The sequence below is a fragment of the Cryobacterium sp. N21 genome (assembly GCF_002929575.1).
In the GTDB taxonomy this organism is placed as follows: domain Bacteria; phylum Actinomycetota; class Actinomycetes; order Actinomycetales; family Microbacteriaceae; genus Cryobacterium; species Cryobacterium flavum.
In genome coordinates, this window is sequence record NZ_PJJQ01000031.1 from 1,998 (window position 1) to 57,773 (window position 55,776).

59 protein-coding genes and 1 pseudogene (1 of these 60 cut by a window edge) are annotated in these 55,776 nt (G+C 65.3%); 37 read left to right on the plus strand and 23 right to left on the minus strand.

The features are described from left to right. Positions 1–112 precede the first annotated feature (112 nt). On the plus strand, positions 113–934 hold the full coding sequence (gene nadE, locus CXY77_RS07325; protein ID WP_092339888.1) for an ammonia-dependent NAD(+) synthetase: 822 nt from the start codon (positions 113–115) through the stop codon (positions 932–934). Between the two features lie 66 nt (positions 935–1,000). Here nadE and CXY77_RS07330 read toward each other — a convergent pair whose 3' ends face one another. Further along, the gene (locus CXY77_RS07330) at positions 1,001–1,750 is read right to left on the minus strand and encodes a hypothetical protein (RefSeq protein ID WP_092339889.1); all 750 of its coding nucleotides are present in this window, start codon (positions 1,748–1,750) and stop codon (positions 1,001–1,003) included. A gap of 86 nt (positions 1,751–1,836) precedes the next feature. Then, positions 1,837–2,112 carry a DNA mismatch repair protein gene (locus tag CXY77_RS07335; protein ID WP_104090507.1) on the minus strand — a complete coding sequence of 92 codons (276 nt, stop codon included), beginning with the start codon at positions 2,110–2,112 and terminating at the stop codon, positions 1,837–1,839. Positions 2,113–2,268: 156 nt separating this feature from the next. Here CXY77_RS07335 and msrA point away from each other — a divergent pair, with 156 nt between their 5' ends. From msrA to CXY77_RS07370, 7 genes are all read left to right on the plus strand, one after another. Then, complete coding sequence (gene msrA, locus CXY77_RS07340; RefSeq protein ID WP_092339891.1) at positions 2,269–2,793, plus strand: peptide-methionine (S)-S-oxide reductase MsrA; 525 nt, start codon at positions 2,269–2,271, stop codon at positions 2,791–2,793. Between the two features lie 207 nt (positions 2,794–3,000). Beyond that, positions 3,001–3,531: a single-stranded DNA-binding protein gene (locus CXY77_RS07345; RefSeq protein WP_134505303.1), complete on the plus strand. Its 531-nt coding sequence runs from the start codon at positions 3,001–3,003 to the stop codon at positions 3,529–3,531. 71 nt (positions 3,532–3,602) lie between these two features. After that, on the plus strand, positions 3,603–4,115 hold the full coding sequence (locus CXY77_RS07350; RefSeq protein ID WP_233197298.1) for a hypothetical protein: 513 nt from the start codon (positions 3,603–3,605) through the stop codon (positions 4,113–4,115). 5 nt (positions 4,116–4,120) lie between these two features. Continuing rightward, positions 4,121–5,803, plus strand: coding sequence for an energy-dependent translational throttle protein EttA (gene ettA / locus CXY77_RS07355; RefSeq protein WP_104090504.1), 1,683 nt, complete (start codon positions 4,121–4,123; stop codon positions 5,801–5,803). Between the two features lie 20 nt (positions 5,804–5,823). After that, on the plus strand, positions 5,824–6,294 hold the full coding sequence (locus tag CXY77_RS07360) for a thioesterase family protein (RefSeq protein ID WP_104129892.1): 471 nt from the start codon (positions 5,824–5,826) through the stop codon (positions 6,292–6,294). Positions 6,295–6,386: 92 nt separating this feature from the next. Next, positions 6,387–6,896, plus strand: a complete 510-nt coding sequence (locus tag CXY77_RS07365) for a sigma-70 family RNA polymerase sigma factor (RefSeq protein ID WP_092339896.1) — start codon at positions 6,387–6,389, stop codon at positions 6,894–6,896. Next, complete coding sequence (locus CXY77_RS07370; RefSeq protein WP_104129893.1) at positions 6,893–7,597, plus strand: zf-HC2 domain-containing protein; 705 nt, start codon at positions 6,893–6,895, stop codon at positions 7,595–7,597. The genes CXY77_RS07365 and CXY77_RS07370 overlap by 4 nt, the downstream gene beginning before the upstream one ends. Positions 7,598–7,602: 5 nt before the next feature. Here CXY77_RS07370 and CXY77_RS07375 read toward each other — a convergent pair whose 3' ends face one another. Continuing rightward, the gene (locus CXY77_RS07375; protein ID WP_174774980.1) at positions 7,603–8,478 is read right to left on the minus strand and encodes an acyl-CoA thioesterase II; all 876 of its coding nucleotides are present in this window, start codon (positions 8,476–8,478) and stop codon (positions 7,603–7,605) included. 68 nt (positions 8,479–8,546) lie between these two features. Here CXY77_RS07375 and CXY77_RS07380 point away from each other — a divergent pair, with 68 nt between their 5' ends. Then, entirely contained in the window at positions 8,547–9,224 is a 678-nt protein-coding gene (locus CXY77_RS07380) for a hypothetical protein (protein ID WP_104090501.1), read from the plus strand. Here CXY77_RS07380 and CXY77_RS07385 read toward each other — a convergent pair. Continuing rightward, positions 9,214–10,797: a PucR family transcriptional regulator gene (locus tag CXY77_RS07385; protein WP_104090500.1), complete on the minus strand. Its 1,584-nt coding sequence runs from the start codon at positions 10,795–10,797 to the stop codon at positions 9,214–9,216. The genes CXY77_RS07380 and CXY77_RS07385 overlap by 11 nt on opposite strands. Before the next feature lie 138 nt (positions 10,798–10,935). Here CXY77_RS07385 and gabT point away from each other — a divergent pair, with 138 nt between their 5' ends. The 8 genes and pseudogenes from gabT to CXY77_RS21075 all read left to right on the plus strand — a co-directional run. Next, on the plus strand, positions 10,936–12,315 hold the full coding sequence (gene gabT / locus CXY77_RS07390; protein ID WP_104090498.1) for a 4-aminobutyrate--2-oxoglutarate transaminase: 1,380 nt from the start codon (positions 10,936–10,938) through the stop codon (positions 12,313–12,315). Then, positions 12,312–13,799: an NAD-dependent succinate-semialdehyde dehydrogenase gene (locus CXY77_RS07395; RefSeq protein WP_104090497.1), complete on the plus strand. Its 1,488-nt coding sequence runs from the start codon at positions 12,312–12,314 to the stop codon at positions 13,797–13,799. The genes gabT and CXY77_RS07395 overlap by 4 nt, the downstream gene beginning before the upstream one ends. A 23-nt stretch (positions 13,800–13,822) precedes the next feature. After that, positions 13,823–15,190 (plus strand): NAD(P)/FAD-dependent oxidoreductase, encoded by a 1,368-nt coding sequence (locus CXY77_RS07400; protein WP_092339902.1) that lies wholly within the window; start codon positions 13,823–13,825, stop codon positions 15,188–15,190. Next, the gene (locus CXY77_RS07405) at positions 15,187–16,059 is read left to right on the plus strand and encodes a universal stress protein (protein ID WP_104090495.1); all 873 of its coding nucleotides are present in this window, start codon (positions 15,187–15,189) and stop codon (positions 16,057–16,059) included. The genes CXY77_RS07400 and CXY77_RS07405 overlap by 4 nt, the downstream gene beginning before the upstream one ends. A gap of 7 nt (positions 16,060–16,066) precedes the next feature. Continuing rightward, on the plus strand, positions 16,067–17,617 hold the full coding sequence (locus CXY77_RS07410; protein ID WP_092339904.1) for an APC family permease: 1,551 nt from the start codon (positions 16,067–16,069) through the stop codon (positions 17,615–17,617). A gap of 163 nt (positions 17,618–17,780) precedes the next feature. After that, complete coding sequence (locus tag CXY77_RS07415; RefSeq protein ID WP_104090494.1) at positions 17,781–18,428, plus strand: FMN-dependent NADH-azoreductase; 648 nt, start codon at positions 17,781–17,783, stop codon at positions 18,426–18,428. 380 nt (positions 18,429–18,808) lie between these two features. Next, complete coding sequence (locus tag CXY77_RS07420) at positions 18,809–19,183, plus strand: hypothetical protein (RefSeq protein WP_104090492.1); 375 nt, start codon at positions 18,809–18,811, stop codon at positions 19,181–19,183. A gap of 1 nt (position 19,184) precedes the next feature. After that, a pseudogene (locus CXY77_RS21075) lies at positions 19,185–19,664 on the plus strand (DUF222 domain-containing protein); the annotation flags it as partial. 104 nt (positions 19,665–19,768) lie between these two features. Here CXY77_RS21075 and CXY77_RS20610 read toward each other — a convergent pair. Next, entirely contained in the window at positions 19,769–20,029 is a 261-nt protein-coding gene (locus tag CXY77_RS20610) for a hypothetical protein (RefSeq protein ID WP_233197299.1), read from the minus strand. Positions 20,030–20,118: 89 nt separating this feature from the next. On the opposite strand from CXY77_RS20610, the gene CXY77_RS07430 reads away from it, so the two are divergent. Beyond that, on the plus strand, positions 20,119–20,430 hold the full coding sequence (locus CXY77_RS07430) for a hypothetical protein (RefSeq protein WP_104090489.1): 312 nt from the start codon (positions 20,119–20,121) through the stop codon (positions 20,428–20,430). A gap of 136 nt (positions 20,431–20,566) precedes the next feature. Beyond that, positions 20,567–21,556 (plus strand): NAD-dependent epimerase/dehydratase family protein, encoded by a 990-nt coding sequence (locus CXY77_RS07435; RefSeq protein ID WP_104129894.1) that lies wholly within the window; start codon positions 20,567–20,569, stop codon positions 21,554–21,556. A gap of 361 nt (positions 21,557–21,917) precedes the next feature. On the opposite strand, the gene CXY77_RS20115 is transcribed toward CXY77_RS07435, so the two are convergent. The 4 genes from CXY77_RS20115 to CXY77_RS07465 all read right to left on the minus strand — a co-directional run bounded on the left by CXY77_RS20115 (position 21,918) and on the right by CXY77_RS07465 (position 25,700). Next, positions 21,918–22,538 carry an META domain-containing protein gene (locus tag CXY77_RS20115; protein ID WP_158252795.1) on the minus strand — a complete coding sequence of 207 codons (621 nt, stop codon included), beginning with the start codon at positions 22,536–22,538 and terminating at the stop codon, positions 21,918–21,920. A 1,382-nt stretch (positions 22,539–23,920) separates the two neighbouring features. Continuing rightward, entirely contained in the window at positions 23,921–24,289 is a 369-nt protein-coding gene (locus tag CXY77_RS07455; protein WP_092339911.1) for a VOC family protein, read from the minus strand. 99 nt (positions 24,290–24,388) lie between these two features. Then, positions 24,389–24,790: a hypothetical protein gene (locus CXY77_RS07460; protein ID WP_104090485.1), complete on the minus strand. Its 402-nt coding sequence runs from the start codon at positions 24,788–24,790 to the stop codon at positions 24,389–24,391. 229 nt (positions 24,791–25,019) lie between these two features. Continuing rightward, positions 25,020–25,700, minus strand: coding sequence for a hypothetical protein (locus tag CXY77_RS07465; RefSeq protein WP_104090483.1), 681 nt, complete (start codon positions 25,698–25,700; stop codon positions 25,020–25,022). Between the two features lie 195 nt (positions 25,701–25,895). On the opposite strand from CXY77_RS07465, the gene CXY77_RS07470 reads away from it, so the two are divergent. Then, entirely contained in the window at positions 25,896–26,537 is a 642-nt protein-coding gene (locus CXY77_RS07470) for a DNA-3-methyladenine glycosylase (RefSeq protein ID WP_092339914.1), read from the plus strand. A 12-nt stretch (positions 26,538–26,549) separates the two neighbouring features. Here the strand turns inward: CXY77_RS07470 and CXY77_RS07475 are convergent, their stop codons facing one another. The 5 genes from CXY77_RS07475 to CXY77_RS07495 form a co-directional block, all read right to left on the minus strand. Beyond that, positions 26,550–27,128: a DUF488 family protein gene (locus CXY77_RS07475; RefSeq protein ID WP_233206236.1), complete on the minus strand. Its 579-nt coding sequence runs from the start codon at positions 27,126–27,128 to the stop codon at positions 26,550–26,552. A 48-nt stretch (positions 27,129–27,176) separates the two neighbouring features. Further along, on the minus strand, positions 27,177–27,647 hold the full coding sequence (locus CXY77_RS07480) for a DUF1772 domain-containing protein (protein WP_104090482.1): 471 nt from the start codon (positions 27,645–27,647) through the stop codon (positions 27,177–27,179). Positions 27,648–27,728: 81 nt separating this feature from the next. Then, the gene (locus CXY77_RS07485; protein WP_092339916.1) at positions 27,729–27,920 is read right to left on the minus strand and encodes a hypothetical protein; all 192 of its coding nucleotides are present in this window, start codon (positions 27,918–27,920) and stop codon (positions 27,729–27,731) included. A gap of 73 nt (positions 27,921–27,993) precedes the next feature. After that, positions 27,994–29,037, minus strand: a complete 1,044-nt coding sequence (locus tag CXY77_RS07490) for an LLM class flavin-dependent oxidoreductase (RefSeq protein ID WP_104090546.1) — start codon at positions 29,035–29,037, stop codon at positions 27,994–27,996. Between the two features lie 17 nt (positions 29,038–29,054). Beyond that, entirely contained in the window at positions 29,055–29,717 is a 663-nt protein-coding gene (locus tag CXY77_RS07495) for an NADPH-dependent F420 reductase (protein ID WP_233197301.1), read from the minus strand. A gap of 109 nt (positions 29,718–29,826) precedes the next feature. Here CXY77_RS07495 and CXY77_RS07500 point away from each other — a divergent pair, with 109 nt between their 5' ends. Next, complete coding sequence (locus tag CXY77_RS07500) at positions 29,827–30,357, plus strand: MarR family winged helix-turn-helix transcriptional regulator (protein WP_092339918.1); 531 nt, start codon at positions 29,827–29,829, stop codon at positions 30,355–30,357. On the opposite strand, the gene CXY77_RS07505 is transcribed toward CXY77_RS07500, so the two are convergent. The 5 genes from CXY77_RS07505 to pepN all read right to left on the minus strand — a co-directional run bounded on the left by CXY77_RS07505 (position 30,335) and on the right by pepN (position 36,366). After that, on the minus strand, positions 30,335–31,312 hold the full coding sequence (locus CXY77_RS07505) for an epimerase (RefSeq protein ID WP_092339919.1): 978 nt from the start codon (positions 31,310–31,312) through the stop codon (positions 30,335–30,337). The two genes, CXY77_RS07500 and CXY77_RS07505, sit on opposite strands and share 23 nt — an antisense overlap. Before the next feature lie 50 nt (positions 31,313–31,362). After that, positions 31,363–31,785, minus strand: coding sequence for a GNAT family acetyltransferase (locus CXY77_RS07510; RefSeq protein WP_104090479.1), 423 nt, complete (start codon positions 31,783–31,785; stop codon positions 31,363–31,365). Between the two features lie 176 nt (positions 31,786–31,961). Further along, entirely contained in the window at positions 31,962–32,369 is a 408-nt protein-coding gene (locus CXY77_RS07515) for a globin (RefSeq protein WP_369827350.1), read from the minus strand. A 93-nt stretch (positions 32,370–32,462) separates the two neighbouring features. Beyond that, on the minus strand, positions 32,463–33,599 hold the full coding sequence (locus tag CXY77_RS07520; RefSeq protein WP_092339921.1) for a mechanosensitive ion channel family protein: 1,137 nt from the start codon (positions 33,597–33,599) through the stop codon (positions 32,463–32,465). Positions 33,600–33,822: 223 nt separating this feature from the next. Next, positions 33,823–36,366 carry an aminopeptidase N gene (gene pepN, locus CXY77_RS07525; protein ID WP_104090545.1) on the minus strand — a complete coding sequence of 848 codons (2,544 nt, stop codon included), beginning with the start codon at positions 36,364–36,366 and terminating at the stop codon, positions 33,823–33,825. A 90-nt stretch (positions 36,367–36,456) separates the two neighbouring features. Between pepN and CXY77_RS07530 the strand changes: the two genes are divergently transcribed. From CXY77_RS07530 to CXY77_RS21080, 4 genes are all read left to right on the plus strand, one after another. After that, positions 36,457–37,515 carry a DUF2332 domain-containing protein gene (locus tag CXY77_RS07530; RefSeq protein WP_104090477.1) on the plus strand — a complete coding sequence of 353 codons (1,059 nt, stop codon included), beginning with the start codon at positions 36,457–36,459 and terminating at the stop codon, positions 37,513–37,515. A gap of 4 nt (positions 37,516–37,519) precedes the next feature. Continuing rightward, the gene (locus CXY77_RS07535) at positions 37,520–38,197 is read left to right on the plus strand and encodes a metalloregulator ArsR/SmtB family transcription factor (protein ID WP_092339924.1); all 678 of its coding nucleotides are present in this window, start codon (positions 37,520–37,522) and stop codon (positions 38,195–38,197) included. A 71-nt stretch (positions 38,198–38,268) separates the two neighbouring features. Then, positions 38,269–38,631, plus strand: coding sequence for a DUF2249 domain-containing protein (locus tag CXY77_RS07540; protein ID WP_104090476.1), 363 nt, complete (start codon positions 38,269–38,271; stop codon positions 38,629–38,631). A gap of 1,270 nt (positions 38,632–39,901) precedes the next feature. Then, a complete protein-coding gene (locus CXY77_RS21080) occupies positions 39,902–41,245 on the plus strand; it encodes a multicopper oxidase domain-containing protein (RefSeq protein WP_369831297.1) in 1,344 nt (447 codons plus the stop codon). An 89-nt stretch (positions 41,246–41,334) separates the two neighbouring features. On the opposite strand, the gene CXY77_RS07550 is transcribed toward CXY77_RS21080, so the two are convergent. Together CXY77_RS07550 and CXY77_RS07555 are read right to left on the minus strand one after the other, a co-directional pair. After that, on the minus strand, positions 41,335–42,894 hold the full coding sequence (locus CXY77_RS07550) for an ATP-binding protein (RefSeq protein WP_092339927.1): 1,560 nt from the start codon (positions 42,892–42,894) through the stop codon (positions 41,335–41,337). 33 nt (positions 42,895–42,927) lie between these two features. Beyond that, positions 42,928–44,040: a hypothetical protein gene (locus CXY77_RS07555; protein WP_104129895.1), complete on the minus strand. Its 1,113-nt coding sequence runs from the start codon at positions 44,038–44,040 to the stop codon at positions 42,928–42,930. Positions 44,041–44,072: 32 nt separating this feature from the next. Between CXY77_RS07555 and CXY77_RS07560 the strand changes: the two genes are divergently transcribed. Next, a complete protein-coding gene (locus tag CXY77_RS07560) occupies positions 44,073–44,408 on the plus strand; it encodes a YlcI/YnfO family protein (protein WP_199181899.1) in 336 nt (111 codons plus the stop codon). Positions 44,409–44,410: 2 nt separating this feature from the next. After that, positions 44,411–44,710, plus strand: a complete 300-nt coding sequence (locus tag CXY77_RS07565) for a type II toxin-antitoxin system PemK/MazF family toxin (RefSeq protein WP_092339930.1) — start codon at positions 44,411–44,413, stop codon at positions 44,708–44,710. A gap of 3 nt (positions 44,711–44,713) precedes the next feature. Here CXY77_RS07565 and CXY77_RS07570 read toward each other — a convergent pair whose 3' ends face one another. Together CXY77_RS07570 and CXY77_RS07575 are read right to left on the minus strand one after the other, a co-directional pair. Further along, a complete protein-coding gene (locus tag CXY77_RS07570; protein WP_092339931.1) occupies positions 44,714–46,261 on the minus strand; it encodes an SDR family NAD(P)-dependent oxidoreductase in 1,548 nt (515 codons plus the stop codon). An 81-nt stretch (positions 46,262–46,342) separates the two neighbouring features. After that, complete coding sequence (locus CXY77_RS07575; RefSeq protein WP_092339932.1) at positions 46,343–47,917, minus strand: MFS transporter; 1,575 nt, start codon at positions 47,915–47,917, stop codon at positions 46,343–46,345. Between the two features lie 161 nt (positions 47,918–48,078). Between CXY77_RS07575 and CXY77_RS07580 the strand changes: the two genes are divergently transcribed. The 10 genes from CXY77_RS07580 to CXY77_RS07625 all read left to right on the plus strand — a co-directional run. After that, a complete protein-coding gene (locus CXY77_RS07580; RefSeq protein WP_092339933.1) occupies positions 48,079–48,699 on the plus strand; it encodes a DsbA family protein in 621 nt (206 codons plus the stop codon). A 9-nt stretch (positions 48,700–48,708) separates the two neighbouring features. Beyond that, entirely contained in the window at positions 48,709–49,200 is a 492-nt protein-coding gene (locus tag CXY77_RS07585) for a ribose-5-phosphate isomerase (RefSeq protein WP_092339934.1), read from the plus strand. A 6-nt stretch (positions 49,201–49,206) separates the two neighbouring features. Next, on the plus strand, positions 49,207–50,190 hold the full coding sequence (locus tag CXY77_RS07590) for an Fpg/Nei family DNA glycosylase (RefSeq protein ID WP_092339935.1): 984 nt from the start codon (positions 49,207–49,209) through the stop codon (positions 50,188–50,190). Positions 50,191–50,237: 47 nt separating this feature from the next. Then, the gene (locus tag CXY77_RS07595) at positions 50,238–51,830 is read left to right on the plus strand and encodes a multicopper oxidase family protein (RefSeq protein ID WP_104129896.1); all 1,593 of its coding nucleotides are present in this window, start codon (positions 50,238–50,240) and stop codon (positions 51,828–51,830) included. 153 nt (positions 51,831–51,983) lie between these two features. Beyond that, on the plus strand, positions 51,984–52,175 hold the full coding sequence (locus tag CXY77_RS07600) for a Flp family type IVb pilin (RefSeq protein ID WP_092339937.1): 192 nt from the start codon (positions 51,984–51,986) through the stop codon (positions 52,173–52,175). 61 nt (positions 52,176–52,236) lie between these two features. Next, positions 52,237–52,689 (plus strand): TadE/TadG family type IV pilus assembly protein, encoded by a 453-nt coding sequence (locus CXY77_RS07605; RefSeq protein WP_233197302.1) that lies wholly within the window; start codon positions 52,237–52,239, stop codon positions 52,687–52,689. Beyond that, complete coding sequence (locus CXY77_RS07610; protein ID WP_104090470.1) at positions 52,677–53,696, plus strand: pilus assembly protein TadG-related protein; 1,020 nt, start codon at positions 52,677–52,679, stop codon at positions 53,694–53,696. The genes CXY77_RS07605 and CXY77_RS07610 overlap by 13 nt, the downstream gene beginning before the upstream one ends. An 8-nt stretch (positions 53,697–53,704) precedes the next feature. Beyond that, positions 53,705–54,430: a Flp pilus assembly protein CpaB gene (locus CXY77_RS07615; RefSeq protein ID WP_092339940.1), complete on the plus strand. Its 726-nt coding sequence runs from the start codon at positions 53,705–53,707 to the stop codon at positions 54,428–54,430. A 41-nt stretch (positions 54,431–54,471) separates the two neighbouring features. Beyond that, positions 54,472–55,365 carry an AAA family ATPase gene (locus CXY77_RS07620; RefSeq protein WP_158252796.1) on the plus strand — a complete coding sequence of 298 codons (894 nt, stop codon included), beginning with the start codon at positions 54,472–54,474 and terminating at the stop codon, positions 55,363–55,365. Next, positions 55,362–55,776: the 5' end (the start) of a CpaF family protein gene (locus tag CXY77_RS07625; RefSeq protein ID WP_198412807.1), read on the plus strand. 1,040 nt of this gene lie beyond the right edge of the window; only the first 415 of its 1,455 coding nucleotides appear in the window; the start codon lies at positions 55,362–55,364; its stop codon lies off the right edge, out of view. The genes CXY77_RS07620 and CXY77_RS07625 overlap by 4 nt, the downstream gene beginning before the upstream one ends.

Below are 55,776 nucleotides of genomic sequence, written 5' to 3' on the forward strand. Positions count from 1 at the left end.
GAGCGGTCTTTGTCCTACCGTACGGGAAGATTTCGCCACGATTCGCCGGTACCCTGGTGCTGATCTCGAGGCAGGCCGCAGCGCAAATTCTCGAGGATTGCTAGATTCAAGTATGCGAGAACTCCAGGCGCGAATCATCGCGGAACTCAACGTCTCACCAACCATCGACCCGGCCGCCGAAGTACGCCGCCGGGTGAAATTCCTCAAGGAATATCTCAAGCACACGGGTGCCCAGGGGCTCGTGCTCGGCATCAGCGGCGGCCAGGACTCTACCTTGGCCGGTCGGCTGTGCGCACTGGCCGTCGACGAACTCACCGCAGAGGGGTATCCGGCCACTTTTGTCGCCGTGCGCCTGCCCTACGCGGTGCAGCGCGACGAAGCGGATGCCCAACTCGCGTTGGAATTCATCCGCCCGCCCTCGCAGGCCACCTTCAACATTGAGCTCGCCGTCGATGGATTCGAGAGCGAATTCCTGGCGAGCCTCGACGTGGCCATGACCGACTTCACCAAGGGCAACGTCAAGGCCCGCTCCCGCATGATCGCGCAGTATGCGGTGGCCGGCCAGCTCGGCCTGCTCGTGGTCGGAACCGACCATGCGGCAGAGGCCGTCACCGGCTTCTTCACCAAGTACGGCGACGGCGGAACCGACATTCTGCCGCTCACCGGACTCACCAAGCGCCAGGGCCGCGCCCTGCTGATGGAGCTGGGTGCGCCCGGACAGCTCTACCTGAAGGACCCCACCGCTGACCTGCTCGACCACACTCCCGGCCAGACCGACGAGGCCAATCTCGGTCTGCAGTACGAGCACATCGACGATTTCCTGGAGGGTCGGCCCGTCGACGACGAGGTGGCCGAGGCCATCGAGGCGCGCTACCTCAGCACCGAGCACAAGCGACGGGTGCCGGCCTCACTGTTTGATGAGTGGTGGCAGTAGGCCCAACATAAAGAACGAGCCGGTCAGCGCTGGGAAGCGCCGACCGGCTCGTTTCTTGTGTCGCGACTACAGGGTCGGGGCCGCCGAGGAACGCGTGAGCGGGTCGGTGCCGCGAACCTCGAGCTTGTTGACGTCGTCGAGCAGACGCTGGGTTTCCGCCCCGGCGTCCGACGCGGATGGCGGCGTGCGATTGACGGCTGCCGGGGTGAGCGGCGCGACCCGCACGGGCGCCGGTGCCGAATCGGCGGCGTTGTACTGGTCGTGGTGCTGCTGCGCCACCCACGCTTCCTGCTCGGCGAGCAGGCTCTTCTCGGTGGAGGAATTCTGCGACTTCCAGCGATCGAGATCCCCCTGGAAGATCTTGCGGGCGCGAGCCGGCTTGTTCTGCCACTCGACCAGGCGGTCACGAAACTCGACCAAGGCCGGTTCCAACTGGTAGCCGAAGGTAGCTGAGGTGCGCTTGAGCTCGTAGAGCTCGTGAGCAGCCCAGTTGGCGGCAATTCCCGATCCGCGAATCGGCAGCAACCGCACCTGAATGTCGGCCTGGCCGACCGCCCGGTCGCTCATGACCTGCTCCTGCGGTGTCAGCGAATTCCAGACGGATGCCTCGGTCGCGGCATCGACGAGGGTCGCGATCGCCGCCACTTTGATCTCGCGATCTCGCTGGGTGATGAGCCGTTTGACGGCCCCGCGCGAGATCAACGCGGCCAGCACGCTGGCAATGACGATTGCGCCGATGAACACGACCGCGGTAAAAACCATCGGTTGGGTGCTCACGTCGGTAAACCAGGCTACGAAGTTATTCCACCATTCCATGTGCTGGATTTTATCCGCGCCAACCCCCGTTTTCGGGGATCAGACACGGCGTGCCCCCAACCCACTCTCTGGAACACGTAGCCTCGTCACCGGAAGCAGTCCACAGCATCGTCGATGCGACAGAACACACCGAGTTCGCGCGTGCGGGTCGCGAAGACGACGCGCCTGGCGCTGAACCGGTCGCCGTCAGCGCCGCTGGTATCAGCACCGCCTTTATCGGCACTAACCTCGCGTTCGATATAGCCGACGACAGCGCCGACCGGGTCGACGATGCGCCACAGCCCGTCGCGCACGAGGACGAACCGGCGGCCACGTACTGCTGGAAATGCTGAGTGAGTAACGGGTGCGATGAGAGTGGTCATGAGTGCTCCTTACGTACTGGTTCAGCGGTAACCCGGCGGGCCGCGGGTATTTCTCTTACCGTATGGACGACCACCGACATGCGCTTTCGGCGAACAGACGGCCAGGGTGCCGGATCAGCCTGTGGCTGCGGCGGGGGGAGGAGATAGGGTGGACGGGTGCAAACTTATGTGGTCGCAGGTGGATGTTTCTGGTGTCTCGATGCTGTGTATCGGGTGCTACGTGGAGTGAGCGACGTGGTGTCGGGGTATACCGGCGGCTCGACCGCCAACCCGAGCTACGAAGCGGTCTGCACCGGGCGCACCGGGCATGCCGAAGCCGTTGCCGTGACCTTCGACCCTGACGTCATTCCGGCCAGCGTCATTCTTGACGTGTTCTTCACGCTGCATGACCCCACCCAGCTCAACCGTCAGGGTAACGACGTCGGAACCCAGTACCGGTCGGCCATGTTCTACACCGACGACGCTCAGAAGCAGCTTTTTGAAACGGCCCGCGACCGGGCGACCGAATGGTGGGGCTCCGGCATCACGACCACGATCGAGCCGCTCGGCGACTACCACGAGGCCGAGGACTACCACCAGGACTTCTTCAACAAGAACCCCGGGCAGGGCTACTGCATGGCCGTCGCCGTGCCGAAGGTCAACAAGATCCGCAAGTCGTACTCCCAATACCTGGTCAGCTAGCCTCTCCTCCCCAATCGGTGAATAGCTGAATTCTCCACGGATTTCCGCGGTTTCAGTCGGGTCGTCGTTTCGGGCGGCACACTCACTGTGTGCGACCCGGGTTCAACGAAGACTGGCACGAGTTGTTGTTCCCGGGTCGTGTGCGCCGGCGGTTCGCATGGCGCCGCGAGTGTGCGTGTTCACGCGATCACCGTGCCGGGAGAAACCATGAGCGACAGCATCACAATATCCGGCGTTATTGGCACCGTTCCCCACCTGACCTTCGGCAAGAACGGGACCCCGATCACCTCCTTTCGGCTGGCCTCCCGCCAGAGCCACCGTGACAAGGCCAAAGACGAATGGATCGTCGACGAAAGCTGCTGGTATTCCGTCACGACCTTTCGACAGCTGGCCACGAATGCGGGAAAATCGCTCAGCAAGGGCGAGCACGTTGTCGTCACCGGACGGCTGGTCATTCGCCAATGGAACAACGCCGAAAAATCTGGGACGTCCGTTGAGATCATTGCTGATTCTGTCGGCCACGACCTCGCCTGGTACACCACGACGCCGGTGCGTAGCGGGGTACCGGCCCGTGACGCCGCGGACCAGACCGAGCCGGAACCGGTCGAATCCTTCACATCGGTCGAATCGGCCACGGCATATGAGACCGATCTTGGCCCCATCGACCGGTCCGGAGACGGGTTTGTCCCCGTCGACACCGATGCCGATCAGGACGCGTATGCGCGTTTAGACTCGTAGCATCGTCCACGCGCGTGGACCGGGGGAGGCAGTTCGTGAGCGTGGCACAATCAGCACGGCAGAATATGACCGTGAGAACAGCACGGTGGTCTGCACGCCGCCCGCGGTACACACTGGCAGTGGTTGGGGCCGTGCTACTGGTCGGAGTCAGCCTGACCGCGTGCACCGGTGCCCCGGCCGAACCCCCGACCAGCGGCACGGCGCCGGCCAGCTCCTCAGCGCCGGAGCCGTCGGCAACTCCGGTGCCCGACCCGGTACTGCTGCCCGACGGCACCGCGTCCGAGAACCTCGTCTACTTCAACTTTCTCGCTGCCGCTGTCACCAAGGTCAACCCCAGCGCTGACGGGCGCGCCTACATCGACGCGCTCGTGGCCGGTGGGTTCGACCGAGCGGCCATGGAAGTGTCCTTCGATCGAACCCAGGCCGACCTGGCCGCCGACTCGATCCAGTTCTCGGTGCGATTCAATGGCGAATGCCTGATTGGGCAGATCGGGCCGGCCAGTGACGGTTTCCACAGCGTGGTCGCACCGATTCTGTCTACTGGTTTGTGTCTCGTCGGGTCCACCCGGCAAATAGACTGGTAAACATTATGGCCGAATTTATTTACTCAATGGTCCGCGCTCGCAAGGCGATCGGCGAAAAGCTGATTCTTGACGACGTCACCATGTCCTTTTTTCCCGGTGCCAAGATCGGTGTGGTCGGCCCGAATGGTGCCGGAAAGTCCACGATCCTCAAGATCATGGCGGGCCTGGACACCCCCAGCAACGGTGAGGCGAGACTCTCGCCGGGCTACACCGTCGGCATCCTCATGCAGGAGCCGCAGCTCGACGAGAGCAAGACCGTGCTGGAGAACGTGCAGGAAGGCGTCGGCCCGATCAAGGCCAAGGTCGATCGCTTCAATGAGATCAGCCTCGCCCTCGGCGAACCCGACGCCGACTTCGATACCCTCCTCGCCGAAATGGGCGTGCTGCAGGAAGCTATCGATGCAGCCGATGCCTGGGACCTCGACTCCCAGCTCGAACAGGCCATGGATGCCCTGCGCACCCCGCCGGGCGACTCCGAGGTCTCCAACCTCTCCGGTGGTGAGAAGCGCCGGGTGGCGTTGACCAAGCTGCTGCTGCAGAAGCCAGACCTGCTCCTTCTCGACGAGCCCACTAACCACCTCGACGCCGAGAGCGTGCTTTGGCTCGAGCAGCACCTCGCCAAGTACCCGGGCGCCGTGCTCGCCGTCACTCACGACCGGTACTTCCTCGACCACGTTGCTGAGTGGATCGCCGAGATCGACCGCGGACACCTGTACCCGTACGAGGGCAACTACTCGACCTACCTCGAGAAGAAGCAGGAGCGTCTGCTCGTGCAGGGCAAGAAAGACGCGAAGCTGTCACGTCGTCTCGCCGACGAGCTTGAGTGGGTGCGCTCCAACGCCAAGGGCCGTCAGGTGAAGTCGAAGGCCCGCCTGGCCCGCTACGAAGAGATGGTCACCGCCGCCGAAAGCACCCGCAAGCTCGACTTCGAAGAAATCGTGATTCCGGTCGGCCCGCGCCTCGGCGCGCAGGTCATCGATGCGAGCAAGTTGGAGAAGGGCTTCGACGGGCGCATGCTCATCGAGAACCTCAGCTTCACGCTGCCGCGCAACGGTATCGTCGGCATCATCGGCCCGAACGGCGTAGGAAAGACCACACTGTTCAAGACCATCATCGGCAAGGAACCGCTCGACGGCGGCGAACTGCGAATCGGTGAGACGGTGGATATCTCCTACGTCGACCAGGACCGCGGCGGCATCGACCCGAACAAAACCCTGTGGGAGGTCGTCTCTGACGGCCAGGACTACATCCAGGTCGGCAAGACCGAGATACCCTCGCGCGCCTACGTATCGACCTTCGGTTTCAAGGGCCCCGACCAGCAGAAGAAGGCCGGTGTGCTCTCCGGTGGTGAGCGCAACCGCCTGAACCTGGCGCTCACCCTCAAGCAGGGCGGCAACCTGCTGCTCCTCGACGAGCCCACTAACGACCTCGACGTCGAAACGCTCGGTTCGCTCGAGAACGCGCTGCTCGAATTTCCCGGTTGCGCCGTGGTGATCACTCACGACCGGTGGTTCCTCGACCGGGTGGCCACGCACATCCTCTCGTACGAGGGCACCGACGACAACCCGGCCAACTGGTACTGGTTCGAGGGCAACTTCGAGTCGTATGAACAGAACAAGATCGAGCGGCTCGGACCGGATGCGGCCAAGCCGCATCGTTCCGCCTACCGCAAGCTCACCCGCGACTAACAAAAAAATAGGGAGACCGTGTGAAGCTGCACGTACCGATTCGCCTGCGTTGGTCCGACCTCGACGCGTACGGTCACGTCAACAATTCTGAGATGCTGCGCCTGCTCGAGGAGGCGCGCATTCTGGCTTTCTGGGTGACCGAAGACGACGGTGCGATCGGCGCGAGCACGGCTGTGCTCGATGGACGCCCGGGTGCGGCAACGCTCACGTTGATCGCGCGGCAGGAGATCGAGTATCTGGCGCCGGTACCGTACCTGCGTCAGCCGCTGGACGTGCGACTCTGGCTGGGCAAACTCGGCGGCGCCAGCCTCGACGTCTGCTACGAGGTGTGCAGCCCCGACGGCGTGACACCCGAGGTTCTGTTCGCGCGGGCGAACACCACGATTGTGCTCGTTGATGCGGCGAGCGAACGCCCCCGCCGCATTAACGACACCGAACGCGCCGCGTGGACTCCGTACCTCGACGCGCCGATCGAGTTCGCCCGACGCTGACAATTCCCCGACTGAGCGGCCCGAGTTGCCGCGAAACCGGGTAGTACTGAACCGAACACGCGTCCGTCGCGTGTTAAGCCGGGGAGGTAGTCATGGCTGATGAGCGTGCCGAACTTCTGCAAGCCCTGCACGACGAACACGCGCCGCTCCTGTGGCGCTATGTTGTGCGGTTGACGCACGATCCGGCCTTTGCCGACGACGTCGTGCAGGAGACGCTCCTGCGCGCCTGGCGACGCCCCCGCCTGCTCGACCAGACCGAGGTGTCAGCTCGGGCCTGGCTGTTCACGGTGGCCCGCAACCTGGTGATCGACGATCGCCGCTCGGCCAGGGCCCGCCACGAGATCCCCACCGATCAGCTGCCCGAGGTACCCACAGACGACCAGACCGATGCCCTGCTCGACGCCTGGCTGGTCGCGGATGCCCTGCACGATCTCTCACCCGACCACCGGGCGGTCATTGTCTGCGCGTACTATCGAGGCCAGTCCGTGGCTGAGACCGCGCGGGACCTGGTCATTCCCGAAGGCACCGTGAAGTCCAGGCTGCACTACGGCCTGCGAGCCCTGCGGCTCGCACTGCAAGAGCGAGGAGTGACGGAGCGATGAACACTCCAGCAGATCTGTACGCCGACTGGGACGGCGCCTACGTGCTCGGCGCCCTGTCACCGGCCGACCGCCGGGACTACGAACGTCACCTCAACGACTGTGTCGCCTGCAGCCAGGCGGTCGCTCATCTCGTGGGTCTTCCGGGGCTGCTGGCCCAGGTGCCGCTCGATCAGGCCCTGCAACTGGACCAGCCCGTTGATTCCCGAGCGGATGCCGCCCCCTCCGCCACCCTGCTGCCCCGCCTGGTGCAGGCGGCCAGGGCACACACCCGGCGCGCCCGCCTGCTCGCCGCTGGCGCGGTCGTGGCGGCCGCCGTGATCGCGGCATCCGCTGCCCTCGTCCTGCCGGGCTGGCTCGATCAGCCCGGCCAGAGCATCACCGAACCCGCCGTCGCCATGACCGCCGTGGTTCCCAGCCCGCTCACGGCCTCGTTTCGCCTGACCGGCGAAGAGTGGGGCACGCGCATCGACGCGAACTGCAGCTACGCGCGCGGCGGCGACGATTTCGGCGCTCAGCCCTACGCCCTGTTCGTGACCGACCGGGACGGCCAGGAGACCCTCGTGGCCAGCTGGATCTCCGGACCCGGCAGCACCATCAGCGCGGCCGGTACCACGAGCGTGTCCGAAAACGACATCGCCAGCGTGGATATTCGGTGGATGCCCGACGAGAAGGTGCTGCTCGAATCCAAACCCAGCTGGTAGCGCTGCTACTCGAGAACGATGGGCACGCGCAGCATGCCCTCCTGCGCCACGGTAGCCAGGAGCACGCCGTCGCGGCTGAAGATGCTGCCCGTGGCCAGGCCGCGGCCACCCTGCGCGCTCGGTGAATCCTGCACGTAGAGCAGCCACTCGTCGACCCGACCGAACCGGTGCCACCACATGGCGTGATCCAGGCTGGCAACTTTGAGACCGGGAGTCGCCCAGGCCACTCCGTGCCGGCGCATGATCGGTTCCATGATCGAGTAGTCGCTCGCGTAGGCCAGGGCTGCGCGGTGCAGGTCGGGGTCGTCGGGCAGCGGTAAGAACGTCTTCATCCACACGGCCTGGCGCGAGGTGTGCTCACCGTTGACCTTGAGAAAGATCGGCGAGGGAACGTGCCGCATGTCGAAGGGCCGCTCGTTGGCCCAATAACGCGCTACCGAGTGGTCGATGTGGGCCAGCGCTTCGGATGCCGTCGGCAGGCTTTCCGGATCGGGGATATCTTTCGGCATCTCCAGATGATGCTCCAAGCCCTCATCGGCGTCCTGGAAGGAGGCGATCATCGACAGGATCGGCACGCCGTCTTGATAGCACTGCGTGCGGCGGGTGGAGAAGGAGCGGCCGTCGTGAATGCGTTCGACCGAAAAAGTAATCGGCTGGTTGACATCACCGGGGCGCAGAAAGTAGCCGTGCATCGAGTGCACGTGGCGTTCGTCGGGCACGGTGCGCATCGCAGCGACGAGGGACTGGGCCAGCACCTGCCCGCCGAACACGCGGCCGAGCGGCATCCACTGGGACGGCCCGGTGAAGATGTCCTCGCTGGTGCGTGCACCGGTGTCGGTCAGATCGAGGACGGCCAGAAGGCTTTCCATGGGCTTGTGCATGCTGTCTCCTCGGGCAAGTTCGCGTTCGCGGCATGCGGTCGTGGCGCATCTTGGTAGTTTAGAAGACGATGAGCCAGTCATTCACTCTTACCGATTCCCAGTCCCTCAGCGATCTGATCGTATTTCTGTCACGATCCGGCCGCGTTCTCGACGGTTCCGTGCGCCTCATGGCGTCCGACGGCGTTCTGGCGGTGTACACCGCCATTTTCTATCCGCGCGGTCTGCTCGACGCGAGCCCGACCGTGCTCGGCCTGCGCACCTTCGCCCTGACCGAGCCGGTCGACCTCGACAAGGTCGTGCCGGTGCGGTCGCTGCTGGAACGCCTCAAACGCCTGGAGTCCACCGCGCGCGACCTGAGCCTGCCGGTCATCGTGACTGTTCCGCTCGAGGTGAACACCGTGACCTGGGCCGGCATCTCCCCGCCGAAGGGTGGCTGGGAACCACACGGCCAGACTCCGGCGTCGCACCTTGAAACCGCCGCTCGGGAGGGCATCGACGAGGTTGCCGCCGCCGTGCCGGAGGGCACCGGCGAGCTGATCGTGGAACGCGTGCGCTCCGAAGTGTGGGGCCGTCAGGTTGACGGGCTCGAATTCGTACCGACCGGGGCCGGTTTCGCGGCGTTCAGCCTGGGCTTTCTCTCCGATGACGAACCCGTGCAGCTGTTCGAGTCGGGCCTGTGGACCCGCCTCAGCACGAGTCGTGGCCATGTTCTGGTGCGGCGCAAGCCGTGGACGCTCACGGCCTGACCGGCTCCACAACGGCAGCGTCGGTGGCGAGCAGGGCCGCCCAGACATCCGCTCGAGCCGGAAACGACCCCAGGTCGCGGGCGAGCAGCTGCTCAGCCTGTTGAATGCGGGTGCGCACCGTGTGGCGGTGTACCCCGAGCTGCGCGGCGGCCTCGCCGAAGTGTCCGTTGCACACGAGCCACGCCCGCACGGTAGCCAGCAGCTCGCTGCCGTGTGCCCGATCGTGCGCCATCACCGGCGCGAGGGTGGCGAGGCCGACCTCGCGGGCATCCGTTCTGGCCAGCAAGGCCAGCACGCCCTGCCGGGCGACGATACTGAAATCGGTCACGCCCGATGCGCTCTCCCGTGCCCGGGCCAGCGCCTGATGGGCCTGATCGAGGGCGCGAGGTAGCTGGCGGTAACTTGTCGGCTCCGACAGTCCTGCGTGCAGTTCGAACAGTGCGCACAGATTTAAGAGGATGCCGTTGGCCGCGCGGTCGAGACACAGAACCACGGTGTCGTCTTGGCGGGCGAAGAAGAGCTGCCCGGGGGAATCGTCGACGCGTAGTTCCAGGTACTCGGTGATCGCATCCCGGCGAACGGCCGGCACATCCACGACGGCGACGAGCACCGGTGGGTCAGGGAGCGCGCCCCACATTTGTCTGGAGATCTGGTCGACCAGGGTCTGGTCCCCGGCGAGCAGGGTGTTCAGCAGGCCGGAGCGCAGCAGCCCCTGGGCACGATCCAGGGCATTGTTCTGCTCGAGGGCGAGACCGGCCAGGGCAATCACGCTCGTCACCACCTCAGTGCTGGCCTGGTCCAGGGCGAGTGCGCCGCCGAGGGCGAGTACACCGCGCAGGTGGTCGTGGCCGCCGAGGGTCTGCAGGGTAAGGGTTTCACCGCCAGCGTCAACGGTGCTGCTGGACCGCTGACCGCGGGCGAGCAGTCGCCGGGCTTCCTGCTGCACGGTGGCGAGGGCTGTGGGGGCCGCGGCGAACGTGGCGCGGGGAAACACCCGATCCAGGGTTCCGCTCGCATCGAACAGGGCCACCCAATGGCCGAGCTGGGCGGACAGCTCAGCGAGCGTCGCACTCAGGCCGTCCGGACGCAGGGCGGCGAGCGCGATCGCGCGCTGGGCCTTGAGCGCCCAGGTGGCGCGGGCATACCGATCCTCGGCCACGAGGTCGCCGGCCGCCCGCGCAACGGCGATGAACGGGGTGCGATAGGGAACCTCGAACAACGGCAGCCCGAGCGTTCGGCACGCGGCGATCAGTCCGTCGGGCGTGCCGTCCCGAACGACGTCGGTGCCGAATCCGAGCGCCGTGATACCCCGCTCGTGCAGGCGCTGCACGTAGGGGCGGTAGTCGGCATCCGCTGCCGGATCACTGCCGAACTGGGTGCCGGTCGTGAGCAGCACGTGGTCGGCGGAGAGGAACGGGGTCGGGTCGATCAGATCGGAGCTGTGTACCCATTCAACCGTGCGGTCGAGCCGTGCCGCCCGCGTGATCGGGTTGGCCTTGCCCGCATCAGCGTGCTCGAGCAGGGTGAGTCCCAGGTTCGAATCAGCGAGGAGCAGGCGCAGGGTGGGGAGCATGGGCTGACTATACAGCGTGGCGGGAAATTACGCCCCAACTATACAGCTAAGAGATAGTGCTGTCGCCGGGTTGTGCCTAGCATTGCCGCAGTGGCACCGTGGCCGCGGTACCACCCGTCGCATCGATCGGAAACACTCATGACACTCGTAGACACTCCTCGCTTCACCAGCACGCCGCTCGGTGGCCCCACGCTGGCCCAGGAACGCAGACTGGTCACGAGCATCCCCGGGCCGAAATCGCGCCGCTTGAGCGAACGCAAGGCCCAGGCGGTCTCTGCCGGAGTGGGTATCTCCCTCCCCGTGTATGTTGTGGCCGCTGGCGGAGGCGTTCTGGTCGACGTGGATGGCAACTCTCTGATCGACCTGGGGTCGGGCATCGCCGTCACCGGTGTCGGCAACAGCGCCCCGCGGGTGGTCGAAGCCGTCGCAGCCCAGCTGGCCCAGTTCACCCACACCTGTTTCACCGTTGCTCCCTATGACTCCTACATCGAGGTGGCCGAGGCCCTGAACCGTCTCACCCCCGGTGACCACGTCAAGCGCAGCGTGCTGTTCAACTCCGGCGCCGAATCGGTGGAGAACGCCGTGAAGATCGCCCGCCACTTCACCGGCAAGCAGGCCATTGTGGCCTTCGACCACGCTTACCACGGCCGCACCAACCTGACCATGGGCCTGACCGCCAAGAACCAGCCCTACAAGAACGGCTTCGGTCCCTTCGCACCCGAGGTGTACCGGGCACCCATGTCGTACCCGCTGCGTGACGGCGGTCTCGATGGCGTCGTGGCGGCGAACCGTGCCATATCGCAGATCGAGAAGCAGGTCGGCGCGAGCAACCTCGCCGCGATCATCATCGAACCCATTCAGGGCGAGGGCGGCTTCATCGTTCCCGCACCCGGCTTTTTGGCCACCCTGCTGGCCTGGTGCCGCGCCAACGAGGTCGTCTTCATCGCCGACGAGATCCAGACCGGATTCGCCCGCACCGGGCACATGTTCGCCTGCGAGTACGAGGGCATTGTGCCCGACATGATCTGCACCGCCAAGGGCATCGCCGGCGGCCTGCCGCTGTCGGCCGTCACCGGGCGCGCCGACATCATGGATTCACCCCAGGCCGGCGGCCTCGGCGGCACCTATGGGGGTAACCCGCTCGCCTGTGCTGCCGCGCTCGCCACCATCGACACCTACGAGGCCGAGCACCTGGTCGAACGCGCCGCCGCCATCGGCGCGATCATGGGTGACCGCCTCGGCGCGCTCGCCGCAGCCGATCCGCGCATCGCCGAGGTGCGCGGACGCGGCGCCATGATGGCCATCGAGCTGGTCGATCCCGCCACCGGGGAGCCGGATGCAGCCCTGACCGGCCGCGTCATCGCCGCCTCCCACGAGCAGGGCGTCATCCTGCTCGGCTGCGGAACGTACGGCAACGTCATCCGCTTTCTGCCGCCGCTCAGCATTCCCGACTCCCTGCTACTCGAGGGCCTGCAGGTTTTGGCCGAGGCCCTCGCTGCCGATTCGGCCGCAGTATGAGCACCGTGATCGAGGGCGCCGTGCGCTCCTACGGTCAGGTCGCACTCCTGGCCCGCGTACCCGACCAGCTCTACATCAACGGTCAGTGGGCGAACGGCACCGGGGAGCCGATCGTGGTGACCGACCCGGCCACCGGTCTGGTGCTGAAAACCATCCAGAACGCATCCGTCGCTGATGGCGCCCGCGCCCTCGACGCGGCCGTCGCGGCCGCGGACTCCTGGGCAGGAACTCCGGCCCGAGTACGCGCCGAGATTCTACGCCGCGCCTTCGATCTGCTCCAGGAGCGTCGGGGCGATTTCGCCACGCTCATGACACTCGAGATGGGCAAACCCATCGCCGAAGCCAACGGCGAAGTGAGCTACGGCGGCGAATTTCTGCGCTGGTTCAGCGAAGAGGCCGTGCGCATCAACGGTCGGTACAGTGTCAACCCGGAGGGCACCGGAACGATGGTCGTCACTCACCGGCCGGTGGGCCCGTGCTACCTGATCACACCGTGGAACTTTCCGCTCGCCATGGCCACCCGCAAGATTGCCCCGGCGCTCGCCGCTGGCTGCACCGTTGTGGTCAAGCCGGCCGAACTGACCCCCCTGACCACCCTGCTGTTCGTGCAGCTGCTGACGGATGCCGGAGTGCCGGCCGGTGTCGTGAACGTCATCACGACCACCGAGTCGCAGGCCGTCTCGGCCCCGATCATCGCCGACCCCCGGCTGCGCAAGCTGAGCTTCACCGGGTCGACCGCAGTGGGTCGGGCCTTGATCGCTCAGGCGGCCCAGAACGTGCTGCGTACCTCGATGGAGCTCGGCGGCAACGCCCCCTTTATCGTGTTCGCCGACGCCGACCTCGAGAAGGCCGTCAGCGGCGCGATGCTCGCGAAGTTTCGCAACACCGGCCAGGCCTGCACGGCGGCCAACCGGTTCATCGTGCACGCGTCGATCGCCGAGGAATTCGGCCGCCGACTCACCGAGCGGGTGAACGCCCTCGTGCAGGGCCCCGGCATCGACCCCGCGGTGAACTTTGGGCCGCTCGTGACGGAGACGGCCGTCGACAACGTTGACGCCCTCGTGCAGGATGCCCTCGCGCGCGGCGCCACGCTGCTCACCGGAGGCACCCGCCCCGACGGACCCGGCTCGTTCTATGCCCCCACAGTGTTGACCGATGTTCCCGCTGACAGCCGCATGGTGCGGGAAGAGATCTTCGGCCCGGTGGTCGGCATTACAACTTTCGAAACAGACGAAGAGGCTATTAAAATGGCAAATGACACCGAATATGGTCTGATCGGATACGTTTTCACCACCGATATCGCACGTTCACACCGTATGATCGACAGTATCGACACCGGAATGATGGGCCTGAATACCGGCCTGGTTTCCAACGCCGCGGCACCGTTTGGCGGCGTCAAGCAGTCCGGGCTCGGTCGTGAGGGTGGCCTGGAAGGCATCAACGAATACCTCTCGACCAAGTACACCCTCATTCCCGCGTCTTAACCCCACTCAACACAGGAGCAACCATGACCACGATTGATCGTGACGTCGTTATTATCGGCGCCGGGGCATCCGGTCTCACCGCCGCCACCGCACTGCAGAAAGCCGGCCTCAGCGTGGCCGTGCTGGAAGCCCGCGACCGCGTCGGCGGGCGCCTGTGGACCGACCAGATCGAGGGCGCCATGCTCGAGATCGGCGGCCAGTGGGTCTCGCCCGACCAGCATGCCCTCAAAGAGACCCTGGCCGAGCTGGGTCTCGCGACCTACCCGCGTTACCGGGCCGGTCGCAACGTCTACATCAATGCTGCCGGCGTGGTGAGCCGGTTCGACGGCGATATCTTTCCGGTCCCGGCCGGCACCGAAGCCCAGATCGTCGGTTTGATTGAGAAGCTCGACGCCCTCGTGGCCGAGATCAACCCGGATAGCCCGTGGGGTCATCCGCTCGCCAAAGAACTCGACGAGGTGTCCTTCAGTCGCTGGCTCGAGACCCAGACCGACGACCAGGAAGCCCGCGACAACATCGGCATGTTCATTGCCGGAGCCATGCTCACCAAGCCCGCGCACGCCTTCTCGGCATTGCAGGCCCTGCTCATGGCGGCCAGCGCTGGTTCCTTCAGCAACCTCGTCGACGCCGATTTCATTCTCGACGAGCGCGTCATCGGTGGGCTGCAGCAGGTGCCGCTACTTCTCGCCGAGAAGCTCGGCGCTGACGTGTTTCTTGATTCACCGGTGCGCAGCCTGGCCTGGAACGACAGCGGCGTCGCCGTCATAGCCGACGGCATGACGGTGACCGCTCGGCATGCCATCGTGGCCGTTCCGCCGCCCCTGATCAGCCGCATCAGCTTCGAACCACCCCTGCCGCGCCGCCAGCAGCAGCTGCACCAGCACCTCTCCATGGGCTTCGTGATCAAGGTGCACGCCGTCTACGAGACTCCGTTCTGGCGCGCCGATGACCTCTCCGGCACCGCGTTCAGCCCGTACGAGCTCGTGCACGAGGCCTATGACAACACCAACTTCGAGGACCCGCGCGGTACCCTGGTGGGCTTTGTCTCCGATGAAGAAGCGGATGCCGTCTTCGCGCTGACCGCAGACGAGCGCAAGACGCGCATCCTGGAATCCCTGTCGCACTACTACGGTGAGCAGGCCCTGCACCCGGTCGTCTATTACGAGAGCGACTGGGGTTCCGAGGAATGGACCCGTGGCGCCTACGCTGCGAGCTTCGACATGGGTGGACTGGCCCGGTATGGCGCCGAACTGCGCAGCCCCGTCGGCCCGATCTCGTTCTCCTGCAGCGATATGGCCGGCAAGGGCTACCAGCACGTTGACGGTGCCATTCGGGTTGGCCAGGAATCCGCTGCGGCGATTATCGCCCAGCGTGTCTTGGCCACCGTGTGAGGTTTCTGGTCGGCTATACCGCCACCTCGGCGGGAGCGGATGCCCTCGCCCTCGGCGTGCGCCTCGCCCGCGCGCCGGGCGCCGAACTCGACATCGTGCTCGTGCTCAATGCGGGGGAGCGTGCGACGCTCACCCCCACCGATCCCGGCCACGACCGGCTGCTGCTCGAAACGGCCGAGGTCTGGCTGGCCGAAGCGCTGACTCTGGTGCCCGAGGGTATTTCCGTGCACACCCACCTCGAACACGCCGACTCCTTCACGCGGGGGCTGCTCAAAGCGGCCGAACGGCTGCAGGCCAACCTGATCGTGGTCGGCGCGGCCACCCACGGCCTGCTGGGGCGCTTCGCCATCGGCAGTGTCGCGGGCGGTCTGCTGCACTCCTCCCACGTTCCCGTTGCGCTGGCTCCGGAAGGCAGCCGCGTGATGGGCACCGACGAACCGATCGGCCGAGTCACCTGCGCGGTCGGGACCAAACCCGGCGCCGACGGACTGCTGACGGCCGGCATCCGTTTGGCCCGTACAGTGGATGCTCCGCTAAGGCTGGTCTCCCTCGTCGCGATCGACCGCCCCGGCGCCGACGCCCAGACCATCCAGCTCGCCGCCGACCACGCCCAGGCCGTGCTCGACTACGCCACCGAACACCTGATGGACGGGCTCGAGGTCACCGCCAGCGTCGCTTCCGGCGGCAGCATCGAGCATGCCGTGCGCGGCCTGCACTGGGACCCGGCCGAGGTCTGCATCGTCGGCTCCAGCCGGCTGGCGCAACCGCATCGACTCTTTTTGGGTTCGATCGCGGCCAAAATGCTGCGCGAATTGCCGGTGCCGCTCATCGTGGTGCCGCGAGATTTCACCGAGACGGTGGGGAAGTAACCGAAACATGACACTAGAAATCAACGCCAGCGAAGCCGTTGAGAAAACGACCGGGGGAATCTCCAAGAAGGGGCTGAGCGCCGGCTCGGTCGGGCTGGTCGGGGCTGTCGTCATCGGCATCTCCTGCATCGCCCCGGCCTACACGCTCACGGGAGCCCTCGGCCCCACTGTCGCGGAGGTGGGATTACAGCTGCCGGCGATCTTCGTGGCCGGGTTCATCCCCATGCTCCTGGTCGCCCTCGGCTACCGCGAGCTGAACAAGGCGATGCCCGACAGCGGCACGAGCTTCACCTGGGCTACCCGCGCCTTCGGCCCGTGGATCGGCTGGATGTCCGGCTGGGGGCTCATCGCCGCCACGGTCGTGGTGCTGAGTAACCTCGCCGGCATCGCGGTCGACTTCTTCTACCTGATGCTCTCGCAGATCTTCGGCAACAGCGCCGAGATCGCTGGCCTCGCCGGCAATCCGTGGATCAACGTGGGCACCTGTCTGGTTTTCATTTTCGCCGCCACCTGGATCAGCTATCGGGACATGCAGACCACCCAGAAGGTGCAGTACTGGCTGGTCGGGTTCCAGCTGATCGTGCTGGTCGGCTTCGGCATCATGGCCTTCGTGCACATTGCCAGCGGAACGGCCTTCGACCCCACACCGGTGTCGCTGTCGTGGTTCAACCCCTTCGCCGTCACCTCGTTCTCCGCCTTCGCGGCCGGACTGAGCCTGTCGATCTTCATCTTCTGGGGCTGGGATGTCACCCTGACCATGTCGGAAGAGACCAAGGGCTCCCGCTCGACACCCGGCCGGGCCGCGACCCTCACCGTGATCATCGTCATGGTGCTCTACCTGTTCGTCGCCATCGCAGCCATCTCTTTCGCCGGTGTTGGCGGGGTGGGCGTTGGCCTCGGCAACCCGGCGATCCAGGGCAACGTGTTCTTCGCCCTGGCCGGCCCAGCGCTCGGCCCGTTCGCTATTCTCATGTCGATCGCTGTGCTCTCGAGCTCTGCTGCCTCGCTGCAGTCCACGTTCGTTTCGCCGGCCCGCACCCTGCTCGCGATGGGTCACTACGGCGCGTTGCCTCCGGCCTACGCCAAGGTCAGCCCGCGCTTCTTCACCCCCGGGTATGCCACCATCGCGTCAGCGATCGTCGCTGCCGGGTTCTACACGATCATGCGTTTCGTCAGCGAAGACGTACTCTGGGACACCATCACGACCCTCGGCATGATGATCTGCTTCTACTATGGCCTGACCGCGTTCGCCTGCGTCTGGTACTTTCGCCGCCAGTGGTTCGCCACCGTGCGCAACGCCTTCTTTACCCTCGTGTTTCCCCTGATCGGCGGCATTATTCTGGCGGTGCTGTTCTGCACGACCCTGGTCGACAGCATGGACCCGAACTACGGCAGCGGCTCCGAGATCTTTGGGCTCGGTCTCGTCTTCGTGCTCGGTATGGCCATCCTGTTGATCGGCGTGGTGATTATGATCGCGCAGTCGCGGGTGCGGCCGGCTTTCTTCCGCGGCGAGACGCTCAGCCTGGCCGCGCCGCGGTTCGGCGAGCACGAGGAGTAGGCGAACTGAGGCATCCGCCCGCACCCGCCCGCCACCGTCGCCGAGGTGTGAGTTTCGGGTCCTTGTAACGTTTCAATCGCGCTAAAACTCACACCTCGGCGAACGCGTGAGAACCTAAAGGCACGACACGAGTGGTTGTGCTCGCTGCACCTAGGCTGTGGGAATGCCCACACTGTTGCACCTCGACTCGTCCGCAGACCTCGTGACCTCGCGTTCGCGCGCGATCACCGCGACTTTCGCGGACACCTGGCGCAGTCTCGGCGGCGACCACACCGTCGTTCACCGCGACCTGCACCGTGAGCCGCTGCCGCACCTGACGGACGCCGCGCTGCACTTTCCGCCCCACCTCCGCCCCGAGGGTGCGAACCCCAGCGCTGAGCAGGAAGCGCTGCAGCAGCTGTTCATCGCGGAACTTCTCGCGGCCGACGTGCTGCTGATCGGTGTTCCGCTCTACAACTACTCGATGCCGTCGACGTTGAAGGCCTGGATCGACTACATCCACCTGCCAGCGGTGACGGCCCCGTTCGACGATCCCGCCCGTCAGCAACCGCTGGCCGGTCGCCCTGCCGTGCTCGTGTCGACCCGCGGTGGCGTCTACGACGCCGGAACGTCCACGGAGTTCGACGACCACGCGCTTCCTGCGCTGACGCTCATTCTGGCCAAGGCCCTGGGCATGACGGTCGAGACGATTGTCGCCACGCGCACACTCAGCGAACGATTCGGTGCCCCCGCCGACGAGGTCGCCAAGCAGCACGGGGAACTGGCCGCCGCCCACGAGTCTGCAGCCCGAGCTGCCCGCCGCCTCGGCTGACGCGCGCCGCCTTGAGTGGGCGATCACAAATGCGGTTCTGAGTCGGAGTAGGTTTCAGCCATGTCCTCGCTTACGCCGCTTGAGTGGGATGATCCCGTCGAACTCTGAATAGGAGAGCCACGGCATCCGCTTTTTCGCTGGCTGGCTGGCTGGCTAGCTGGCAGGCTCGCTCGTATTCGTGATGAAGAATCGCTCATTGCTTCGAGGTCGCAGGTTTCGCGCCGAAACGCTGCGGTAGTGAGAGTGATAGTCCCTGTCTTGTGGAAGTGGCGGTGACATAGACGAAATTGGATAAGTCGGTCAATTTCTTTCCCGAAAATAATGCTGAGTATCTCTCGCTTTTGTGTTCGATTCGAGGTAGAATCGGTGTGAAGGAGGCAATGGCGCCCATGTTCATGGAAAACCCCAGCGAGGCCAGTTCGAACACCGTCATTGTGGCGGTCGAGCAGGCGCGGGATGCGTTGTTGGCGGCGTTGGGCGGGGTGTCGTTCGGGTCGCTGGGCGATGAAGAATCGCTGAGCATGTTGCTCGCCCTGGAGAGTGTGGGCCGGGTTGTTGATGGTGCCCGGGTGCTCTCGACGACGGATGTGCTGCGCCGCTCCGAATATCTTGATAAGTCCGTTGCCGCGACTGCGGCGGAGGTGACGGCCGATCAGACCGAGCTGGCGGCCGCGGGGGCGGTGTCGCTGGCTCGTCGTCTCGGCTGCCGAAGCGGCCTCGTGCTGGTCTCTATTGGCCCGGTTGTCGCGCGGTGAAGTGCGGCAGCGTGCGTCGCTGGGTAAGAATGCCGGTGAGCGGATGCTGCTCGGTCGCCCTCTCGCGCCGACCTACCCCGTGGTCGGGGAGGCATTGCAGGGTGGGAAACTCGGTGTGGAGCAGGCCCGGGTGATCGTGAAGGTTCTCGACGAACTGCGCCCCTCCGTGTTGGTGGATGACCTTGACCGAGTGGAGCGTTCCCTGGTGGCGAGCGGGTCCGGTGCGATCACCCCCGAGACCGAGGGCCTGCCGGGCGCCGGCATCGCGTTTGCGCCGGAGTCGCTGCGACTGCAGGGTATTGCGTGGCAGGCGCGCCTGGCGCCCGACGGGTCGGCGCCGGGCGAGGCCGCGACGGAATGGCGCAGCTGGTTGGCCTTTGGTGGGCTGGCGAACGGCGGCTACAGCCTGAGTGGCTGGCTGACCACCCTCGACCGCGCCGTTATCAGCACAGTTTTCGACGCCTACCTCTCCAGCGCGGCGGCGAACCCGGTTCCGGGGCTGCGCCCCGTGCGAAAGTCGCGTTCCGTGAGACGGACCCCTGCGCCGACGGCACCGCGAGTGACGTCGCCACTAGTGGCAGCGCGTCAAGCGACAGCGACACAAATGACAGCAACACCATCGACCTTGACAGCGGCGCAGGCCTCACCGAAAGTGGAGCCTTCGGCGAGCAGGGCGAGCAGGCTGAGCAGGGCAGCGCGACCGTGCAGTACAGCCAAGCCGTGCAGGGCGCCGCGGGCGAACAGGCCGAGCCGAGCCACTGCCACGACGACGACGCACAGACCGAGCAGAACGGCCGGAGCGACGACTATGACGAGTCGGCGCGGGGCGAGAACGGCGACCTTCACGGCTCCGGCCCGCCACGCTCAGCCCGTGCCCGCAGGAATCGGCCGACGCCCGCTCCATCAGTGAGAAGCAGGCCGGAATCCTCCGCGCGGTGTTCGAAGCCGCCGCCCGGCAGCCGAGCACCCCAACCATGGGCGGGGCGGCACCGACGGTGCTCGTTCACATCAACATCAACGACCTCCTCGCCGGCCGGGGTGCCGGCTGGATCGACGACATCGACAACGCCGTTCTCCTCTGCAACCCGGCGCACGCGAGCATCGAAACATCCGGCTGGGACATCGACATGAGAGACGGCCGCCGCTGGCTACGCGGACCCCTCCTGTTCGACCCGACTCAAACCTGGCGGCCCGGCGGCCAAAACCGCGCTGCCAGTCCCGCCGAGAAACCCAACTGGGAAAAGTAGCGCCTCCGTCGCGATCCTCGCCAGATAGGAGCGGACAGATCAATTCGTCAGCACGTGCCCGGGCAGTCGTGGATACCCTCTGCGCTCAGGGCGAAACCACCGCCTTTTGAGTGGCTGTTGCGCTTGACTGGGTGCCATGACTCGCACACTCATTCTTGGCGGGACGGGCTGGCTCGGTCGCGAGATCGCCGAACAGTTGGTGGCGAACGGCGACGACGTGACGTGCCTTGCTCGAGGTGAGTCAGGAGCTGTCCCCAGTGGCGTGACGTTTATTCGATCCGACCGGCGAACACCGGATGCTTACGTCCTGGTCGCAGGCATCGCTTGGGACGAAATTATCGAGCTCGCCTACGAGGCTGACCTAGTCACCGGGGCTCTCGAGGCTCTGGCCGATTGCGCGCAGCACTGGACGCTGGTCTCCTCCGTCTCCGTGTACGCCAGTAACGCTGAAGCGGGAGCCGATGAAGAAGCCGTTGTCGTCGAGGCAGTCGACTTTGATGACTACGCGCAGGCCAAAGTTGCCGCTGAGCGCGTCACCACTGAAGCAGTTGGCGACCACCTACTCATCGCGAGGCCGGGACTTATCGTTGAGCCGGGCGACACGAGCGACCGGTTCAGTTACTGGGTCGCGCGACTGGCCCTGGCGTCGCACGAAGCCGTTCTCCTGCCGGAGGTTCGAGATCGTTCCGTGCAATTCATTGATGTTCGTGACCTGGCCGCGTGGCTGATCGGTGCTGGACATCGAGGCCTCACCGGAATTTACAACGCTGTTGGCAGCGAACGCGATCTCTCCACGGTTCTGCTGGCGGCCGCCCAAGTGGCTGGCCATACGGGCAATCTCATTTCGGTCGATGATGAATGGCTGATCGAACACAGCGTCAACTATTGGGCCGGACGTCGTTCGCTGCCGTTGTGGCTTCCCCGAAGTGACTCCGCATTTGCACAACGCAGCCGGGACCGATTCGTTGCCGCTGGAGGAACCGAGCGAAACCTGCACGAAGTCCTCGAGGACGTTCTAGCTGACGAACGAAAACGCGGACTCGACCGGGAGCGCAGATCAGGCCTCACTCGAGAGGAAGAGAACCTTCTTCTGGATGAAATCGCCCGGCAGCTGGCGAGTGTCTAGGGCTGCGCTGGTGATCGGCCGTCACGCCGTCAACGCGAAACTGGGCGCCGCACCAGTCGATAGACGAGGTATGACAGAGCGGCGAGACTGATGATCCCGATTGCCCACGCCCCGGGGATTCCCAGGAATGGTTCGCTCCTACAGGCGCTCACCGCCCCCGACTCGGCCGTGTAGTCCGTGCACTGGCCCGTGCGAGGTCCAAGAAGCACGACGTTGACGGCAATGATCAGGAGGCCCGCGACCACCCATCGAATCCGTGGTTCGGTCGTGCGCGACTTTGTGGACATGCCGAAAGACTAGGCCGCACACAATGCGACTGGTCGCGGTTTCGACCCATCGTGATCGAAACGTGCGTTACCGGCTAGTCGTGCTTGAGTTCGCCTAGCTCCGATCCGCCCGCGTCCAGTAGCCGTAGCACTCCGCCGTCGACGCTGGCCAATCGGGCCTCGGCCACCCAAAACGGCACAGGGGCGCCGTCGCACGCCATTAAGGTCGATGCCCCGGACGTCGTCAGCAGCCCTCCCGCACCGTCGGCTCCCCAGCGGCCCTGGCCTCCGTTGCAGCCGTCGGAGCCCGTCCACGTGCCGTCCGCCGCGAAAAGCACGTGCGGATCGGTTGCGCCGCTGATTGCAACGGGTAGCCACCGTCCAACCAGATTCTCGGGCGTGGCCGGCGAGGACCCTTCCGGCAGGGCAGCTGGTTGACGCAACTCCTCGCGCATCGCATCCGTGATGACGGGTGGCTCGGTGTAGAACTCGGCCGCCGTCGGAATCGCATCCGGCTTGCCATCTATGGTGAGCGTGGCGACCACCGCGCCGTTCGCATCGTTGAGTTCCCAGCCAGCACCCTGAGCCCGATACCCCGTGACGGATTCGAGCCAGGCGACGCGCGGCAGGGTCGCTCCCGTGACGCACTCACCGCTCGCGGCGTCGGTCGAGGCAAGAAACAGGCTTTCGCTCGCCCCCCACGAGCCTTGGATCATGCCGCAGTCTCGCCACAGCTGGAACTCCGGTGCGTCCAACCGCAACCAGGTATCGGTTGTCTCACCTTCGGCGCCCGAGACGCGCCAAATGTTGACCAATCCAATCGCGGCAGATTCCGCGCCGGCATGAGGGCTGGCCGGGAGAGGAGAATCCGAGCTGGGATCGACCTGTCCTCCCGGGACTTGGGCACACGCCGTTAGCACGAGCACGAACATGGCCGCCCCGCTCGATAGCCAATGCCCGCGCCGTCGTCCCATCGCGTAATCCGTTGGCCAGACCCGCTTCTGCCCCGACCCAGCCCGCTTCGAGGCGGTTGCCTTCGTAGTTCCTGACCTGATCCCCATGCCTTTGATCATGGCCGAGTGTCGGCGGGATTGTCCAGTGCAGCGGATGCTCGCGTCGGACAGCCGGCGTGGTGACACGATCGCGATTTTGGCGGTGGGCTGTTGGCTCCGGAATGCGGCCCGCAACCCATCCCGGTCAGTCGCCTCTAGGCCGCGGCCAACGCGCGGACCTGCCGCTGCTCCCGTTTGCCCGCTCCTACAGGACGTGTGCCTGGGTGTCGATGCGCCGCGTCAGACCGCGCAGTAGGGTGAGCTCCTGGGAGCTGAGTTCCACCACGAATTGCCCTGCCGTCGTCGACGGAGGCTCAGGCTCAATTGATGCGGGTGCGCCGCTGTAGTGCTCGAGAAGGAGCGCAAGACCCTCGCGCAGCAGATCGCTCTGCTTGCGATGTGTTGACTCAGTCAGCTTTCGCAGCGCGGAGCGATCCTCCTCGGGAACGCGGAATCGGAGAATCGGGGGTTCCTCGCCCGACCGTCCGAGCGCCGGCGGGCCCTCTCGCTTGGTTCGTCTGGGGGAGCGCTCCTGCTCGCCACGGTGATCATGGCGGGGCCCAATCGACGATTTCACAGATCCCCTTTGGCGGCAGAATTCGCACGATACTGTTCAGCGCGGCCCTGCTGTTCGCCTGGGGTATTCGAGGTGCCGGCAGCGTCACGGCTCGCCGTCCGCTGGGAACGGCCGCGCTGACGGGACAGGCCGCCTGGGTACTCCTGGGCTCGGTGCTGGAGGAGTTCATCGCTGAGAGCTTCTCGAATGATCCTGCGCGGCGTGCGCTGCTGGTTTTCGGCTACGTGACTCGTTCGTGCGTTCGCGCTGGCGGCATCCGCTTCATGGCTGTTTCTGTAGGCTTTGGTCGTCGGTGCCGCAGCGGACTACGGCATCTTCCCAGCGCTCCTGTTGAGCCTGAACGGTCTCGTGTGCGTCGGTGGCACCGTGTTACTCGTTGTTCTCGCGATAGTTCTCGCGGATCGGGCACAGCGCCCAACGGCGTCACCGTCGACCGGGGCGGAAGCCCGATATCGCACTGGAGGGCTCCCTAGCGCGAGATTTGCTGCAGCGCCCAGGAGTTACCGTCGGGGTCGCTGAAGAAGGCGTACCGCACGCCGCCACCCATGTCGTTGACGTCGGACACGGCAACACCGTTTTCGATGAGGGTTGCACGGGCAGCGTCGACGTCGTCGACCACGAGATGAAGGTTCTGCACCGGCGCGGCGTGGGGGGCGCTGAATCCCACTCCCATGGCGATGGAGCAGGCCGATCCCGGCGGTGTCAGTTGCACGACCCGCATGCCGTTGCCGGGTTCCACGTCGTGATCCAGGCGAAAGCCCAACTGATCGACGTAAAAGGCCTTGCTGCGGTCGACGTCCGTCGAGGGCAGCGGAACAAGTTCAAGTCGCATGTCCATGGTGCACTCCTTCGTGCCGCAGGTTGGGTGCCTGCACGAGAGTTAAGCATGCCACCACACCACACCACACCACAACGCTCAGGCATCCGTTTGGAGCGCCTAGAAGTCGATCAGCGAGTCGAGGTCGGCGAGCGGTACGAGACCTTCGGCCGTGGCCGCCAGCGCCGGGTCGATGGTGATCAGTGCGTCGGCCTGAAGCGCCGTGACCGCGATGTATTCAGCCTCGTAGGTTGTCTCCCAGGCGTGGTCGCGGGCGAGGCGCCACGCCGTGCGGCGCGAGACCCGGTCGCCGAGCAGCCTCATCTTCAGCGCGGTAAGGCGCTCGTACTGCTCGAGGGCCTCGCCGTCGGTGAGGTCCCCGGCACGCACGGCCGCAAGCAGCAGGGCCAAAGCCTGCGAGCGGATGGTGCCCGGCGCGACGATCTGATGGCTCGGGTCGACACGGATGCCGGTGGCTACGATGTGCAGCAGGGTCGATGCGTCGATCACGAAACGAGTCATGCTGCACACCCTAGACCGGTCGATCTCGATCCCACGGAAGAGAACTGCGTGAGACGTTGCTGACGTTCATTTGGCGCACGTACATGCACCGAAGGAGCTTGGCCCGATGAAGCCCACGATTGGAAGACGGTGGCACCGGCCAGGCGGCCCTCGACCGCGACGTGGAGAGTCACCGCCGCACCGCGCTGGAACTCGTAATCCTCACGACTCCGTTATGCGTGGGAATGAACTAGGCCTGCGAGAAAAGAAAACTCGGCGCGACGATTTTGGTGATAGCGCTTGATCCCTGATCGGATTGGCCAATGACGCCGTAGGGCATTTCGATCCCGGGATCAACGACGATGCCCGGGAACGACGTCGTGAGGTCGAGCGCCACCGAGCGCTGGCCGAATGCGTCGTCCAGGTGCACTCGGTTCGCGTCCTGACCGGCAGAGACAGCGTCAAAGGCATCTCCGACGCTGGTGCCGTCGACCGAGGCGTTGGCGATGCCACCGGCTGTTGTGGCCGCCGTGGCCTGAACACTGAATGCCGGCAGGTATGGGATGGCCTCATCGGTGGACGGTCGCTCGCTCCGGTAACGGTTCACCACGATGTCGAACCCGCCCCAGGATGTCCCATCCATCTCGGGGTAATGATTCGAGCCGTCCTGATGATGCGTGGTCTGTGGCTCGCCGAGAATGTCGATGGCGGAAGCGACGGCTTCATCGCCGTTCTCGGAATAGCGGAGTGAGAGCAGCACGTTTCCGCCGTCGTCCACGATGTCGGCGGTCTCAGCTCCGATGAGGATGCGGGCTAGCTCTGGTGCTGGGGCCGCTGTTTCGGACGCTACCGGTTCGACGGTCGGTGGTGCTTGGGGTGATGCGGCGGGGCAGGCCGACAAGGTGCCGGCCAGAATGATCATGGCGATCACAGCACGTGGTTTACGGATATGAGCCCCCAAAAACAGTCGAGGTGACCAAGCCCGCTTCACCAGACTCCACGCTATGGTGCCCAGAACAGCCCTGGCCAGCTGCGACAAACGGTGAATCACGAGGTCGATGTACGTCGCGAATGCTCCGAACGTCGCGATCGAGCTCGGCTCGCGGGGAGTCGATAGACTGCGTGCGTGAACGTGCTGGAGGGGTTTCATCTCGCCGACCGGGCATTTTTTGCCCGTGAGGTGCTCGAACTCGCACCCGAAGTTCTCGGCTGCATCCTGCAACGCACGGATGACGATGGCACTGTGGCCCTTCGAATAACCGAGGTCGAGGCGTATGCGGGTGAACGCGACCCCGGCGCGCACTCTTATCGGGGCCAGACAAATCGGAATAAGACCATGTTCGGCCCCGCTGGGCACCTCTACTGCTACTTCACCTACGGAATGCACCACGCGCTCAACCTCGTCGCCGGACAACCAGCCGAGCCCTACGGTTGCCTTATCAGAGCAGGAGACGTGCTGGAGGGAGCCGACATCGCCCGCAGCCGTCGAGAAAGCAAACCACGAAAATTTCCCCTTCTCGATCGGAGTTTGGCGCGAGGCCCTGGCTGCGTCGCTCAAAGCTTTGGGGCAACCCTGACCAACGATGGTGATGATCTTTTCGGCGGACAGTGGACGTTCTTCGTGCCGGACGGTGGATTGGCGCTACCGTATCTGACCGGACCACGCGTCGGCGTCAGCGGACCCGGCGGCAGTGCGACGAACTTCCCCTGGCGATACTGGCTAGCGGATGCCTCGTCGGTCTCGGCCTACAAACCGGGCCGCCCGTAACCTGGCCCAGCATCATTCTTCGGGCGGGTACCAGACGCGGATGCCGTCGACCTTCGCGAAACTGGTCAGGGTGTGCGGCGTGGTGGAGATTCGGCTCATCACATTGGCAACCTGCAGTCCTCGAGCGAGCAGCGCGTCTCCGATCAGCGATCGGTGACAACGCCAGGGCACGGCCTCTGCGCACATGATCGCCACCGTCTGCGTGCTCGCCAGCGCAATCAACTCGTCGACGCCGTGAACGAATTCGGGGGTTTGCATGTAATCGGCGTAGTCACGAAAGCTCTTGTTGCGCCACGCTCCGTTGATCGTTGCGTCTGCCACCGGGGTGTGCCGTAGCCCGCCGAGCGCACTCAGCCGCTGATAGTCGATACCGGCGGCAGGCATGCTGGTGAGGAGCTCGCTTTCGCCGAATTGCGGGTTGTGACGAGACCCCGGCACGGTGCGCACGTCAATGAGCCGTTCGATACCATTTGCTCTCAACATTTCGACGAACTCATCAAGCGGATGAGTCGAATGCCCAATCGTGTACACACAGGTTCCTGCCATGGTTCCATTAAACGGCATCACGAATTCATGTCGAATCTGTTCCATGACCAAGGTCGTGTCCAAGCGGTGTCGACGGGTGGCGACCACGGCGGGTCAGGTGAGCGAAAAGATCAGAGCGACAGCGGCACCGACGGACACAGCCGCACGCGCATAGTTGGCCCGAGACCAGCTCCGGTCGAAGGACTGCCAGGCAACCGTCAGGCCGGATGAACTGGCGTCGGCGCGCACGAGGGCATTGTTCAATGGCACGTTGCGCACCACGGTGATCACGACCGCGGCCAGGGCGAGAACTGCTCCAAGAATACGGGTGGGTCCGGCAGGCGCCTCTGACGTGAGTTGCAGCACGATCACAACAACGGATGCTGCGGCGCCGCCAAAAAAGACCGTCATGAACGGCGCCCGAACCGCGCTCACATTGATGCGCTGCATGGCGGCCACTGCGGCGGCATCGGGAAGGGTGCGAAAGGCGGGCAGGACCAAAAAGGAGAAGGCCAGATAGACGCCCGCCGTCAGGCCGGCCCCGAGTGCTGCCGTGATAGTCAGGGCGATTTCGACCGCGCTCATCGGATGATCGCTCGGTGGTCGCTAGCCTTATGGCACCGAGTGTCCTTCACCGGGCGGGGAAGCGTCACGTAGTACCCATTCCTAATGGGATCTGCGCGACCGCATGGCCACGCCCCCGATGGGCACGAGAACCAGTCCCACAGCACAGAGGATGGCGATCCACTCGCTGGTCACCAGGCTCACCCACAGACCTATTCCGAGAATCACGACGCTGTACACGATTCCGAAAAACCAGATCCAGCGTTGTGATGGGTTGATCTGCGCCGTTGACATGACTTCAGGCTATCCGGCCGAGACCACGTGCCGACAGCCCCTCCCCGGAAAGGGGTGTCGGTGCTTCCGGTTACTACTTGGCGGCGAGCAGGCGCGCGACGCGCGGCTTGACCTCGGTGGCCAGCAGCGTGAGGGATTCGAGCAGGTGTTCCTGGGGGAGGCCGCCGAAGTCGCCCTGCAGAAAATGACGCATGTGGCCAAGGTGCCCGTGCAGGTCGACGATGCGTTGTGCGATTTCGTCGGGGGCGCCGACGAAATAGGCGCTGGGCGCGTCGACCTGGGCGAGAAAGTCGCGTCGCTGTGGCGCGGGCCAGCCGCGCAGCCGGCCCATTTCCACGTTGAGCCTGACCCACCCCGGGTACATCCGGTCGATCGCTTCCTGTTTCGTGGGCGCGACCAGCCCCAGGGTCGCCACCGACACCTTGATGTTGTCGCCGGTGTGCCCGGCCTGCGCTGCAGACTGCCGGTAGAGGTTGGCGAGCGGTGCGAACCGGTGCGGCTGCCCGCCGATGATGCCGTAGGAGAGGGGCAGGCCGAGGCGGCCGGCGCGGGCCGACGACGGCGCGCTGCCGCCGGTGGCGATCCAAATGAGAAGCGAACCGGTGACCGGGCGCGGCACCACGGCCAGGTCGCCGATCGCCGGGCGGGTGCGGCCCGACCAGGTGACGTTCTCGGTCGTGCTGTTGTTCAGCGTCAGCAGCAGGTCGAGCTTCTGGGCGTAGAGCTCGTCGTAGTCGTTCAGGTCGTGCCCGAACAGCGGAAACGTCTCGACCGAGGAGCCGCGGCCGGCCGTGATCTCGATGCGACCGCCGCCGGAAATGGCGTCGGCGGTGGCGAACTGCTGGAACACTCGCACCGGGTCATCCGTTGAGATGATGCTGGCCGCGCTGCCGAGGATGATCTGCGACGTGGCGGCGGCTGCGGCCGCGATCAGGGTGCCGGGCGAGGATGCCGGCATCGACACGGTGTGGTGTTCACCGACGCCGAAATAGTCGAGGCCCACTCGGTCGGCGTGCACGATGGCGTCGAACAGGTTCTTGATCGCCTCCGCGGTGGCACGCGTCGTGCCGTCGGGGTTGAGTTGCGTGTCGCCAAAGCTGTAGGCGCCAATTTGCATGGAGTTCTCCATTGTGTTTAGGCCGCGTCCGCGAGCGGACGGTTCTTCTGGATGAGGGCGCGAAGCTGGTTCGCAGTGTGGCTGCCGGTGAAAATCTCGGTGGCGGGCTGGAAGGCGCGGCCGGCGGAGAGCGGTCCGGCATCGACCGCGTCGTAGCCGAGGCGGTCGATGAAGCTCGAGACGAATGCCTTGGCGTCGGCGTCGTCACCTGCCAGCGCGAGCGCGCGCCGCGTCGGCACGCCGGCGGCCTCGTCGTCTTCTTCGAGCTCGTGATAACCGATGTGGTTGAGCGACTTCACGACCCGGGCGTACCGCAGAAACTCTTCGACGACCTCGCTGGAGGTGCGCGGATCGCTCTCGAAGTCGTCGAATACGCCGTCGACCGGCGCCCAATAGTTCATCGCGTCGATGACTATTCGGCCGGCGAGTTCGCTCGGGTGGAGCGTGCGGAACTTGTGCAGCGGAATCGCCAAAACCACCAGATCGGATGCGGCGGCCTGGCTTGATTCCACCGCTACCGCCCCTGGGGTCACAATATCGACCAGCAGGGCGTTCTCCGCCGCGGGTTTAGCAGTCGCGATCAGCACCCGGTATCCGGCTTTAACCGCCTGCCGGGCCAGGGCCGTTCCGACCCGCCCGGCTCCCAGAATGCCGATGGTGGTGTCGTGGTGACTGCTCAAGACATGTTGACCGCTCAAAGCGCTGCTCCCGTCGAAATATGATGCTCTGCAGATCATATGTTGAAAAGAATATCTCTGCCACATCACGCTCTCAGGTAAGCTGACCTGCATGACTGCCGAATTACGCCCGACCTCACCGGTGCCCGGTGACCTCGGGTGGAACCTCGCGATGGTTCTGCGCGGTTATCAGCGCCAGCTGGAGACCGCCGTCGAGGGGCTGCCCGGGGGAGTGCGCTGCTATCAGGTGCTCTCCACCGTCATTCACCGCGACCTGCCATCCCAGCAGGCCATCGGGGCGCACCTAGCCATCGATCGCACGGTGTTGACCTACCTGCTCGACGGCATGGTCGACGCCAAGCTGGTCGAACGCATTCCCGACCCGACCGATCGCCGGGCCCGAAAGATTCGGGCCACGGCGGAGGGAACCAGCGTTCTCACTCGATACGAGGCGCGCGTTGCTGCCGTGGAAGCCAGCATCCTCTCGGGCATACCAGCGGATGCCGCCTACCAGCTCGCGGGGCTCCTCGGCACGCTGGCCACGAGTGTGCACCGAGCCCACCCCACGGCCAGCCCCTGCGAGGCCGTCGAGTTGCTCGGGCGCCCTGACGCGCGCCCGCTTAGCGCTTCACAACATCGTTGATCGCCGGCTCGAGATCGGGCCAGGCAAATGTATATCCAGCTTGAAGCAGTCGCTCCGGTGTCACCCAGCGGCTTTTTAGAACCAATTCGGGTTCGGTGCGCAGTATCCACATGGCTGGTTCGAGCATCCACCTGAATGCCGGCAATCCCACGACAGCCCCAACGCGTCGTCGTAACGTCGACATGAGCGTGCGGTTGTCACTGATCTGCGGTGCCGACAGGTTGACCGGCCCGTCAAGAGCAGCGTTGTCGACGATGAACTTCACGGCGTTGACAACATCGTCGATGTGAATCCAGCTGAATTTCTGGCGTCCGTGGGAGTGGTGGGTTTGAGCCCCAGTGCTGGTCGGTTTCGTGCCGATCCCGCGATACCGCCGATGCGGGAACCACCAGCCGTCGAGCTGAGGACCTCCGAGCCCAAACCGTGCCAGCCGCACCAAGGCAGCCGTTGCGGGACCGTCTCCCAGCACGATCGCCATCCGCAGCGCCACCCGGCGGGTAGCGGGCAGCTCTCCAGCGAAGAACTCCACTTCCCACGCCTGCGCGATGTCCGCGGAGAATCCTGTGCCCAGGTCGCCGTTGGTTTCGGTCATCGGCCGGTCTAGGGAATAGCGGTAAATGGTCGCGGTACTCGCGTTGAGCCAGACCCGTGGGGGATTCGCGCTCGTTGCGATGGCCTGGCGGAACGCACGGGTGGTGTCGATGCGTGAGCGCAGGATTTCGTCGCGGTTCCGGTCGGTGTAGCGACAGTTGACGCTTTTCCCCGCCAAGTTCACCACGAGCTTGGAACCATCAATCAACGTCCTTACAGCGGATGCATCGTCCCACCGGGCATCCGGCCCGTTCCGACCGATGCGGGCAATGTCGTAACCCTGGTCGCGAAGCTCGCGAACAAGTCGCTGCCCGATGAATCCCGTTGCCCCGGCTATTACTGCGCGTCCTCGAATGTTCCCCACTGGTCAAGCATACGAGGCAACGGTCACGGGATGCTCGCGGCCGGCGTTTTCTATGACGTTGGCTGGACGAGCCATTTGGAGCGCACCTGCACGCTGGCGTCCTCGTAGCCGAGGTGCTCGTAAAATCCCAGAACGGAGTCGTTGCCCGCACGCACCATGAGCTGAACCTTCACAACACCGTGCGTGCGCAGCCAGTTTTCTGCGGCAGCCATCATGCGCTTGCCCAACCCGGTTCCGCGCTGGCCCTCGTCAACTGCAAGGTAGTGTACCCACCCGCGATGGCCATCGTGGCCGACCATGACCGTGCCGACCAGCCGCTCGTCGTCGACTGCGCCCAGAACCGTGGAGGTGTCGCCGTCGAGGGCGCGCTGCGCGTCAAGCCCGGGTGAATTCCACGACCGGGTCAGCCCGGCCCGGTGCCAGAGCGCAGCCACCGCGTCGATGTTGCCCGGGGTCAGGTCGCGGATTGTCATGTCTTTAGTATCGGCGGTTCTGACACACGCCGTGAGATTGCGGTTCCGCGGCGATGGGGCCGAAGATGGCATCTCGCGGTGTGGGTGTGGGTGTGGGTGTCATCGGCGACACGACATCTTCAGCCCGATGGGTCTGTGCGACCAGCCACCAGACGATTTCAAGGGCTGCAGTAGAGCTACTCGTCGAAGCTGTTCACCATGGCGAAGGCGGCGCGTTCCAGATAATCCCAGAGGATGCCCCGCTGCAGCGGCGGCAGGTTGGCTGCGTCCACGGCGACTTTCATGTGTCCGAGCCACCGGTCGCGGGCATCCGGATTGACCTTGAACGGCACGTGCCGCTGGCGCAGACGCGGGTGACCACGCTGTTCGCTGTAGGTGCCTGGACCACCCCAGAACTGCTCGAGGAACATGACCAGTCGGTGTTCGGCCGGGCCCAGGTCGTCTTCGGGATACATCGGCTTCAGCACCGGGTCGGTGGCCACGCCGACATAGAAGTCGTGCACGAGCTTCTCGAAGAACGGGGTTCCGCCGACCTCGTCGAAGAACGTCGGCACCACGGCTGGGCCGTTTTCGGCCTCGCGCAGGTGGACGCCGGCGCGGACGGTCGGCTGGTCGGTCGGGTGTCGTTCAGAGGTCACGTGGTGCGGCTTTCTACTGTGTGCTGGAGTTATTTCAGGCTAGTCAATGCCGTCGCTGCGGGTTTCAGGGTCTGGCGTCTTCATCGGAACAGGAACGTCCTTGGGCTTGGGCTTGGCCTTGCGCGGTCCGCGGGGCTTGCGCACCGAGACTGGACCGGTGCGCACACCGGCAACGACGTCGGGCACGGCGGCCGCGGCCTCTTCGGCTGCGTCAACGGCTCCCTCGATTGGTTCAACGGTCGAGCCGTCGATGGTGCCGTCGCCGGTGGTCATGACGACGCTGTTGAGTGGGGTGAGCGGCACGCCCATGCCGTCGAGGGCCTTCTTCATGTGCAGGCGCAGGTCACGGGCGAAGTCCCACTTGGCCGAGACCCGGGTCTTGACCACGAGACGGGTGACGAGGGCTTCAGCGCTAATCGACTCCAGGCCCCAGATTTCGGGCTTCTCCAGAATGAATGCGCGCCACTTGCGGCTCGAGGCGAGGGCGCTGGCCACGCGCAGCAGCTCGTCTTGCACGGCTTCCACGTCTGAACTGTACGGAATGGCGAGATCGATGATGACGCGCGCCCAGCCCTGCGACATGTTGCCAACGCGCAAAATCTCACCGTTGCGCACGAACCAGAGGGTGCCGTCGACGTCGCGCACCTGCGTGATGCGAATTCCGACCGTTTCTACGACACCGGATGCGAATCCCACGTCGACGATATCGCCCACACCGATCTGGTCTTCCACCACCATGAACAGGCCGTTGAGAATGTCCTTGACGATGTTCTGCGCGCCGAAACCGAGGCCGGCACCGATCGCCGCCGTGAGCAGGGCGAAAGAACCAAGGATGTCTTTGTTCAGGGTAGTGACGATGAGCAGCAGGGCCGTGATCAGAATGAAGACGTTGACGATGTTCGCCAACACGGCCCCGAGGGTACGGGAGCGCTGCACGACGCGAACGGCGGCCATCGGCGACACGTTCAGCGCCTGCGTGTCATCGACCTTCTGGGTTTTCTTCACGCCGGAGACGATCTGCTGCACGACCCGTCGAATCACGTATTGCAGGGCCCAGCGCACGGCGAAGGCGACGGCGATGATCATCGCCACGGCGAAGATTTTCTCCAAGTAAATGGTCCACGTAATTTGAGCGAAGTAGGCGCCGAGGTCGGCCCAGAAAGTATCCCAATTCATATCCAAGCCAGTCTACCGAGGGGTCTCAGCGGCACCCGGAAACCGGCCACGGTCGCTGGCATTGCGCCCAGGCTGCCGGGGCACTCAGCCGGGCCCGGGCAGGCAGGCAGTGGCATACCGGCGGTTTGTGTGGAGTTTGCTGTGAACGTGCGGGGTGCTCGGGCGGGCAGACGCGAAAACCCCGCGCCCAGGGCTGGGTGCGGGGTTTGCTGTCGCTGACTACTTAAGCGTCGCGCGCCTGCACCTTCAGGGAACGCTCAACCCCGGCCAAGTTCTCGACCACCAGGCGGCGCAGGGCGGCCGGCTCGGGGTTGGCATCGAGCCAGGCCTGCGTCGCGTCGGCGAGGGCCTGGTTGTTCAGCGGCGCCGGGTAGAGGCCGATGACGAGCTTTTCGCCGATCGAGAAGCTGCGTGCCGCCCACACCGACTGCAGCATGTCGAAGTAGTTCGCGACGAACGGCTCGAGGAGTTTCGAGTCGTTCACGCGCAGGAACCCGGCGGCGGTCGTGCGCACGATTGTCGTCGCGGCCGTGTCCACGTCGATCAGTGATGACCAGGCGGCGAGCTTGCCCTCGGCCGTGGGCAGGGCAGCCCGGGCGAGGGCGGCGGACTGGGCGCCGGTGGCGGTGTTGTCGGCTTCGAGCGCCGCATCGATCTCGGTCGCGGTGGCACGGCCCCCGGCCACGAGGGCGGTGAGCAGCTCCCAGGCCAGGTCGGTGTCGACCTCGAGGCCCTGGAGTACCGTCGCGCCGGAACGCAAAGCAGCCACGTTATCGAGCTGCGCGGCGGTGGCTGCGATGGAGGCGAAGAACTTTACGAATTGGAACTGGGCATCGCTGCCGCCCGCCGCGCCCTGTGCGAGCGTCCAGAGTGCGTCGGCGACCTCGGTCGCGACCGCCTCGCGGTGCGGCTCGGCCACGTAGTAGCTGGCGGTGAGCACGACCTGGCCGAGCACCGTGCGCAGCGTGGTCGACTCGGTTTCCGTGGCGACATTGTTCAAGACCAGGCGCACGAAGTCGCGTGCCGTGGTTTCGGCGTCCCGGGTGGCGTCCCAGACCGAACCCCAGACCAGGGCGCGGGCGAGCGGGCTCTCGATCGCGGCGAGGTGCTGGAGCGCGACGGCCTCCGAGGCCGGGTCGAGGCGCACCTTGGCGTAGCTCAGATCGTCATCGTTGAGCAGAATCAGGTCAGCGCGTTCGCGGCCGACGAGAGCGGGGACATTCGTTCTGGGGCCGTCAACGTCGAGCTCGACCCGGTGGGTGCGCACCAGCTTGCGGGCGTCGTTGAAGGTGTAGAAGCCGATCGCGAGGCGGTGCGGGCGAATGGTGGGCCAGGAGGGCGCCGCGCTCTGCAGCACGGTGAAGGCGGTGATGACGCCGTGGTCATCAACGGTGATCTCGGGGCGGAGGGTGTTGACGCCGGCCGTTTCGAGCCAGAGCGCTGCCCATTCGCCGAGGTCGCGGCCGCTGGCGAGTTCGAGTTCGACCAGCAGGTCGCGCAACTCGGTGTTACCCCATTGGTGCTTCTGAAAGTAGGAGCCGACGCCGGTGAAGAAGGCGTCGATGCCGACCCAGGCGGCGAGCTGCTTGAGCACCGAACCGCCCTTGGCGTAGGTGATGCCGTCGAAGTTCACGAGAACGTCGTCGAGGTCGCGGATAGTCGCGACGACCGGGTGGGTCGAGGGCAGCTGGTCCTGCTTGTAGGCCCAGCTCTTCTCCATCACGGCGAAGGTAGTCCACGCTTCGTGCCACTCGGTGGCCTCGGCCGTGGCAATGGTCGACGCCCACTCGGCGAAGCTCTCGTTGAGCCAGAGGTCGTTCCACCAGGTCATGGTGACCAGGTCGCCGAACCACATGTGGGCCAGCTCGTGCAGAATCGTCACTACGCGGCGTTCCTTGATGGCGTCGGTCACCTTGGAGCGAAAGATGTACGTTTCGGTGAAGGTGACCGCGCCGGCGTTCTCCATGGCGCCGGCGTTGAACTCCGGCACGAACAGCTGGTCGTACTTGTCGAAGGGGTAGGCGTAACCGAACTTCTCCTCGTAGTAGGCGAAGCCCTGGCGGGTCTTCTCCAGGATGTAGTCGGCGTCGAGGTACTCGCTGAGGCTCTTGCGGCTGAATACCCCGAGTGGAATGGTGCGTCCGTCGCTCGACGTGAGCTCGCTGCGCACGACGGCGTACGGGCCGGCGATGAGCGCAGTGATATAGCTCGAGATGGTGTGGGTCGGTTCGAACGCCCAGGTGCTGGCACCATTGCCGGCATCGATCGGGGTGGGCGTGGTGGAGTTGGAGACGACCTGCCACTGGCTGGGGGCAGTGACGGTGAAGGAGAATTTTGCCTTCAGGTCGGGCTGCTCGAACACGGCGAACACGCGGCGGGAGTCGGGTACCTCGAACTGGCTGTACAGGTAGACCTCGTTGTCGACCGGGTCGACGAAACGGTGTAGTCCCTCACCGGTGTTGGTGTACAGCGCGTCGGCGACGACGACGAGCTCATTGTCGGCCTGCAGGCCGTCAAGCGCAATGCGGATGCCGTCACTCACGACGGCCGGGTCGAGCAGGGCGCCGTTGAGGGTGACCGAGTACACCCGCGCCGTGATGGCGTCGATGAAGGTCGAGGCTCCGGGGGTGGCGGTGAAGTGCACGGTGGTGGTGCTGCCGAACGTGGTGGGACCGCTGGTGAGGTCGAGCACAACGTTGTAGCTCGCTACGGTGACCAGCGCAGCGCGCTCGGTCGCTTCAATGCGGGTGAGATTTTCTCCAGGCAACAGATTCTCCAATTCGATTCACGATTGTGAAGCTTTGGCACTCGTGGCGCCATCGCACCCCGCAAGCCTAACCATGATTACGATGTGGGCATGAGAGCAAGCACCGACCCACTGGTCCCCACCGCCGAACGCTACCGAGCCTTCGCCGAAGTGGAAGCTCGCGGAATGAGCGCCTGCTACGAGGCCTGGGCGGCCGGTGTCGCGGCCGATCCCGCTACCGTTGCCCTGATCGACCAACTGCCCGCGGTCAAGCGCCAACCGAACCTGGTGTTCAGCGCGGCACGGCTGCACGGTGCGTCGGTGGGGAAGTACCCCGAGTTCGCGGCCTGGCTGCGTGAGCACTGGACCGACGTGGCCGCGACCTGCCTGACCCACGCCACCCAGACCAACGAGCCCGGTCGTTGCGCCGTGCTGTTGCCGGCCCTGGCGGCGCTCGCCGGGCCGCTCGCGCTGATCGAGGTGGGGGCATCCGCTGGTCTGTGCCTGCACCCAGACCGGTACAGCTACCGGTATCGGTTGGCTGATGGCAGTGAGCGGATGCTGCACCCATTCGACGGTCCGAGCCCGGTCGTTCTGGACTGTGACGTCACCGGCCCGGTTCCGTTGCCCGAGCGGATGCCCGAGATCGTCTGGCGCGCCGGCATCGACCTGCACCCGCTTGACGTGTCGAGCGAGACGGATGTGGCCTGGCTCGACGCGCTCATCTGGCCGGAGCACGATGACCGGCGGGCCCGACTGGGCGCCGCGGTTGCCGTGGCCCGCCGGGAGCCGGCCCCGATCGTGTCGGGTGACCTGGGCGAACAGATCGAAGCACTCGTTGCCCGGGCTCCAGCCGGGGCGACCGTCGTGGTGTTCCACACCGCGGTGCTCGCCTACCTCAACGAGGCTGATCGTAACCGGTTCGCCGAGCAGATGACCCGGCTGCCGGTGCGCTGGCTGTCGAACGAGGGACAGAGCGTGGTGCCCGGGGTGCTGGAGCGACTTGCGGAGGTGCCGGCGCTGTTAGAACACATGCCGGCATCCGCCTTCATTCTTGCGCTGGACGGCGAGCCGATCGCCCTGACCCAGCCGCACGGCCGGTCACTGCACTGGCTCACGCCGGCGGACGAGTGCCACAACCGCAGGTTTAACCGCACGCTGCTACTCTAAAATCATGGTTCCGCCCACGCAGAATGAAGCCAGGCACGCTGCCCTGGCCAGTGAGCCGCGCCGTCGTGCCCTGGCGCTGCTCACCGAATCCGCTGTGCCGCTGGGCGTTGCCGCCGTGGCCGACGCCCTCGGACTTCACATCACGACGGCACGGTTTCACCTTGAGCACCTCGAGGCGGCCGGGCTCATCGAGCGCCAGGTCGCCCGGGCCGGGCAGCGCGGCCGCCCACACGTGTTGTTCAGCGCGGTCGCGGCGCCGCTGGCGGCAGAGAACGCCCAGCAGCAGCTGATCGAGACTCTCGCCGGGGTCATTGGCGAGGATGCCGACGGCGGCCGCGCCCGTGCGATACGGGCCGGCGATCGCTGGTCGGCGCAGTACGCGGCCGCGGCCGCTGGGGTGGCGACCGATGGGCCCGCTGCCGACGTGGTGCCTCCGCTGTTGAGTGTGCTCACCGAGATCGGTTTCGAGCCCGAACTTCGAGCTGATGAAGCCGTAATCGCGCTGAAGGCCTGCCCGTTCCGGGCCGAGGCGCGATCGAATCCCGATGTGGTCTGCTCGGTGCACCTGGGCCTGATGAAAGGCCTCGCCCGCTCACTTGGCCACGACGCCGAGGACATCAGCCTGGAGCCCTTCGTGCAGCCGACGCTCTGCCTCGTGCACCTGTCCCCACAGCACTCGTGAGCTGATTGAAAGGAATAAAGTCCTCTAAACTGGTCACGAGGGTCATTCGACCCGGTGAAAGGGGATTTTTTATGACTGCCGAACCGATCAACCTGTCTGCCAGCCGGCCCGGTGCCGCAGATGTCGACGCTCCCGCCGCGCACGCGTGCGCCTGCGGTCACGACGACACCGAGACCATCGTTCTCGACACTCGCCCCATCCCACACGCCATTCGCCACGCCACGATCTTTGGCGCACTCGGTGTTATTCAGCCCGGCTTCGCCCTCGACCTGGTGGCCTCGCACAACCCGCTGCCGCTGCTCGGACAGCTCGAAGCCAGCCGCCTCGGCGACTTTGCCGTTTCCTACCTCGAGAGCGGACCCGAAACCTGGACCGTGCGCCTCACCCGCACTCACTCGTCCGACAGCCGGGTTGATCTGACCCAACGCCGCTGATGACCACCCTATGAAAGACAAGCTCTGGCACATCGTCTCCGGCAGTTTGGTGCCTGCCTGGCTGGCCGCCGCGGTGATTCTCACTCTGCTGCACCGCCAGGTGCCGTCGTCGGGCTGGCTGCTCGTGCACCTGCTGCTGCTCGGCGCGGTGAGCACGGCAATTCTGATCTGGAGTCAGCACTTCGCCGACACCCTGCTTCGCCACAAGGCCCTCGGGGACCGCCGCTCACTCGGCCTGCGTCTGAGCGTGCACACCGGGGGCGCGATGGCGGTTATGACCGGCATGGTCGCCGAGTGGTACCCGCTCGTGCTGGTCGGAGGCAGCCTGGTCGGACTGAACGCGCTGGTCCACGCCGTGGTGATCGTGAGCCAGACCCGTGGAGCGATGCCGGGTCGGTTCGCCCCGCTGGTGCGCTACTACATTGTCAGCGCAGTGATGCTCTCCGGCGGCGTTACCCTCGGCATTCTGATGGCCAGGCTCGACGGCGGAGGCGAGGCCTACGAACGCCTGTTCATCGGCCATCTCGGCCTCAACCTGCTCGGGTGGGTGGGCCTCACCGTCATCGGTACCGTTGCGTTGCTCTGGCCCACGGTGCTGCATACCCGTGTCGAGGGCGCCACAGTGGCGGCCGGAAGCACCCTTCCGGTATTGGCGGGCGGCCTCGGGCTGCTCCTCGTCGGTTGCCTGGCCGACCAGCGGATGCTCGTGGCGCTCGGCGTTCTGATCTACCTCGTTGCCCTGGGTCGAGTGCTCTGGGAGGGTATCGGGCACCTGCGCCGGGCGCCCGCCGTGACCTTCGCCGCCTGGAGCCTCGGTGCCGCCCAGATCTGGTTTGCCCTCTGTACCGCCGGTTTCGGGTTGCTGGTGGCTCTCGCCCCCAGCTGGGCGGCCGCGGCCGCCGGCGTCGAAACCCTCGTGCCGTACTTCGCGATCGGCTTTGCGGCCCAGATTCTACTCGGGGCCCTCAGCTATCTGGTGCCCGTCGTGCTCGGTGGAGGCCCGGCCGCCCTCAAGGCAACCGCGGCCGAGCTCGACCGTGGCGGCCTCTTTCGGGTCGTGGTCGTCAATGGCGCCCTCGCCCTGTCGTTGCTGCCCATCTCCAGCACTCTCACGGTGGCATTGTCGGTGCTGATCGTGGCCACCCTGGCCGGTTTTCTGGTGCTGTTCACCAGGGCCCTGCGGGTCAACCGGCGGGTGCGCGTCCTGCCGCTCGTGCGCGTGGTGCCGGGAGAACGAACGGCCGTCGATCGACCGCGTGCCGCCGGGCGGATGCTCGCGGCGGCGAGTGTGCTGCTGCTCACGGTTACCGTCGGCATCGTGCTCGATCCGGCCTCGGCTGGCCTCTGGACGGTGTCGACCCAGGCGGCCGGCTCCTCCGCGGCCGGCGCCGCCGCGACCGGACACACCACCACGGTGGCGGTCGACATGGTCGACACCCGCTTCGTGCCCGACCGCATCGAGGTGCCGGTCGGTGATGAACTGGTCATCACCCTCACGAATAGCGACGAGATGGTGCACAACTTGGTCCTGCAATCCGGTCTGGTGTCGGGCTCCCTCGAGCCGGGCGCCTCCGAGACCGTGAACGTTGGCGTGATCGGCGCGAGCGTGGCGGGCTGGTGCTCCATTGCCGGACACCGGCTGCAAGGTATGGAGATCAGCATCGTCGCCGGGGGCGCCGCGAGCGGAACCCACTCTGACCACGGTGCGGCCGCAGCCGGGGCATCCGCTGCTGAGGATCTCGACCCGATGGCTGAACCCGACGCCGGTTTCGAGGCGAGGGACGCCGTGCTGCCGCCCGCCTCGTCCGCCAAAGTCCACCGGCAGACCTTGACCGTGCAGAACATCGAGACCGAGGTGACACCCGGCGTCACCCAGATGCTCTGGACGTTCAACGGCACCGCGCCAGGGCCCACCCTGCGCGGCACCGTGGGCGACGTATTCGAGATCACGCTGGTGAACGAGGGCACGGTCGGGCACTCGATCGACTTCCACGCCGGCGATATCGCGCCAGACGCCGTGATGCGCACCATCGCACCCGGAGAATCCTTGTTCTACACCTTCACCGCCACACGGTCGGGCATCTGGCTCTATCACTGCTCCACCATGCCCATGTCCGTGCACATCGCCAACGGCATGTTCGGCGCGGTGATCATCGACCCGCCGGGCCGGGCGGAGGTGGACCGCGAGTACCTCCTCGTACAGTCCGAGCTGTACCTCGGCGCTCAGGGCGGTGAAGTGGACGCCGTGAAGGTGGCGACGCAGATCCCCGACATCGTGGTCTTCAACGGCTACGCGAACCAATACGCTGCCCGGCCGCTAGAGGCGACGGCGGGCGAGACCGTGCGCGTCTGGGTGCTGGCGGCCGGGCCCAATGTGGGCAGTGCCTTCCATGTCGTGGGCGGTCAGTTCTCCACCGTGTATAAGGAGGGCGACTACCTGTTGAAGCACGGCGGCAGCACCGGTAGCGGCGGCTCCCAGGTGCTCGATCTCGCCGTTGCGCAGGGCGGGTTCGTCGAGCTCAGCTTCACCCAGCCGGGCGACTACCCCTTCGTCAGCCACATCATGTCGGATGCCGAGAAGGGTGCCCGCGGTATCTTCGAGGTGCTGCCGTAATCGCCACCGGGCATCCGCTTTAATCCGGCGCTGGACGGTAGGGCGCTGCCCGGGCGGCCATCGTCGTGACGTCTACGAGCGCTGACCGGTCATTGGGGCTCGTCGGTTTGCTCGGGGTCGCCTTCAGCGGCGTCCACTGCTGTGACCGGCCCTGTCGGGCCGCCCCACCCGAAGGAGAATTGGCGCGTCACCACGGGCGCCGTCTCCTGCATCGGAACGTAGCTGCCGCCATTCGGCCCATGGCCCGGCTCCTCATCGGGTTGCCAGCGCGGGATTTCACCACTGCTCGTGCCGAGGAGCCGTCGGGTGAGGGATGCGCCCGCCGACAGCAGATCGTCGAGGGACGCCTGCAGGTCGGTGTCGTTGACGGTGCCGGCACGGAGGGCAGCGCGGAGCACGCCCCGACGAATGAGCTCCTTGGCGAAGGATCCGGTCACGCCCTCCGCTCGGCCGGCGGCGGCATCGAGGGCGGCCGGGCTGAACGGCAGCCCGCCCGCATAACGCCGGAACAACCGCTCGCGTTCAGCCAGCGCGGGCAGGGGCACTTCCACGGCGAGATCGACCCGGCCTGGCCGTTCGGCGAGGGCACTTTCGAGTACCTCGACCCGGTTGGTGGTCATGACGAAGGCCACATCGGCGTCGCCGTCGAGCCCATCGAGGGCGTCGAGCACCTCGAATAAGAGTGGCTGCGGAGTCGTGTTGCGTTGCATCGCGACCAGGTCGATGTCTTCGAGCACGACGATGGACGGCGCGAATGTGCGCGCGATTTCGGCGGCGGCAGCGATGTGCACGATGCTGGTGCCGGTCAGGAGCACGGCGGTGATGCCCGGGGTAACGCTCAGCAGGTGGCGTACGGTGAGGGTTTTGCCGGTACCGGGAGGACCGTAAAGCAATACGCCGCGCTTCAAGTGTTGACCGGCGGCGAGCAGTGCCTGGCGCTGCTCGCCGATTCCGATGACGTGGTCGGTGATCGTGCTGAGGATGCCGTCCGGTAGCACGATGGCGGCCGCCGGAACGACGGGTCGTTCCAGAAAACTGATTCCGGCACCGGCCCCGTATTCGGTCTGCACGAACGAGAGCACCTGCCCGCGCAGCACGCTGTGCTCGATCATGAGCGCGCGCAGGTGCTCGAGAAAGCCGGTGACCGCCTGCGGTGATGTGGCCATGATCTCGAGTTCGGCCGTGTTGCGCCCGAATTGCGGGTTCGCGGCGCGTTGCAGCACCGCAATCGGCTCACCCTCAAAGCGGATGAGCCGCAGGCCGAATGAGACCACCTGACGGGTCGATGTCGGTCCGGTCGCCCGGGCCGAGTAGTCCACCGGCCCGGGAGCGAAACCCTGGAACGGGCTGGCCACCAGTTCGGACAGGCTTGAGTGAAAACGCTGCTGCCCGCCAGAGACGCCGAGAAGCGCGGCCGGATCAGTTCCGGCCAGGGCAGTCAGGGCAATGTCCGCGTCGACCAGGCGATGATCGGCGAGAGTCTCGGATACGACCGGCAGGGTCGATGCGTTCGCGCCGAGAAACTCGGTGATCGCGTCGCCGAGCGGCGACTGGCCCGACGGGTTTTGGGCATCCGCCGTTGCCACGACGCGTTCCATGAATTTCTTGAACGAGCGCATGACGTCGCGGTCGAAAGTATCCTCGGTCATCTCGTGCTCCTGTCGTTGTAGCGCAGTAGGAGGTTAGCGGGCCTGGGCGATGATCGCCTCGGCGACAGCCACAGCCTGGGAGACAGATTCGACCGAGTAGGCCGATTCGCCGAGCGAGAAAATCACGGTGCAGTAACCGGAGGGGTCGGCGCAGATCTGCACGGCGTGCTCACCTTCGACGGCTCCCTCGAGCACGATCGGCGACAATGCGGCCTGACTGTCCGGCTCCGTGATCATCGTGTCAACGATCCCGGCGAGACCATAGCCGACATGGATCGAGGTGCCCAATACGCCGTCGGCACGCACGTCGCACCGAAACAACCCGGCGGCCTGCGACACGAAGCCGTCGAAGTAGACCGGGTTCATGTTTGACGAGTCGAAGATTTCGTACTCGAGCGAGTCGACGCCGAGGGCCATGGCGATGCCCTGCGGCTTGAGCGCGCCGGTGCAGGCCGGTTCACGCGGGGTCAGGGCGACCGCCGGCCAGGCTACCTGGCTGGGTTCGGCATCCGTCAGAGTGGAATAAACGGATGCCGCGAGCGGCGTCATCTGCGCTACGATCGCGTCGCTCGTCATGCCGTCAAAGCGCACATCGCGGGTACCGAATGAGTTCGTGCTCAGCGTGATTTCGACCCAGGCGTCACCGACGGGTGCTGAGATGAAACACCCGGGGTCGCCGCATCCGGTGGCCGCTTCGATGCCGCCGATGCTGGTGAGCGGGTCGGCCGGACCGGCGCCGGAATCGTTTGGCGCCCAAGTGTCGGCCGCGCCGGGCAGTACCTTGACGCTCAGGTAGGCCCAGTCGGAGTCGGATTGGTGATCCATCGGATTGCCCGCTGCCGCGCCGACTCGCCAGGAGCAGGACAGCCCGCCGAGGGCTGGAACGGAGTACTCGACCAGGAATGTCGACGGCTGCATCGCGGCAACCGGGGTTGGCACGGTGCCGGCGGGATCCGCGAAGACGTTGGCAATGTCGCCCGGGGCCGCGATATCGTCGCAGCTGAGCGGGCTGGTGGCTGCGGCAGGCGTTGCGGTTGGCGAAGTCGTTGACGTGGCCGACGGTTCCGGCACGGGTTCGGCTGCGCATCCGCTGAGGGCGACGAGAGCGAGAGAAACGATCGGCAGGATCAGGGTGCGGCGCAGCATCCGGTCAGCCTAGCAGGGGAGATTTTTGTCCCGTGACCTTTGCTTTCCTCGCTATCGCGCTGCTGCTGCTCGACGTCGCACAGCCCGAGAATCGCATACCAAATCGGGTTCTAGAACGGTATGCTGCAGGTATGAGTCGACAAATTGCGGTGCGCCTCCCCGACGACATCGTTGATTATCTTGACCTCGCCGTAACGGAGGGCCGCGACAGCAGCCGCGCCGCAGTGATCACGCGGGCCCTCGAACGAGAACGTCGTCGCGAGGTTGCACTGCGTGACGTTCGTATTCTCTCCGAGAAGTCGACAGACGTCGATGACCTGGACGAACTCGCACGCTACGGCGCGACCCTCCCGACTGACGTCCCGTGACGATGCGCGCGATTCATATTGCGCACCTCGACAAGGCACGGCCGGTTCTTGTGCTCACCCGCGAGCTCGTGCGCCCGTACCTCACGCGGGTCACGGTCGCACCGATCACCAGTTCGGTGCGGGGGCTGTCCACCGAAGTGCCGGTCGGCCCGTCGAACGGCCTCGACCAGGACTGCGTCGTGAGTTGCGACAACATCGTGACCATCCCGGTAGCGAGCCTCGGCCGCCATATTGGTTTTCTGCTGCCCAGCCAGGAGTCACAACTCAGCGCCGCCATCCAGACGGCGTTCGAGCTCGACTGACGACTACCAGGCGCCGGGCTGGTAGTCCTTGAGGAAGACGCCGTAGAGGTCTTCGCCGGCCTCGCCGCGCACGATCGGGTCGTAGACCCGGGCCGCGCCGTCGACCAGGTCGAGCGGAGCGTGAAAGCCTTCCTCGGCCAGGCGAACCTTCGTGGGGTGCGGGCGTTCGTCGGTGATCCAGCCGGTGTCGACGCTCGTCATGAGAATTCCGTCTTCGAGCATCTCCTTCGCGCTCGTGCGGGTGAGCATGTTCAGCGCGGCCTTGGCCATGTTGGTGTGCGGGTGGCCTGGCCCCTTGTAGCCGCGACCGAACACCCCCTCCATCGCCGACACGTTCACGATGTAGGTGCGCCGGGCAGCGGATGCCGTGAGCGACGCCCGCAGACGGCTCACCAATAAAAATGGTGCGGTCGTATTGCACAGCTGTACTTCGAGCATCTCGAGCGGATCGACGTCCTCGACATTGGCCGTCCAGCTATTCACGTCGTGCAGGTCGGGAACGAGGCCGCCGGCGTCGATCGCGGTGCCGGCGGCGAGCTTTTCGAGCGAAGAGGACCCGGCGGCGAGGGCCAGCCGGGTGAGGTCATCCGCTGTGAGCGCACCCGCGCCGGAGGCGGCCGCGAGTAGCGGATGCCCCGACACCGACGCCGCCAGGGCCAGCGGATGCGCGTCGTTGGTGTGCCCGAACGACACGATCTCCGGCAGCGGGCCATCGGGCAGCGGCGAATCCTCGGCCTCGACCAGGGGGGAGTACGAGCCGCGTGATCGACGCACGGTCTGCGCGGCGTTGTTGATGAGAATGTCGAGCGGGCCCTGGGCGGCGACGGAATCGGCCAGGGCGATCACCTGGGCCGGGTCACGCAGGTCGATGCCGACGATGCGCAGGCGGTGCAGCCAGTCCGTGGAGTCGGGCATGGCGGCGAAGCGGCGTACGGCATCGCGCGGAAAGCGGGTGGTGACGGTGGTGTGGGCTCCGTCGCGCAGCAGACGCAACGCGATATACATGCCGATCTTGGCCCGGCCGCCGGTGAGCAGGGCACGCTTGCCGGTCAGGTCGGTGCGGGCGTCGCGCTTGGCGTGGCTCGACAGTGCGCAGCTCGGGCAAAGCTGGTGGTAGAACGCGTCGACCACGGTGTACTTCTGTTTGCAGATGTAGCAGGCGCGGGGGACGAGTAGTTCTCCGGCGGTGGCCGCGCTGGTGCCGAGTGACAGCTGCGCGCCGCGGGTCTCGTCGTCGATGCGGGTGGGCGCGCCGGTGGCGGTGGCGGCGATGACGCTGCGATCGGCGTCGGCGATGACCGCACGCTTCTCCAGGCGGCGCGCCATTTTGACCGACTTGAACATCTTGGCGGTGGCCTGGCGCACGGTGACAAAGTCGGCGCTGTCCGGGTCGACGTCGCTGAGGGAAGCGAGAACCCGCAGGGTCACCGCGAGGTCGTGCGGGTCGATGTCGATGAATTCCGGATCGGATGATTCGAAGTCAGCGGTCGACACGCCCGATTCTTCTGGTGCCGAGCCGGTGGGCGCAGTGGTGGAGGGCGCGGTGGTCATTCGAGGATTCTACGCGGGGTGACTGTGAGCATCCGTTTGTGGGTGCGTGACCGAAAGCCGGCCACGCACTCACGCGAGACGTTAGATCTTCGCCGGCTCCTGAATGGGGATGGCGTAGGTCGGCGGCTCGAAGGTATGGTCGAACGGCATTTCGTCGGTGTCGAGCAGCGGGTTGTCGTCCTGGGTCTTGACCAGTTCGTGCGCCTCTTCGTGGGTGTTCACACTCGGCATGGAGCCGGGCAGCGGACGGTTGGCCGATTCGCGCAGGAAGAAGATGGCGATCGCCCCGATGAACGAGGTACCCATGAGGTAGAACGCCGGCATCATGTCGTTGCCGGTGCCCACGATGAGGGCCGCGATGATGAACGGCGTGGTACCGCCGAAGATGGCCACCGCGAAGTTGTACGAGATGCCCATGGCGCCATACCGGCTCGCCGTCGGGAACAGGGCCGGCAGGGCCGAGGCGAGGTTCGAGACGTAGAACGTGACCGGGAATGCGATGAGCGCCAGGCCGAGCAGGGTCGACCAGATGTCGCCGATACCGATCAGCAGGAACGCCGGGGACGACAGCACGACCGTGCTGACGGCTCCGATCCAGAGCACCGGGCGACGCCCGATGCGGTCGGAGAGCCGGCCGGCCAGCGGGATGCACAACGCCATGACTACAAGAATCGGAATGGTCAGCGCCGTACCGTGCAATTCGTCGTACCCCTTATTCTCCGTGAGGTAGGTGGGCATATACGAGGTCAGCGCGTAGCCGACGGTGTTCGCGGCGGCGACCAGAATCATCGCGATGATGATGTTGCGCCAGTACGCCTTGAAGATGGCGATCGGGCCCTTGGGAGTGTCGGCCGTGGCACCGATGGGGTTCTTCTGGGCTTCCTCCTGCGCGTCGAGCGTGGCCTGGAAGGCGGGGGACTCGTCGATCTTCATGCGGAAGTAGATGGCGATCAGGCCGAGCGGCCCGGCGATGAGGAACGGCACACGCCAGCCCCACGCCTCCATCACGTCCTGGCCGAGGGTGAGCTGCAACACAGAGACGAGTGACGCGCCGATGGCGAAACCGAGGTAGCTGCCCATGTCGAGAAAGCTCGCGAAGTAGCCGCGCTGCTTGTCGGGCGCGTGCTCGCTGACGAAGGTCGTCGCCCCGGCGTACTCGCCACCGGTCGAGAAACCCTGCACGAGCTTGACGAACACCAGCAGCACCGCCGCCCAGACCCCGATCTGCGCGTAGCCGGGCAGCAGCCCGACGGCGAAGGTCGACGCGGCCATCAGAATCAGCGTGGTCGCGAGCACCTTCTGCCGACCGATGCGGTCACCGAGCCAGCCAAAGAACACGCCGCCGAGCGGGCGGGCGAAGAAGGTGGCCGCGAAGGTGCCGAGCAAAAACAGGGTTTGAACGGATGCGTCCGCCTCCGGCAAAAAGACCGGACCCATGGTGGTGATGAGGTAGCCGAAGATTCCCACGTCGTACCACTCCATGGTGTTTCCCACGATCGTGCCGCCGAGGGCGCGCTTCATGATGGGCTTGTCGACGACGTTGACGTCGGACACGGCGATACGGCGGCGGCGAAGAGACTTCAGGGGCTTTGCCCGGGCTGCCGAGGCGCTCCGGGCGCTGGACGTCGGGTTGGATGTGCTTCGGTCAGTGAGCATAAGAATTTCTCCCGTGGAGATATTGTGCTGCGAAGACACAGCTGTACTGCGTGGTGCAGATTTTTTTCAACCCACCCACAATACCCCCTCACGGGGGGCATCGCCCAAATGTTGGGTCTAACTTTCGGGGATGACTCAGGAGTGCTGCTTAGGCTGGGGGCATGACTGATTCTGTAGATTTCTGGTTTGACCCCTCGTGCCCCTGGGCCTGGATGACGTCGCGCTGGGTTGACGAAGTGGCACACCTGCGCGAATTTGACGTGACCTGGCACGTGATGAGCCTCGCCGTTCTCAACGAAGACCAGGACGTCAGCGAGGAATACGCCGCCTTCTTCCCGCGGGCACTCAAGTACACCCGACTCGTGGCCGCGGCCAACGAATTGCACGGCCAGAAGATAGTCAAGGCGCTCTACGACGCGCTCGGCACCCAGATTCACCTTGGCGGCAACCGCAATCCCGACGAGGTCATCCCCGCCGCGCTCGCCGAGGTGGGCCTTCCCGCGAGCTTCGCCGCCTTTGCGGACAGCGACGAGTACGACGCTCAGATGCGTGCCAGCCACTTCGACGGCATCAACCGGGTCGGCCAGGATGTCGGCACCCCGGTCATCGCGGTCAACGGCGTGGCCTTCTTCGGACCCGTCATCTCCCCGGCACCCATGGGCGACGACGCTCTCACGCTCTGGGACGGCGTGGTCGCGCTCGCGAGCTACGACGGGTTCTTCGAGCTCAAGCGCAGCCGTACCCGCGACCCAATTTTCGCCGAGGTCGTCGGCACTAAATAGGATGGTGACATGCGCATCCACATCGCCACGGACCATGCCGGTCTCGACCTCAGCCACCACCTGATCACGCACCTGCGTGCGGCGGGCCACGAGGTCATCGACCACGGGCCCCAGACCTACGACGCCCTCGACGACTACCCCGCGTTCTGCATCAATGCCGCGCAGGCCACCGTCGACGACCTTGAAGGAGGCATTGAAGCGCTCGGTGTCGTGTTCGGCGGCTCCGGCAACGGCGAGCAGATGGCCGCCAACAAGGTGACCGGCGCCCGCGCCGCCCTGGTCTGGAACCTCTCTACAGCCAGGCTCGCCCGAGAACACAACGACGCCAACGTCATCTCGATCGGTGCCCGCGAGCACACGATCGAGGAGGCCACCGGCTTTATCGACGCGTTCATCGCCGAACCGTTCAGCGACGAGGAGCGCCACGTGCGTCGCATCCGTCAGCTGGGTGAATACGAGATCACCGGAACCATTGCCGGCAAGAACGTCGACGGCAAGTGAGCTGAGGTGCCCGAAGGTCATTCCGTTCATCGCATCACCCGACAATTCCAGCGCAACTTCGTCGGGCACCGCGTCACCGTCTCGTCGCCGCAGGGCCGTTTTGTGGTCGGCGCCGCCCAGCTCAGTGGCCACACCATAACGGATGCCCGCGCCGTCGGTAAGCAGATGTTTCTGGAGTTCGACCACGGACTGTGGTTGCGCATCCACTTAGGAATGTACGGCGCCTGGGACTTCAGCGGCGAGATTCTGATGGATGCCACGATGGCCTCGGCCAACGGGAGGATGGGTCAGACCAACCAGCACGGCACCGACCTCGCTACGTATGACTCGGCCGGGGAAAACTCGATCTTCAGCATCGGAGCGCCCCGCAGTACCCGGGTGCGGATGTCCGAGCAGGAGAAGGAGATCGACCTGGCCGATGCCTTTCCGCCTGAGCCGGTCGGACAGGTGCGGGTGCGCCTCTTGAGCGACACGGTGTGCGCCGACCTGCGCGGCCCGACCGCTTGTGAGGTTCTCGACCCGGCCCAGGTCGACGCCGTGATCGGTAAGCTCGGCCCCGATCCGGAACAGGGCAACACGCCCGAGGCCGAGGAACGTTTCGTGAGCGTCGTGCGCAAGAAGCCCACGCCGATCGGCCGGCTGCTAATGGACCAGAGCGTGGTCAGCGGCATCGGCAACGTCTACCGCGCCGAGATGCTCTTTCGTGCCGGCCTCAACCCGCACGCCCCCGGCAAGTCGCTCAGCGATGACACCGTGCGCGCGCTCTGGCAGGACTGGGCGCACCTGTTGCACATCGGCGTCGCGACCGGTCAGATGATGACCATGGACAAGCTCGAGGGCGACGAGTATCGCCTCGCCATGAAGAGGCGCGCCGACCGGCACTGGGTCTACAAGCGCGAAGGCCTGCCCTGCCGGGTCTGCGGCACCCACATCGTGCTCGAAGAGATGGCGGCTCGCAAACTGTACTGGTGCCCGCGCTGTCAGGCCTGAGCACCGCCGTGGTGTGAGGGCGCCCGGCACACTGCGAAAATAGGGTAATGATCCAGAGTCGACTTGCCCGGCCGCGCCGTCGTGTGGCAACCATCATCAGCGGCACGGTGGTCGCCGCCGTGACACTCGCCGTGGGCCTGACCGCCTGCACCAGCGACACCGGTGCCGGCGTGATCGATACCGTCGGTACCATCGATTTCGTGAACCCGCTCGCCATCCCGCCATTGGCGGAAGCGACCGTGAATGCTGCCGGGGAGCGAGTCTTCGACCTTACGGCCGAGGAGGGCACGACCGAGTTCACTCCCGGCGTCGCCACTGACACCTGGGGTTACAACGGCAGCTATCTCGGCCCGACCCTCGTCGCGAAGCGCGGCGACGACGTGCGCATCAATGTCGGCAATGACCTCGATGAGGCCACGACCGTGCACTGGCACGGCATGAACCTGCCCGCCGAAATGGATGGCGGCCCGCACCAGACGGTCGAACCCGGCGCCAGCTGGAGCCCGAACTTCACGATCGACCAGCCCGCAGCGACCCTCTGGTATCACCCGCACCCCACCGAAAAGACCGAACACCAGGTTGAGATGGGGTTGGCCGGCCTGTTCCTGCTGCAGGACGACGAGGAGTCGGCGCTCAACCTGCCGCGCAGCTACGGGGTCGATGACATTCCCGTCGTCGTGCAGGACCGCCGCTTCGACGACAACGGCCAGTTTGTCACTGACGTGCGTGGCTACATCGGGCCGATCGGCGACCAGCTGCTGGTCAACGGCACCCTCGCGCCCTATCTCGACGTGACCAGCGATGCCGTGCGGCTGCGACTGGTCAACGGGTCCACCGCGCGCCTGTACGACTTCGGGTTCAGCGATGGGCGCTCGTTCGACCTGATCGCAACCGACGGGGGACTGCTCCGCGAGGCGGCACCGATGGACGGCATCCGCTTGTCACCGGGGGAACGTGCTGAAATTCTCGTGAAAATGACCCCGGGTGAGACCGTGAAACTGCAATCCACCCCGCCCGATCTCGGCACGTCGGCCAGCGCAGCGACGCGCAACGCCGGCGACGACACCCTCGACGTCATGGAACTGCGCGCGGCCGACGCGCTCAGCAGCATCGGCGCCACGCCGACCACCCTGGCCAACATCGTGCCGCTGGACAAAGCGGATGCCACCACCGACCGTTCCTTCACCCTCAACGGCTACACGATCAACAACCGGCTGATGGACATGACCCGCATCGACGAGACCGTCGAGGCCGGCGCCACCGAGGTGTGGACCGTCGACAACGCCATGCCGCTTCCGCACAACTTTCACGTGCACGCCGTGCAGTTTCAGGTGTTGCGGGTGGGGACCGAGTCGCCGCCAGCCGAACTCTCCGGGTGGAAGGACACGATCTATCTCGAACCCGGCGTTCGCTACGAATTGATCATGCAGTTTGCGGAATATACCGATCCGAACTTTCCGTATATGTTCCACTGCCACATGCTCGCGCACGAAGATGCCGGAATGATGGGCCAGTTCGTGGTCGTCGGGCCGGGCGGGCAGGCCGGAACGCCACCGACCGCTCACGACGCGATCATTTCGCGGGAGAACCTGGCCGTCGGAAATGGCCCGCGCGTACTGACGCCAGACCACGGGCATTGACGTAACGCACTCTCTTTCGGACCCATGAGTATGGTCTACGGCCCAGCGCCTGACCAGCCCCAGTTTTGGTATTTGTGAGCAAAACTCGTGTCGAATATATTTCAGCTACCGATCGGCACTCAGGCTGATTTCTCACAGAATGGACTACCCGACATGAAGTTCTTCACCCAGATTTCCGCATTCGTCAACAGCCTGCGTTCAGAAGAAAAGGGTGCTACCGCGGTGGAGTACGGCCTCATGGTCGCGCTGATCGCCGTCGCCATCATCGTCAGCGTCACCCTGCTCGGGACCAACCTTGGCACGCTCTTCACCAGCGTCGCCGGCAAACTGCCCGTCATTAAGTAGCCAGCGATAGAACTCGGTCGGCCGGTCGGTCGACCGAACGGCACAGTGACAGCGGTAAAAGGTGGCGGCTTCCGCAGGGAAGCCGCTGCCGCTCAAGCTGAAGGGACCTCCGATGTTGGGGTTACGTCGACGACTGATGCGCCTGCACTCTGGTGAACGTGGCGCGGCAGCGGTGGAGTTCGCGCTGGTACTGCCAATTCTCATCATTCTTATCTTCTTCATCATCGAGTTCGGTCGGCTGTACAACATCCAGATCTCCATCACCGGAGCCGCCCGCGAGGGTGCCCGGTCGATGGCGATTCACAACGTCGTGGACGACGCGAAGACGGCCACCCTTAATGCCGCCCCGTCAGTTCCACTGACAGCTGGGGAAGTCACAGTCAGCCCGACCATCTGTGCGACCGATTCGACCATTACGGTTACGGTCAAACACACGGTCGATCTCATCTCGGGCTACCTTCCATACACATCAATGGTGCTCACCGGAAAGGGAGTCATGCTGTGCGGTGGCTAAATCATCTGCTCCGCGCCGAGCGCGGCGCCAGCGCCGTCATGGTCGGCATCCTCATGATTCCCCTGCTGGGATTCCTGGCGATCGCGATCGACGTCGGCGCCCTCTACGCCGAAAAAGCGCAACTGCAGAACGGGGCGGATGCAGCAGCCATTGCCATCGCCCGCAACTGCGCCGTCGACGGCCTGTGCAACTCCCCGACCACGGTCGCGAACCAGGCTCGAGACTTTGCGAATGTCAATTCAAACGACGCAAAATCCAATGCCTCAGCGGTCGTGCCCGCGCCGTCACCCGCGCCTCCCAACAGCGTTCAGGTTGTAGCGACGACTTTGGAGGCATCTGGAGCGTCCGCGATTAGGCCGTTCTTCGCCATCGGAGCTGCTCCAACGACAATGAGCGTGGTAGCGCAGGCGGAGTGGGGTTCGCCCGAAGCCGCCAACGTGTTGCCACTCGCTATTTCTTACTGCGAATTTCGGCCGGCTCTCGACGGCAAACTACAGCTCATTCGCTACGATCGGAATCTGGAGTGCGCTGGCCGCGACGGGCACCCTATTCCGGGAGGTTTCGGCTGGATTGACCCGATCGCCGACACCTGCGAAGCTGCCGTCAGCCTTACCAGCGAGACCGTACCCAGCGACCCGGGAAACGACCCGCCGACGAGTGACTGCGACACGTACTTCAACGCCATGCTGAACACCACGATCTTGGTGCCCATCTTCGATCGCGCCTACGCCAGCAACGGCAACGACGCCGTGACGGGAGCCGTGGGCAGCTACCACATCTATGCCTTTGCCGCCTTTCGCATCACCGGGTGGAAGTTCAGCGGAAACAATAATCTTCCGATGACCAGCCTCGATCCAGTTGCGCAAGCCTCGCCGGCGACGAAATGCACCGGAAATTGCAGGGGCATTCAGGGATATTTCGACCACTGGGTGTCGGTTGACTCGGCAGAAGTACAAGAGCTCGGCGGACCGAATCTCGGCGCAGAGTTTGTCAGACTCATCAAATAGGAGATCCCATGAAAACCCGACTTATCGGTGCGATCGTCGCGATTATCTTGGCCCTCGTGGGCACCTTCGCGCTCACCGGCTACGTGCGCGGTGCCGATGCCCGAGCGGCAGACGGCGCAGCCTTGGTCTCCGTGTTCGTCGTGACGACTCAGATTCCGCAGGGCACCAAGGCTGAAGACATCACCACGTTCATTGAACAGAAGCAGATTCCTGCGGTAGCCGCCGTTCCGGGTCGGGTGACCAAACTGAGCGCGCTTGCTGGCACGGTAGCGGATGCCGCGCTCGTACCCGGCGAGCAGCTGATCAGTTCTCGTTGGGTCGAAGCGGCCGACCTCGCCGCCCGCGGTGACGTCAAGGTTCCCGACGGCATGCAGGTGCTCACCCTCGCGTTACCGCTGGAACGAGTCGTGGGCGGCGTGCTCAAAGCCGGCGACACCGTGGGAGTGGTGATTACCGCGACCAAAACCGTCGACGGAACGGAAATGCTGCTGAGCAAGCAGGTCTTCCACAAGGTGCTGGTCACGGCCGTGCAGGCCGGCACCACGACGACGCCCGACGCTGGCGCCGATGCCACCCCGGTGAGCGTCATTATGGTCACTCTGGCCCGCACCACCCCCGACATCGAGTCCCTGGTCTGGGGCCAGCAGTTCGGAACGGTCTGGCTCACGATCGAACCCGACAAGGCTACCGAGGCCGGCTCCCGGGTCGTCGACGGGTCGGAGATGTTCCGGTGAGGCAAATGCAAAGTTTCGGGCCCCTGCCGCAAGGTAGCCCAGTGGGGGCAAACCCCGTATCCGACCAGGTGATTGTCGAAATGCCGGATGGACCGGTCGGCCTGGCAGCGGCGACGAGTACCCAGCCAGCGGCACAAGACCTTCCTCCGACTGGCAGCCCACCAAGACGTCGCATCATCGCGGTCGTCGCGGCGAAAGGCGGCCTCGGCAAGACCACCGTCGCCACGAACCTCGCCGTCGGACTCGCCCGGCTGGCCCCGCACTCCGTCGTGCTCATCGATGCTGACGTGCAATTCGGAGACGTTGCAATGGCGCTTTCCCTGGAGCCGGCGCTGACCCTGCCCGATGTCGTCTTGGGGAACGCCGTCGACGATCTCATGGTGCTCAAGTCCTCGCTGACCGCACATTCGAGCGGCTTCTACACGGTGTGCGGTTCCGACCAGCCGGATGCCGGCGATCGCGTCACCGGCGATCAGCTCGGTCATCTCATCAATCAACTCGCCGACGTCTTTCAGTACATCATCATCGATACAGCGCCGGGGCTCGGCGATCATGCTCTCGCTGCCTTGGAGCTAGCCACCGATGCCGTCTTCCTCTGCGACATGACTGTACCCAGTGCCAGGGGGTTGCGCAAAGAGCTCGCCGTGCTCGATCGCATTGGCATCATGCCGCCCGCGCGTCACGTCGTGCTCAACCTCGCCGATCGGCGCAGTGGGCTGAGCGTTCGAGATGTCGAGGCGACCATCGGTGTGCCGGTCGACGTAGCAGTGCCCCGTTCCACCCTGGTCTCGGTGTCGACAAACCGGGGCGTACCGGTGTTGCAGGAGGGCGGACGAAGTCCCGTCGCCCGCGCCCTCGACAGGCTGGTCGCCCGGTTTGACGCCGGTGCCCCCAAGAAAACCTTTCAGCTGCACAAGAGGGTGGATATCTCATGAGACTCAATGAACGAATGGACGCCGCACTGCGCGACGGTCCGCTGGCCCGCGTTGACCGCACCGCACCGCTGCATCCGCTGCCAAGCGTGCCTGACGACGGCGTCGTACCGGCAGCCCGTACCGCCCCACCAGCGGCGGCGCCGCCGATCGTCGTCGATCCGCTTGCCGACATTAAGGAGCGGGCGGCCCAGGAACTGTTCGAGCGCATCGGGTTTCGCCTGAACGACTCAAGCCTGACCGAGGAACAGCTGCACAGCTACGCCAGAACCGAGCTGGGCAACATCGTCACCGACGAGCAGGTGCCACTCAATTCTGACGAACGGGCGCGCCTGATCAATGAGATCGGCGACGACGTGCTCGGCTATGGTCCGCTGGAATCGCTGCTCGACGACGACACCGTGACCGAGATCA

What these genes read in the sequence shown, in the direction of transcription:
- nadE (WP_092339888.1), top strand. Translation starts at nt 113, where the DNA reads ATGCGAGAACTCCAGGCGCGAATCATCGCGGAACTCAACGTCTCACCA.
- CXY77_RS07330 (WP_092339889.1), bottom strand. Translation starts at nt 1,750, where the DNA reads ATGGAATGGTGGAATAACTTCGTAGCCTGGTTTACCGACGTGAGCACC.
- CXY77_RS07335 (WP_104090507.1), bottom strand. Translation starts at nt 2,112, where the DNA reads ATGACCACTCTCATCGCACCCGTTACTCACTCAGCATTTCCAGCAGTA.
- CXY77_RS07345 (WP_134505303.1), top strand. Translation starts at nt 3,001, where the DNA reads ATGAGCGACAGCATCACAATATCCGGCGTTATTGGCACCGTTCCCCAC.
- ettA (WP_104090504.1), top strand. Translation starts at nt 4,121, where the DNA reads ATGGCCGAATTTATTTACTCAATGGTCCGCGCTCGCAAGGCGATCGGC.
- CXY77_RS07365 (WP_092339896.1), top strand. Translation starts at nt 6,387, where the DNA reads ATGGCTGATGAGCGTGCCGAACTTCTGCAAGCCCTGCACGACGAACAC.
- CXY77_RS07370 (WP_104129893.1), top strand. Translation starts at nt 6,893, where the DNA reads ATGAACACTCCAGCAGATCTGTACGCCGACTGGGACGGCGCCTACGTG.
- CXY77_RS07375 (WP_174774980.1), bottom strand. Translation starts at nt 8,478, where the DNA reads ATGCACAAGCCCATGGAAAGCCTTCTGGCCGTCCTCGATCTGACCGAC.
- CXY77_RS07380 (WP_104090501.1), top strand. Translation starts at nt 8,547, where the DNA reads ATGAGCCAGTCATTCACTCTTACCGATTCCCAGTCCCTCAGCGATCTG.
- CXY77_RS07385 (WP_104090500.1), bottom strand. Translation starts at nt 10,797, where the DNA reads ATGCTCCCCACCCTGCGCCTGCTCCTCGCTGATTCGAACCTGGGACTC.
- gabT (WP_104090498.1), top strand. Translation starts at nt 10,936, where the DNA reads ATGACACTCGTAGACACTCCTCGCTTCACCAGCACGCCGCTCGGTGGC.
- CXY77_RS07395 (WP_104090497.1), top strand. Translation starts at nt 12,312, where the DNA reads ATGAGCACCGTGATCGAGGGCGCCGTGCGCTCCTACGGTCAGGTCGCA.
- CXY77_RS07400 (WP_092339902.1), top strand. Translation starts at nt 13,823, where the DNA reads ATGACCACGATTGATCGTGACGTCGTTATTATCGGCGCCGGGGCATCC.
- CXY77_RS07410 (WP_092339904.1), top strand. Translation starts at nt 16,067, where the DNA reads ATGACACTAGAAATCAACGCCAGCGAAGCCGTTGAGAAAACGACCGGG.
- CXY77_RS07415 (WP_104090494.1), top strand. Translation starts at nt 17,781, where the DNA reads ATGCCCACACTGTTGCACCTCGACTCGTCCGCAGACCTCGTGACCTCG.
- CXY77_RS07420 (WP_104090492.1), top strand. Translation starts at nt 18,809, where the DNA reads ATGGCGCCCATGTTCATGGAAAACCCCAGCGAGGCCAGTTCGAACACC.
- CXY77_RS07435 (WP_104129894.1), top strand. Translation starts at nt 20,567, where the DNA reads ATGACTCGCACACTCATTCTTGGCGGGACGGGCTGGCTCGGTCGCGAG.
- CXY77_RS20115 (WP_158252795.1), bottom strand. Translation starts at nt 22,538, where the DNA reads ATGATCCAAGGCTCGTGGGGGGCGAGCGAAAGCCTGTTTCTTGCCTCG.
- CXY77_RS07455 (WP_092339911.1), bottom strand. Translation starts at nt 24,289, where the DNA reads ATGGACATGCGACTTGAACTTGTTCCGCTGCCCTCGACGGACGTCGAC.
- CXY77_RS07460 (WP_104090485.1), bottom strand. Translation starts at nt 24,790, where the DNA reads ATGACTCGTTTCGTGATCGACGCATCGACCCTGCTGCACATCGTAGCC.
- CXY77_RS07475 (WP_233206236.1), bottom strand. Translation starts at nt 27,128, where the DNA reads ATGGAACAGATTCGACATGAATTCGTGATGCCGTTTAATGGAACCATG.
- CXY77_RS07480 (WP_104090482.1), bottom strand. Translation starts at nt 27,647, where the DNA reads ATGAGCGCGGTCGAAATCGCCCTGACTATCACGGCAGCACTCGGGGCC.
- CXY77_RS07485 (WP_092339916.1), bottom strand. Translation starts at nt 27,920, where the DNA reads ATGTCAACGGCGCAGATCAACCCATCACAACGCTGGATCTGGTTTTTC.
- CXY77_RS07490 (WP_104090546.1), bottom strand. Translation starts at nt 29,037, where the DNA reads ATGCAAATTGGCGCCTACAGCTTTGGCGACACGCAACTCAACCCCGAC.
- CXY77_RS07500 (WP_092339918.1), top strand. Translation starts at nt 29,827, where the DNA reads ATGACTGCCGAATTACGCCCGACCTCACCGGTGCCCGGTGACCTCGGG.
- CXY77_RS07510 (WP_104090479.1), bottom strand. Translation starts at nt 31,785, where the DNA reads ATGACAATCCGCGACCTGACCCCGGGCAACATCGACGCGGTGGCTGCG.
- CXY77_RS07520 (WP_092339921.1), bottom strand. Translation starts at nt 33,599, where the DNA reads ATGAATTGGGATACTTTCTGGGCCGACCTCGGCGCCTACTTCGCTCAA.
- CXY77_RS07530 (WP_104090477.1), top strand. Translation starts at nt 36,457, where the DNA reads ATGAGAGCAAGCACCGACCCACTGGTCCCCACCGCCGAACGCTACCGA.
- CXY77_RS07535 (WP_092339924.1), top strand. Translation starts at nt 37,520, where the DNA reads ATGGTTCCGCCCACGCAGAATGAAGCCAGGCACGCTGCCCTGGCCAGT.
- CXY77_RS07540 (WP_104090476.1), top strand. Translation starts at nt 38,269, where the DNA reads ATGACTGCCGAACCGATCAACCTGTCTGCCAGCCGGCCCGGTGCCGCA.
- CXY77_RS21080 (WP_369831297.1), top strand. Translation starts at nt 39,902, where the DNA reads ATGCTCGCGGCGGCGAGTGTGCTGCTGCTCACGGTTACCGTCGGCATC.
- CXY77_RS07550 (WP_092339927.1), bottom strand. Translation starts at nt 42,894, where the DNA reads ATGACCGAGGATACTTTCGACCGCGACGTCATGCGCTCGTTCAAGAAA.
- CXY77_RS07555 (WP_104129895.1), bottom strand. Translation starts at nt 44,040, where the DNA reads ATGCTGCGCCGCACCCTGATCCTGCCGATCGTTTCTCTCGCTCTCGTC.
- CXY77_RS07565 (WP_092339930.1), top strand. Translation starts at nt 44,411, where the DNA reads ATGCGCGCGATTCATATTGCGCACCTCGACAAGGCACGGCCGGTTCTT.
- CXY77_RS07570 (WP_092339931.1), bottom strand. Translation starts at nt 46,261, where the DNA reads ATGACCACCGCGCCCTCCACCACTGCGCCCACCGGCTCGGCACCAGAA.
- CXY77_RS07575 (WP_092339932.1), bottom strand. Translation starts at nt 47,917, where the DNA reads ATGCTCACTGACCGAAGCACATCCAACCCGACGTCCAGCGCCCGGAGC.
- CXY77_RS07580 (WP_092339933.1), top strand. Translation starts at nt 48,079, where the DNA reads ATGACTGATTCTGTAGATTTCTGGTTTGACCCCTCGTGCCCCTGGGCC.
- CXY77_RS07585 (WP_092339934.1), top strand. Translation starts at nt 48,709, where the DNA reads ATGCGCATCCACATCGCCACGGACCATGCCGGTCTCGACCTCAGCCAC.
- CXY77_RS07595 (WP_104129896.1), top strand. Translation starts at nt 50,238, where the DNA reads ATGATCCAGAGTCGACTTGCCCGGCCGCGCCGTCGTGTGGCAACCATC.
- CXY77_RS07600 (WP_092339937.1), top strand. Translation starts at nt 51,984, where the DNA reads ATGAAGTTCTTCACCCAGATTTCCGCATTCGTCAACAGCCTGCGTTCA.
- CXY77_RS07615 (WP_092339940.1), top strand. Translation starts at nt 53,705, where the DNA reads ATGAAAACCCGACTTATCGGTGCGATCGTCGCGATTATCTTGGCCCTC.